This window comes from Streptomyces sp. SID5643 (genome assembly GCF_009872555.1).
Classification (GTDB): Bacteria; Actinomycetota; Actinomycetes; order Streptomycetales; family Streptomycetaceae; genus Streptomyces; species Streptomyces iakyrus.
On sequence record NZ_WWIC01000176.1, the window covers coordinates 1 to 54956 of the forward strand.

55 protein-coding genes and 2 pseudogenes (1 of these 57 running past the window's edge) are annotated in these 54956 nt (G+C 72.5%); 25 read left to right on the forward strand and 32 right to left on the reverse strand.

Annotated features, from left to right (window positions below; all coding sequences use genetic code 11):
• A pseudogene (locus tag GTY56_RS40685) lies at nt 1–424 on the reverse strand (peptidoglycan-binding domain-containing protein); the annotation flags it as partial.
• A gap of 159 nt (nt 425–583) precedes the next feature.
• Between GTY56_RS40685 and GTY56_RS20945 the strand changes: the two are divergent.
• Complete coding sequence (locus GTY56_RS20945; RefSeq protein ID WP_161366892.1) at nt 584–2635, forward strand: MDR family MFS transporter; 2052 nt, start codon at nt 584–586, stop codon at nt 2633–2635.
• A 2-nt stretch (nt 2636–2637) separates the two neighbouring features.
• Here the strand turns inward: GTY56_RS20945 and GTY56_RS20950 are convergent, their stop codons facing one another.
• The gene (locus GTY56_RS20950) at nt 2638–3129 is read right to left on the reverse strand and encodes a GNAT family N-acetyltransferase (RefSeq protein ID WP_161366893.1); all 492 of its coding nucleotides are present in this window, start codon (nt 3127–3129) and stop codon (nt 2638–2640) included.
• Between the two features lie 159 nt (nt 3130–3288).
• On the opposite strand from GTY56_RS20950, the gene GTY56_RS20955 reads away from it, so the two are divergent.
• Nucleotides 3289–3984, forward strand: coding sequence for a hypothetical protein (locus tag GTY56_RS20955; RefSeq protein ID WP_161366894.1), 696 nt, complete (start codon nt 3289–3291; stop codon nt 3982–3984).
• Between the two features lie 4 nt (nt 3985–3988).
• Nucleotides 3989–4636 carry a hypothetical protein gene (locus GTY56_RS20960; RefSeq protein WP_161366895.1) on the forward strand — a complete coding sequence of 216 codons (648 nt, stop codon included), beginning with the start codon at nt 3989–3991 and terminating at the stop codon, nt 4634–4636.
• Between the two features lie 19 nt (nt 4637–4655).
• Here the strand turns inward: GTY56_RS20960 and GTY56_RS20965 are convergent, their stop codons facing one another.
• Nucleotides 4656–5063, reverse strand: coding sequence for a DnaJ family domain-containing protein (locus GTY56_RS20965; protein WP_161366896.1), 408 nt, complete (start codon nt 5061–5063; stop codon nt 4656–4658).
• 96 nt (nt 5064–5159) lie between these two features.
• On the opposite strand from GTY56_RS20965, the gene GTY56_RS20970 reads away from it, so the two are divergent.
• Nucleotides 5160–5552, forward strand: coding sequence for an FHA domain-containing protein (locus GTY56_RS20970; RefSeq protein ID WP_033306085.1), 393 nt, complete (start codon nt 5160–5162; stop codon nt 5550–5552).
• Between the two features lie 10 nt (nt 5553–5562).
• Here the strand turns inward: GTY56_RS20970 and GTY56_RS20975 are convergent, their stop codons facing one another.
• Both GTY56_RS20975 and proP read right to left on the reverse strand, forming a co-directional pair.
• A complete protein-coding gene (locus tag GTY56_RS20975; RefSeq protein ID WP_161366897.1) occupies nt 5563–6234 on the reverse strand; it encodes an O-methyltransferase in 672 nt (223 codons plus the stop codon).
• Nucleotides 6235–6323: 89 nt separating this feature from the next.
• A complete protein-coding gene (proP, locus tag GTY56_RS20980) occupies nt 6324–7709 on the reverse strand; it encodes a glycine betaine/L-proline transporter ProP (protein ID WP_161366898.1) in 1386 nt (461 codons plus the stop codon).
• A gap of 355 nt (nt 7710–8064) precedes the next feature.
• Here proP and GTY56_RS20985 point away from each other — a divergent pair, with 355 nt between their 5' ends.
• Both GTY56_RS20985 and GTY56_RS20990 read left to right on the forward strand, forming a co-directional pair.
• A complete protein-coding gene (locus tag GTY56_RS20985) occupies nt 8065–10104 on the forward strand; it encodes a phosphatase PAP2 family protein (RefSeq protein WP_161366899.1) in 2040 nt (679 codons plus the stop codon).
• A gap of 90 nt (nt 10105–10194) precedes the next feature.
• Complete coding sequence (locus GTY56_RS20990; RefSeq protein ID WP_161366900.1) at nt 10195–10605, forward strand: peptidoglycan-binding domain-containing protein; 411 nt, start codon at nt 10195–10197, stop codon at nt 10603–10605.
• On the opposite strand, the gene GTY56_RS20995 is transcribed toward GTY56_RS20990, so the two are convergent.
• Nucleotides 10602–10997: an ATP-binding protein gene (locus tag GTY56_RS20995; RefSeq protein ID WP_346345530.1), complete on the reverse strand. Its 396-nt coding sequence runs from the start codon at nt 10995–10997 to the stop codon at nt 10602–10604. The two genes, GTY56_RS20990 and GTY56_RS20995, sit on opposite strands and share 4 nt — an antisense overlap.
• Nucleotides 10998–11090: 93 nt before the next feature.
• Here GTY56_RS20995 and GTY56_RS21000 point away from each other — a divergent pair, with 93 nt between their 5' ends.
• Both GTY56_RS21000 and GTY56_RS21005 read left to right on the forward strand, forming a co-directional pair.
• Nucleotides 11091–11939: a Scr1 family TA system antitoxin-like transcriptional regulator gene (locus GTY56_RS21000; RefSeq protein ID WP_161366901.1), complete on the forward strand. Its 849-nt coding sequence runs from the start codon at nt 11091–11093 to the stop codon at nt 11937–11939.
• On the forward strand, nt 11899–12174 hold the full coding sequence (locus GTY56_RS21005) for a DUF397 domain-containing protein (RefSeq protein ID WP_161366902.1): 276 nt from the start codon (nt 11899–11901) through the stop codon (nt 12172–12174). The genes GTY56_RS21000 and GTY56_RS21005 overlap by 41 nt, the downstream gene beginning before the upstream one ends.
• Here GTY56_RS21005 and GTY56_RS21010 read toward each other — a convergent pair.
• A complete protein-coding gene (locus GTY56_RS21010; RefSeq protein WP_161366903.1) occupies nt 12158–13327 on the reverse strand; it encodes a steroid 3-ketoacyl-CoA thiolase in 1170 nt (389 codons plus the stop codon). The genes GTY56_RS21005 and GTY56_RS21010 overlap by 17 nt on opposite strands.
• A 218-nt stretch (nt 13328–13545) precedes the next feature.
• Here GTY56_RS21010 and GTY56_RS21015 point away from each other — a divergent pair, with 218 nt between their 5' ends.
• Nucleotides 13546–14781, forward strand: coding sequence for a cytochrome P450 (locus GTY56_RS21015; protein ID WP_161366904.1), 1236 nt, complete (start codon nt 13546–13548; stop codon nt 14779–14781).
• 27 nt (nt 14782–14808) lie between these two features.
• Here the strand turns inward: GTY56_RS21015 and GTY56_RS21020 are convergent, their stop codons facing one another.
• Complete coding sequence (locus GTY56_RS21020) at nt 14809–15621, reverse strand: hypothetical protein (RefSeq protein WP_161366905.1); 813 nt, start codon at nt 15619–15621, stop codon at nt 14809–14811.
• A 4-nt stretch (nt 15622–15625) separates the two neighbouring features.
• Nucleotides 15626–15766: a hypothetical protein gene (locus tag GTY56_RS21025; protein WP_161366906.1), complete on the reverse strand. Its 141-nt coding sequence runs from the start codon at nt 15764–15766 to the stop codon at nt 15626–15628.
• Nucleotides 15767–16091: 325 nt separating this feature from the next.
• Between GTY56_RS21025 and GTY56_RS41365 the strand changes: the two genes are divergently transcribed.
• Nucleotides 16092–17084 (forward strand): LuxR C-terminal-related transcriptional regulator, encoded by a 993-nt coding sequence (locus GTY56_RS41365; RefSeq protein WP_161366907.1) that lies wholly within the window; start codon nt 16092–16094, stop codon nt 17082–17084.
• Here the strand turns inward: GTY56_RS41365 and GTY56_RS21035 are convergent.
• The 8 genes from GTY56_RS21035 to GTY56_RS21070 form a co-directional block, all read right to left on the reverse strand.
• Nucleotides 17019–17987, reverse strand: a complete 969-nt coding sequence (locus tag GTY56_RS21035) for a DMT family transporter (protein WP_161366908.1) — start codon at nt 17985–17987, stop codon at nt 17019–17021. The two genes, GTY56_RS41365 and GTY56_RS21035, sit on opposite strands and share 66 nt — an antisense overlap.
• A 49-nt stretch (nt 17988–18036) precedes the next feature.
• Nucleotides 18037–18768: a 2OG-Fe dioxygenase family protein gene (locus GTY56_RS21040; protein ID WP_161366909.1), complete on the reverse strand. Its 732-nt coding sequence runs from the start codon at nt 18766–18768 to the stop codon at nt 18037–18039.
• A gap of 106 nt (nt 18769–18874) precedes the next feature.
• A complete protein-coding gene (locus GTY56_RS21045; protein WP_161366910.1) occupies nt 18875–20083 on the reverse strand; it encodes an argininosuccinate synthase-related protein in 1209 nt (402 codons plus the stop codon).
• A gap of 340 nt (nt 20084–20423) precedes the next feature.
• Nucleotides 20424–21272, reverse strand: a complete 849-nt coding sequence (locus tag GTY56_RS21050; protein ID WP_161366911.1) for an ECF transporter S component — start codon at nt 21270–21272, stop codon at nt 20424–20426.
• Nucleotides 21269–22924, reverse strand: a complete 1656-nt coding sequence (locus GTY56_RS21055; RefSeq protein ID WP_161366912.1) for an ATP-binding cassette domain-containing protein — start codon at nt 22922–22924, stop codon at nt 21269–21271. The genes GTY56_RS21050 and GTY56_RS21055 overlap by 4 nt, the downstream gene beginning before the upstream one ends.
• The gene (locus GTY56_RS21060; protein ID WP_161366913.1) at nt 22921–24012 is read right to left on the reverse strand and encodes a CbiQ family ECF transporter T component; all 1092 of its coding nucleotides are present in this window, start codon (nt 24010–24012) and stop codon (nt 22921–22923) included. The genes GTY56_RS21055 and GTY56_RS21060 overlap by 4 nt, the downstream gene beginning before the upstream one ends.
• Complete coding sequence (locus GTY56_RS21065) at nt 24005–24640, reverse strand: SCO2322 family protein (protein ID WP_161366914.1); 636 nt, start codon at nt 24638–24640, stop codon at nt 24005–24007. The genes GTY56_RS21060 and GTY56_RS21065 overlap by 8 nt, the downstream gene beginning before the upstream one ends.
• Nucleotides 24637–25860 (reverse strand): SCO2321 family membrane protein, encoded by a 1224-nt coding sequence (locus tag GTY56_RS21070; protein WP_161366915.1) that lies wholly within the window; start codon nt 25858–25860, stop codon nt 24637–24639. Before GTY56_RS21070 ends, GTY56_RS21065 begins: the two co-directional genes overlap by 4 nt.
• Before the next feature lie 368 nt (nt 25861–26228).
• On the opposite strand from GTY56_RS21070, the gene GTY56_RS21075 reads away from it, so the two are divergent.
• On the forward strand, nt 26229–26903 hold the full coding sequence (locus GTY56_RS21075) for a phosphotransferase (RefSeq protein ID WP_202510517.1): 675 nt from the start codon (nt 26229–26231) through the stop codon (nt 26901–26903).
• A 35-nt stretch (nt 26904–26938) separates the two neighbouring features.
• The gene (locus GTY56_RS21080) at nt 26939–27754 is read left to right on the forward strand and encodes an SAM-dependent methyltransferase (protein ID WP_161366916.1); all 816 of its coding nucleotides are present in this window, start codon (nt 26939–26941) and stop codon (nt 27752–27754) included.
• 4 nt (nt 27755–27758) lie between these two features.
• On the opposite strand, the gene GTY56_RS21085 is transcribed toward GTY56_RS21080, so the two are convergent.
• The 3 genes from GTY56_RS21085 to GTY56_RS21095 all read right to left on the reverse strand — a co-directional run bounded on the left by GTY56_RS21085 (nt 27759) and on the right by GTY56_RS21095 (nt 30279).
• A complete protein-coding gene (locus GTY56_RS21085; RefSeq protein ID WP_161366917.1) occupies nt 27759–28664 on the reverse strand; it encodes a Sco1979 family transcriptional regulator in 906 nt (301 codons plus the stop codon).
• Nucleotides 28665–28722: 58 nt separating this feature from the next.
• A complete protein-coding gene (locus GTY56_RS21090) occupies nt 28723–29190 on the reverse strand; it encodes a nuclear transport factor 2 family protein (RefSeq protein ID WP_161366918.1) in 468 nt (155 codons plus the stop codon).
• A gap of 63 nt (nt 29191–29253) precedes the next feature.
• Complete coding sequence (locus tag GTY56_RS21095) at nt 29254–30279, reverse strand: Strvi_7410 family MBL fold metallo-hydrolase (protein ID WP_161366919.1); 1026 nt, start codon at nt 30277–30279, stop codon at nt 29254–29256.
• 158 nt (nt 30280–30437) lie between these two features.
• Here GTY56_RS21095 and GTY56_RS21100 point away from each other — a divergent pair, with 158 nt between their 5' ends.
• Together GTY56_RS21100 and GTY56_RS21105 are read left to right on the forward strand one after the other, a co-directional pair.
• Complete coding sequence (locus GTY56_RS21100) at nt 30438–31889, forward strand: aldehyde dehydrogenase (RefSeq protein WP_161366920.1); 1452 nt, start codon at nt 30438–30440, stop codon at nt 31887–31889.
• Nucleotides 31890–31891: 2 nt separating this feature from the next.
• Nucleotides 31892–32125: a ferredoxin gene (locus GTY56_RS21105; protein ID WP_161366921.1), complete on the forward strand. Its 234-nt coding sequence runs from the start codon at nt 31892–31894 to the stop codon at nt 32123–32125.
• 299 nt (nt 32126–32424) lie between these two features.
• Here the strand turns inward: GTY56_RS21105 and GTY56_RS21110 are convergent, their stop codons facing one another.
• Entirely contained in the window at nt 32425–33084 is a 660-nt protein-coding gene (locus tag GTY56_RS21110; protein WP_161366922.1) for a TetR family transcriptional regulator, read from the reverse strand.
• A gap of 211 nt (nt 33085–33295) precedes the next feature.
• On the opposite strand from GTY56_RS21110, the gene GTY56_RS21115 reads away from it, so the two are divergent.
• From GTY56_RS21115 to GTY56_RS21125, 3 genes are read left to right on the forward strand one after another with little or no spacing between them, the layout of a single operon-like run.
• The gene (locus GTY56_RS21115; RefSeq protein WP_161366923.1) at nt 33296–34741 is read left to right on the forward strand and encodes a glycosyltransferase; all 1446 of its coding nucleotides are present in this window, start codon (nt 33296–33298) and stop codon (nt 34739–34741) included.
• Nucleotides 34735–35469: a class I SAM-dependent methyltransferase gene (locus GTY56_RS21120; RefSeq protein WP_161366924.1), complete on the forward strand. Its 735-nt coding sequence runs from the start codon at nt 34735–34737 to the stop codon at nt 35467–35469. Before GTY56_RS21115 ends, GTY56_RS21120 begins: the two co-directional genes overlap by 7 nt.
• On the forward strand, nt 35466–36533 hold the full coding sequence (locus GTY56_RS21125) for a prenyltransferase/squalene oxidase repeat-containing protein (RefSeq protein WP_161366925.1): 1068 nt from the start codon (nt 35466–35468) through the stop codon (nt 36531–36533). Before GTY56_RS21120 ends, GTY56_RS21125 begins: the two co-directional genes overlap by 4 nt.
• 95 nt (nt 36534–36628) lie before the next feature.
• Here the strand turns inward: GTY56_RS21125 and GTY56_RS21130 are convergent, their stop codons facing one another.
• The 7 genes from GTY56_RS21130 to GTY56_RS21160 form a co-directional block, all read right to left on the reverse strand.
• Nucleotides 36629–36919 carry a hypothetical protein gene (locus GTY56_RS21130; protein WP_161366926.1) on the reverse strand — a complete coding sequence of 97 codons (291 nt, stop codon included), beginning with the start codon at nt 36917–36919 and terminating at the stop codon, nt 36629–36631.
• Nucleotides 36920–36965: 46 nt separating this feature from the next.
• Nucleotides 36966–37976: an LLM class F420-dependent oxidoreductase gene (locus GTY56_RS21135; protein ID WP_161366927.1), complete on the reverse strand. Its 1011-nt coding sequence runs from the start codon at nt 37974–37976 to the stop codon at nt 36966–36968.
• A gap of 96 nt (nt 37977–38072) precedes the next feature.
• Nucleotides 38073–38909, reverse strand: a complete 837-nt coding sequence (locus tag GTY56_RS21140; RefSeq protein WP_161366928.1) for a hypothetical protein — start codon at nt 38907–38909, stop codon at nt 38073–38075.
• A 158-nt stretch (nt 38910–39067) separates the two neighbouring features.
• On the reverse strand, nt 39068–40018 hold the full coding sequence (locus tag GTY56_RS21145) for an N-acetylmuramoyl-L-alanine amidase (RefSeq protein WP_161366929.1): 951 nt from the start codon (nt 40016–40018) through the stop codon (nt 39068–39070).
• A 63-nt stretch (nt 40019–40081) separates the two neighbouring features.
• Entirely contained in the window at nt 40082–40369 is a 288-nt protein-coding gene (locus GTY56_RS21150; RefSeq protein WP_161366930.1) for a hypothetical protein, read from the reverse strand.
• A gap of 107 nt (nt 40370–40476) precedes the next feature.
• On the reverse strand, nt 40477–41127 hold the full coding sequence (locus GTY56_RS21155) for a class I SAM-dependent methyltransferase (RefSeq protein WP_161366931.1): 651 nt from the start codon (nt 41125–41127) through the stop codon (nt 40477–40479).
• Between the two features lie 102 nt (nt 41128–41229).
• Nucleotides 41230–42969, reverse strand: coding sequence for an MFS transporter (locus GTY56_RS21160; protein ID WP_161366932.1), 1740 nt, complete (start codon nt 42967–42969; stop codon nt 41230–41232).
• A gap of 186 nt (nt 42970–43155) precedes the next feature.
• Here GTY56_RS21160 and GTY56_RS21165 point away from each other — a divergent pair.
• The 5 genes and pseudogenes from GTY56_RS21165 to GTY56_RS21185 all read left to right on the forward strand — a co-directional run bounded on the left by GTY56_RS21165 (nt 43156) and on the right by GTY56_RS21185 (nt 48698).
• Nucleotides 43156–44595, forward strand: a pseudogene (locus GTY56_RS21165) (MFS transporter).
• A gap of 218 nt (nt 44596–44813) precedes the next feature.
• The gene (locus GTY56_RS21170; protein ID WP_161366933.1) at nt 44814–45554 is read left to right on the forward strand and encodes a class I SAM-dependent methyltransferase; all 741 of its coding nucleotides are present in this window, start codon (nt 44814–44816) and stop codon (nt 45552–45554) included.
• A 221-nt stretch (nt 45555–45775) separates the two neighbouring features.
• Entirely contained in the window at nt 45776–46633 is an 858-nt protein-coding gene (gene chsH3, locus GTY56_RS21175) for an enoyl-CoA hydratase ChsH3 (protein WP_161366934.1), read from the forward strand.
• Between the two features lie 32 nt (nt 46634–46665).
• Nucleotides 46666–47742, forward strand: coding sequence for a Zn-dependent alcohol dehydrogenase (locus GTY56_RS21180; RefSeq protein ID WP_161366935.1), 1077 nt, complete (start codon nt 46666–46668; stop codon nt 47740–47742).
• An 11-nt stretch (nt 47743–47753) separates the two neighbouring features.
• Nucleotides 47754–48698 carry a 3-oxoacyl-ACP reductase gene (locus GTY56_RS21185; protein ID WP_161366936.1) on the forward strand — a complete coding sequence of 315 codons (945 nt, stop codon included), beginning with the start codon at nt 47754–47756 and terminating at the stop codon, nt 48696–48698.
• A gap of 77 nt (nt 48699–48775) precedes the next feature.
• On the opposite strand, the gene GTY56_RS40005 is transcribed toward GTY56_RS21185, so the two are convergent.
• Together GTY56_RS40005 and GTY56_RS21190 are read right to left on the reverse strand one after the other, a co-directional pair.
• Nucleotides 48776–48943: a hypothetical protein gene (locus GTY56_RS40005; RefSeq protein WP_202510518.1), complete on the reverse strand. Its 168-nt coding sequence runs from the start codon at nt 48941–48943 to the stop codon at nt 48776–48778.
• A 96-nt stretch (nt 48944–49039) separates the two neighbouring features.
• A complete protein-coding gene (locus GTY56_RS21190; protein WP_161366937.1) occupies nt 49040–50272 on the reverse strand; it encodes a hypothetical protein in 1233 nt (410 codons plus the stop codon).
• 199 nt (nt 50273–50471) lie between these two features.
• On the opposite strand from GTY56_RS21190, the gene GTY56_RS21195 reads away from it, so the two are divergent.
• The 3 genes from GTY56_RS21195 to GTY56_RS21205 are packed head-to-tail and all read left to right on the forward strand — an operon-like array spanning nt 50472 to nt 53722.
• Complete coding sequence (locus tag GTY56_RS21195; RefSeq protein WP_161366938.1) at nt 50472–51326, forward strand: Nif3-like dinuclear metal center hexameric protein; 855 nt, start codon at nt 50472–50474, stop codon at nt 51324–51326.
• A complete protein-coding gene (locus GTY56_RS21200; protein WP_161366952.1) occupies nt 51323–52066 on the forward strand; it encodes a zinc ribbon domain-containing protein in 744 nt (247 codons plus the stop codon). The genes GTY56_RS21195 and GTY56_RS21200 overlap by 4 nt, the downstream gene beginning before the upstream one ends.
• Before the next feature lie 27 nt (nt 52067–52093).
• Nucleotides 52094–53722, forward strand: a complete 1629-nt coding sequence (locus tag GTY56_RS21205) for a bifunctional RNase H/acid phosphatase (protein WP_161366939.1) — start codon at nt 52094–52096, stop codon at nt 53720–53722.
• Here the strand turns inward: GTY56_RS21205 and GTY56_RS21210 are convergent.
• Entirely contained in the window at nt 53697–54347 is a 651-nt protein-coding gene (locus tag GTY56_RS21210) for a bifunctional 4-hydroxy-2-oxoglutarate aldolase/2-dehydro-3-deoxy-phosphogluconate aldolase (RefSeq protein ID WP_161366940.1), read from the reverse strand. The genes GTY56_RS21205 and GTY56_RS21210 overlap by 26 nt on opposite strands.
• Nucleotides 54348–54425: 78 nt before the next feature.
• On the reverse strand, nt 54426–54956 hold the 3' portion of the coding sequence (gene yaaA, locus GTY56_RS21215; protein ID WP_161366941.1) for a peroxide stress protein YaaA. The gene runs 252 nt beyond the window's last position; only the last 531 of its 783 coding nucleotides appear in the window; its start codon lies beyond the right edge, outside the window; its stop codon occupies nt 54426–54428.

The window sequence follows — 54956 nt, forward strand, 5'->3', positions numbered from 1 at the left end:
CGCGCGGTGGCTCCGGGGCGCCGGGCCCGGACCGTCCGGGAGCACCGGAACGTGCCTGCGGGGGCGTGGCCGCGGCGTCCGTCGGGGAGGTGTGCGGGGTGGCTCCGGCCGAGCCGGCCGGAGGTGCGGCGGGGGGCGGGGAGGCCTCGGGTGCCCTGTGCTCCCCCGGGTGCGGGGACGTCGCAGCCCCGGCCGGTGAGGGGGGCCGCCCCTCGTCGGCGCCCGGCTGGGCGGACCCCCCGCCGTCGATCTCCACGTAGGGGCGGATCCGCAGCGGGTCGAAGTCCTCCGCTGCCGCCGCCTGGGTCGTGCGGGCGTCGCGGAGGGCCTCGGCGGCACGGTCGGTGCAGGCGCAGGCGGGCGTGTTGTCCCGCTGTCTGGGCGCGCCGCACTCCGGGCACGGGTGGCCGTTGGGCGGTTCCACGCGTTCCTCCCTCCCCTCGCGAACTCCAGAGATTATCCAGATCTTCTCCACAGTGCGGTCGAGGAGCCCCCGGAAGCGCAGCTTCCAAAAGGGCCCGGCGGGCCATAACGGGTCACAGCGGTCACGATGGAAAACGTCACAGCAGACGCGGGAGGTCGGATGGCCGAGGACGGGAACGCCACCACGCTGAAGCCGCAGGGCGCGGCTCCCCGGGAGCAGGTGTCCGGGAACGTCCTGGTCTCCATCGGAGCCCTGCTCCTCGGCATGCTGCTCGCCGCCCTCGACCAGACCATCGTGTCGACCGCGCTGCCCACGATCGTCAGCGATCTCGGCGGTCTGGATCACCTCTCCTGGGTGGTCACCGCGTATCTGCTGGCCGCGACCGCCGCGACCCCCTTGTGGGGCAAGCTCGGCGACCAGTACGGGCGCAAGCGGCTGTTCCAGACGGCGATCGTGATCTTCCTGGTCGGGTCCGCGCTGTGCGGCGCCGCGCAGGACATGGCCCAGCTGATCGCCTTCCGGGCCGTGCAGGGCCTCGGCGGCGGCGGGCTGATCGTGCTGTCGATGGCGATCGTCGGCGATCTGGTGTCGCCGCGTGAACGGGGCCGCTACCAGGGCCTGTTCGGTGCCGTGTTCGGCGCGACCAGTGTGCTCGGGCCGCTGCTCGGCGGGCTGTTCACCCAGCATCTGAGCTGGCGCTGGGTGTTCTACGTCAACCTGCCCGTCGGCGTCGTCGCGCTCGCCGTGATCGCCGCCGTCCTGCACATCCCGCGCACGGCGCGACGGCACGTCATCGACTACCTCGGCACCTTCCTCATCGCCGCCGTCGCCACCTGTCTGGTCCTGGTCGCCTCGCTCGGCGGGACGACCTGGGCCTGGGGGTCCTGGCAGATCGTCGGCCTGGCGGTCCTGGGCGTCGTCCTCGCCGTCGCCTTCGTGGCCGTCGAGCGGCGGGCCGCCGAACCCGTCCTGCCGCTCAAGCTGTTCCGCGTGCGGACCTTCACGCTCGCCGCCGTGATCAGTTTCGTCGTCGGGTTCGCCATGTTCGGTGCCATGACCTACCTGCCGACCTTCCTCCAGGTCGTGCAGGGCATCAGCCCGACCATGTCCGGTGTGCACATGCTGCCGATGGTGCTGGGCCTGCTGCTGGCCTCGACGGCCTCGGGGCAGATCGTCAGCCGCACCGGCCGCTGGAAGGTGTTCCCGATCGCCGGCACCGGCGTCACCACGCTCGGGCTGCTCCTGCTCCACCAGTTGGACGAGCACAGCTCCACCGCCGAGCTGAGCGGCTTCTTCTTCGTCTTCGGGCTCGGCCTCGGCCTGGTGATGCAGGTCCTCGTGCTCATCGTGCAGAACGCCGTCCCCTACGAGGACCTGGGCGTCGCCACCTCCGGCGCGACCTTCTTCCGCTCCATCGGCGCCTCGTTCGGCGTCGCCGTCTTCGGCACGGTGTTCGCCGGCCGCCTGGGGGAGCAGCTCACCGACGCCTTCCGCGGTGCCACGCTGCCGCCCGGCGTCTCGGTGGACGCACTGGAGGCCGACCCGCGCGGCATCGCCGCCCTGCCGCCCGGCCTGCGCCCGCCGGCCCTGCACGCCTACGCCGTCTCCATCACGGACGTCTTCCTGTACGCCGCCCCCGTCGCGCTCCTCGGTTTCGTGCTGGCCTGGTTCCTGAAGGAGGACCGGCTGCGCGGCTCGGTCACCGCGCCGGACGTCACCGAGACCCTGGCCAGCAACCCCGTCGAGCGGTCCTCGTACGACGAGGTCTGCCGGGCCCTTTCGGTGCTCGGCACCCGCGCGGGGCGGCGGGAGATCTACCGGAAGATCACCGCCCGGGCGGACTACGACCTGCTGCCCGCCACGAGCTGGCTGCTGCTGCGGATGCGGCGCCACGGCTCGGTGGAGCCGGGCGTGCTGGCCGACACCATGCCCGTGCCCCTGACCGTGATCATGGAGGCCGCCCGGCAGGCCGAGGAGCGCAGGCTCGCCGTGCGCCGGGGCGTCGACATGGTCCTGACCGGGCAGGGGCGCGAGGTCGCCGAACGGCTGGCCGAGGCCCGCGAGGAGTCCCTCGCCGAGCTGCTCGGCGACTGGTGGGGGCCGGACCGGCCGACCGACCTGGAGCGGCTCGTGCGCGAGCTGAACGGCGAACTGTGCGGGTCCCGGCGCGAGCGGCCGTACCGCACGCACTCCGCGCAGGAGAGGGTCTGAGGTCAGGCCAGGTCCTTGCTGAACCAGTGCTCCGCGTAGGGGTCGTCGTTGTGGCGTGCGGTCTCCCGGTACCCGAGGCGGGCGTAGAGGCCGCGGGCCTCTACGAGATCACTGCGGGTGTCGAGGATCATCCGGGTGGCACCGAGCGCACGGGCGGCCTCCTCGGCGGCCCCGACCAGGAGCGGGGCGCCGCCCCTGCCGCGCATCGGCTCGCGCAGGAACACCCGCTTGAGCTCGGCGGTCGAGCCGTCCACCAGCCGTACGCCCGCGCTGCCGGCCGGCTCGCCGCCGTACCGGGCGACGAGCAGCCGGCCGTCCGGCGGGGCGAGGTCGGCGCCCGGCTGGGCGGCGATCTCCCGCTCCAGCTCGGCCGGGTCGGTCCGGCGGCCCTCGTGCAGGAGGTACCAGCGGTCGCTGACCTCGGTGTAGTACGCCCGCCACAGAGCGGCGGCGACGGGGGAGTCGTACGGTTCCGGAGTCACGGTCCAGGTCATGAACCGCATTTTCCACAGGCGCCCCATCGGACCCGCAACCGAATAGTCCCGGCCACGCGGTTGCGCCCGGGCGCCGTTTGGACACCGGGTTTGGGGCAACCCGACGGACGAACCGGCTCGCGAGGAGAGCCGGTTGGGCCGAGAACCCGGAAGGCATTCATGTCCACTGGCCTGATCATTGCTCTGATCGTGATCGCGGCGGTCGTCATCATCGCGGCCGTCATGACCCTGCGCGCCCGCGGGCCTCGGCAGGGCCCGAGCCTGAAGCGGCGCTTCGGACCCGAGTACGACCGGGCCGTCGCCCGGCACGACGGTGACGCCAAAGCGGCCGAGCGTGAACTGACCGAGCGCGTACAGCGCCACGGCGAGCTGCGCGAGCGGCCGCTGGAGCCGGCGCAGCGCGAGCAGTACGAGGCGCGCTGGACGGCCGCCCAGGAGCGGTTCGTCGACTCGCCGCGCGATGCCGTCGCCGAGGCGGACCGGCTGCTCGCCGAACTCGCCGGTGCCCGGGGCTTCCCGGACGGCGGGCAGTACGAGGAACAGCTGTCCGCGCTGTCCGTGCACCACGCCCACCACGTGGACGGCTACCGGCGCGTGCACCGCGCCGCGCATCTGCGCGCGGAGGACGCCCGTGACGGCGGCCAGGGTACGGAAGACATGCGTGAGGCCATGGTGGCGGCCCGCGCCCTGTTCGAGGAGCTGGTGAAGCCGGCCCGCCACGACGGCGGCGGCCACACCGGCGGACGGCACGACAACGGCCGCGAGCGCGCCGCCCTGAACGGCGGCCGCAAGGCCCAGTCCCGCGGTGGGCACATGCCGTGGGCGATGAACCGACGTCAGGCGAAGGAGAGTTGAGGCAATGACCGACATGACCCGACCGCCCGGCGACCAGGCGCCGGACGCCCGCGGCGAGAGCGCCCTGGGCACCGGCCACCGCCCGGCCGCACCGGGCACCGACCGCCACGAGACGGCCCGGGGTCCGGAAACGGACCGCGGCACCGAGCGCGGCGTCGCGGCCGACCGCGGAACCCCGCACGGCACCGACGCGGACCGTGCCGTGGCGCACGGCACCGATCTGCCCGGCACGGAGCGGCCCGGCACTGAAGGCGCCGACAGGCTCGGCGCCGACCGGCACGACCCGGACCGGCACGGCACCGGAGCGCCCCGCGGCGACCACGGCACCGGCCCCGACAAGGTCGGCTCCGCCAAGAACCGGGCCCACCTCCTCGCCCACGAGGAGTCCGACAAGCTCGGCTCGCAGTTGCAGCACGCCGTCGCCGGGTTCGTCGACGGGCCCCGGGCCGCCGTCGAGGAGGCGGACCACGTGCTGGAGGAGATCGCGGCCCGCTTCACCGAGGCCGTGACCCAGCGCCGCCGCACCCTGCGCCACTCCTGGCAGTCCGTCGAGGGCGGCGAGGGCAGGTCCGTGTCCTCGGCCGACACCGAGCAGCTCCGGCTGGCCCTGAAGGACTACCGCGAGCTGGCCGAACGGCTGCTGCACGTGTGAGCCGGGGGAGATCCCCCGGTCACCGGTCCGCCCGGCGCTCCCGCCACTGCCGTACGACGTCCTCGACGTCGTACGGCTTCTTTCCCAGCGGGGGGCCGGGCGGCGGTTTGAACATCATGTCGCGGATCTTGGCGTTGACCTCGTCGACGATCTTCCGGGCGATCCGCTCCGAGGGGGCCGCGAGCGCGGCCTCCAGCGCGTCCTCCGCCTCCTTGCGCAGGGCCAGCGCCGGCGGCAGGACGGAGAAGCCCTCGCGGGCCATCTTCCGCTTGACCCACCACAGTTCGTCGTAGGTGCTCTCGATCTCGCGGGGGAGCGGTTCGCCCGCGCCCGGCAGCCGGTCGAACTCCCCGCGCGTCTCCGCGTCACGGATCTGCTTGTCGACCCAGGACTCGAAGTCGACGCCTGGCGGCTTTCGCTCGGTCATGAGGCCATTGTGCCGGACACCGCGTGGCCGGGCGTTTTATCATGCGGCGGGCCAAGAACCTGTCTGGCCCACCGGGACGTCTCAGAAGGAGCGCACGTGCTCGAACTCACCATGGCCACCGTTGCGGAGGCGGAGGCGGGCGCCACGGCCGGCATGCTCATGGCCGATGCGCCGAGCGAGCCGGGCGCGGTGCTGCGGGTGGGCCGCGACAAGTCCGTGTGCCGGCTGAGCACGCCGGACGACTGGCTGTTCGTCTCCCGCGTCCACCTGGAGTTCCTGTGCGGGCCGGAGGGGACCTGGCAGGTCACCTGGCTGCGCGGCTCCCAGCCCGATCCGTCCTCCGAAGTGCGGCTGACGATGGGCGAGTACGTGCAGCCCCTGGCCTACGGCGGCACCGTCCCGCTGCCCAGGGGCGGCAGCGGCGAGATCATCGTCCAGGACCGCACCGCCCCGCGCAGCGTCAACGTGGGCTTCTACCACGAGGTGTGACGGCGGCGCCTCACGCCAGCACGCGGGCCAGCGCGAACCCGTCGTAGCCCTTCATCCCCACCGTCTGGATCGCGGTGCCGCTCAGTCTCGGGTGGGCGGCGATCAGTTCGATCGCGGTGCGCGTGCCCGTCACGTCCGGGGCGGTGCTGTCCGCGTCGATGACCCGGCCGCCCCGTACGACGTTGTCGAGGACGATCAGGCTGCCCGTGCTGGTGAGCCTGATCGCCCACTCCACGTAGTGCGGGTTGTTGGCCTTGTCGGCGTCGATGAAGACCAGGTCGAACGGGGGCGGGTTCTCGTCGGCCAGCTTGGGCAGCGACTCCAGGGCCGGGCCGACCCGCACCTCGACGAGCTTGTCCAGGCCGGCGCGGGCGATGTTGCGGACGGCGACCTCGGCGTGCCGCGGGTCGTGCTCCAGGGAGACCAGGCGCCCGTCGGCGGGCAGGGCGCGGCCCAGCCAGATGGTGCTGTAGCCGCCGAGCGTGCCGATCTCCAGGATGTGGCGGGCGCCCTGGATCTGCGCGAGGAGCTGGAGCAGCTTGCCCTGGTTGCCCGCGACGTTGATGTGCGGAAGCCCGGCGGCGTCGCTGTCGCGCAGGGCGGCCGCCAGGGCTTCGTCGTCCGGGGCGAGGTGGGCGGTGAAGTAGGCGTCGACCTCGTCCCAGACGTGCGACTCGCTCATGCACCTCTACCTTTCGTCGGCATAGTTAGCATCCCTAACTACTGGCGCTGACGAAGATAGTTGGTACGCGGGTCGCTGTCAGCGGGTTATCACTCGGCGTGTCGACCCGCCACCGAGGGCGCCGAGCCGGGCAGCGGGCGTCCCGCCGACTCCGCCATGCGCCACACGGCGAAACCGCCGATCACGGCCGCGGCCATCATGTAGTAAGCGGGCATCATCATGTTCCCGGTGGCGCCGATCAGGGCCGTGACCACCAGCGGGGTCGTGCCGCCGAACAGGGACACCGAGACGTTGAAGCCGATGGACAGCGAGCCGTAGCGGACCTTGGTCGGGAACAGCGCCGGGAGTGCCGAGGGCATCGCCGCCGTGAAGCAGACCAGCAGCAGGCCGAGGGCGCCCATGCCGAGGGCGACGGCGAGCAGGCTGCCCTCGCGGATCAGCAGCAGTGCCGGGACGGACAGCAGCAGGAAGCCCGCGCAGCCGGTGGCGATCACGGGGCGGCGGCCCACGCGGTCGGTCAGGGCGCCGACGAACGGCTGGGCGATCATCATCACGGCCATCACGCCGAGGACGACCAGCAGGCCGTGCGTCTCGTCGTAGTGGAGCTGACCGGTCAGGTAGCTCGGCATGTACGACAGCAGCATGTAGTCGGTGACGTTGAAGACCAGCACCAGGCCGACGCAGAGCAGCAGCGCGCGCCACTGGCCGGCTACCATCTCGCGCAGCGGCGTCTTCGGGCGGTTGTTCTCGGCCTTCTCCGCCTCGGCCGCGAAGGCCGGCGTCTCTTCCAGGCGCAGCCGCAGGTAGAGGCCGATGATGCCCATCGGACCCGCGATCAGGAACGGGATGCGCCAGCCCCAGGAGGTCAGGTCGTCGGCGGAGAGCAGGGCGGTCATGATCGTGACCAAGCCCGCGCCGGCGATGTAGCCGGCGAGCGTGCCGAACTCCAGCCAGCTGCCGAGGAAGCCGCGCCGCTTGTCGGGGGCGTACTCGGCGATGAACGTCGATGCGCCCGCGTACTCACCGCCGGTGGAGAAGCCCTGCACGAGGCGGGCCACCAGCAGCAGGACCGGCGCGCCGACGCCGATCGTCGCGTACGACGGGATCAGGCCGATCGCGAAGGTGCCCGCCGCCATCATGATCATGGTCAGGGCGAGGACCTTCTGGCGGCCGACGCGGTCGCCGAGCGGGCCGAAGACCATGCCGCCGAGCGGGCGGACCAGGAAGGCCGCGGCGAAGGCGCCGAACGTCGACAGCAGCTGGGCGGTGGGGTTGCCCGAGGGGAAGAAGACCTTGCCCAGCGTGACCGCGATGTAGCTGTAGACGCCGAAGTCGAACCACTCCATCGCGTTGCCCAGCGCGGCCGCCTTCACGGCGCGCCTGACGAGCGCGGGGTCGGTGACGGTGGGGTCGGGGGCCTTCGCCCTGCCGGACTTCACGAGGGACGCGGGGGCGACGACTGAGGCAGTCGACAAGACTCGCTCGCCTACCTTTCGACGGGGACAGGGACGCGGTCCCGCGCGGCGGCGCTGTCGTACGGGCCGAAAAAGCGACGATAGGCGAATTTGCTCCGCTTACGGGCGGTACGCCTTTCGTTGCACACTGCACGTAAATCGTGGCTGTGCTGCTGCTTCTGCCCGGCAGAAAGCGGTTCACGGCCGATCTTCATGTGATCCATATCGCGTCCACGGCGGCTGCGCGCGCCACCCGCGCGCGGTCGCGACCGACCGCGTCTTCTTCTCCGGAACCGCTCATTCCCCATAGGGTTCGCAGGAGGAATTCCCATATTCAGGACATGTGGGATGAACTGGCGCGAGAGGCCGACGAGGCGTGGCGAATGCGGATCACGGCGGACGACCGGCGGAAGGCTTCGGAGCGACGGCCACCGGTGGGGCTCACACACGCCTGCGCGCCGCCCGCCTCGGACTGTGGCTGATCGCCGCCGTCCTCGCCGCCCGGCAGCTGGCCGTGGTCCTCGCCACCCCGCGCGGCGAGCGGCTGACCGACCTGGAGACCTGGGTCGGGCCGGGCGGCGTCCTGCACGTGAACGGCTCGCTCTACGCCTCGACCCGCTTCACCGGCACACCCTTCGGCGGACTCGTCCTGAAGCCGCTCACCCGTTCGGCCGAACAGGCCCTCGGCTGGGGCTGGACCTTCGGCACGCTGCTGCTCGTCGTCGCCCTCGGCCTGATCGCCGCCCGCGCCCTGCCCCCGCCGGTCGGCCGCCGCACGGCACTGCTGGCCGCGCCGGTCGCCGTCAGCCTGCTGATGCTGTCCCTGCCCGTCCGCAACACCCTGTGGCTCGGCCAGACCAGCATCATCCCGGTCCTGCTCGTCCTGCTCGGCTGCTTCGCCGCCCGCGGCCAGCGCACCAGCGGCCTGCTCATCGGCGTCGCGGCGGCGCTCCAGCCCACCCTGCTGCTGTTCACGCCCCTGCTGTGGTGCACCGGCCGCCGACGCGCCGCGCTCGCCACCGGCGTCACCTTCGCCGCCTGCACCGGCCTCGCCTGGGCGGCGATGCCGCACGACTCCCACCGCTACTGGGTGCACCACATGGCCGGCGTCGGCCTCGGCGGCCCGGCCGACGGCGTCACCAACCAGTCCCTGCACGGCGCCCTCCTCCGGCTCGGCCTGACCGGCCCCCTGGAGGTCGCGATCCTCCTGACGCTCGGCGCGGCCGTCGCCGTCCTGGCCCTGCGCCGGGCCGTGCGCTGCTTCCGCGACGGTCAGTTGCTGCTCGCCGTCGCCATCACCGGCTGCGCCGCGATCGTCGTCTCGCCGACGGCCTGGCAGCACCAGTTGCTGTGGGTGCTGCTCACGGTCGCCGGCCGGGTCGGCGGACGCGCCTGCGACCGGTACGTGTGGCCGGTCACCGTCGTCGTGGTCATGACCCTGCCGGCCACGATGATCCTGCCGAACATGACGTTCCTGAACCCCGTGCGGGACAACGTCGTCCTGCTGACCGCGCTGGCCGCCGCCACCGCCGTGCCGTTCCTGTCCCGCACCGCGCCGGCCTGGCGGTCGCCGCTGCCGACCGCCCACGCTCCCGCGGTCCCGGGCCGCTTCCGGCACGTGCCGCTGCTGCCGTTTCTGCGCCGCGCCCTCACCCGGCCCCACCTTCTCCTGGAGCTGCTCCTCCTGCGCGTCACCTACGCCGCCTACTCCCAGGTCCGGCTCGCGGCCACCGGCGGCAGCAACGCGGCCGGGCGCGCCGAGGCCGAGGAGCACGGCATGCAGATCCACGACCTGGAGCGCACCCTGCGGCTGGACGTCGAGCACTGGGTCAACCACACCGTCGTCGGGATCGGCTGGCTGCGGGAGTTCCTCGACCAGTACTACACGTCGTTCCACTTCGCCGTCCCGCTGGCCGTCCTCGCGGTCCTCTACTGGCGCCGCCCCGGCGACTACCGCTGGGCCCGCTCCGCACTGGGTTTCGCCACCCTGCTCGCCCTGGTCGGCTTCTGGCTCTACCCGCTGGCCCCACCTCGTCTCATGCCGACGCTCGGGTTCATCGACACCGTGCACGGCGTCCAGGACTTCTCCCGGCCCGACTACGGCACGCTCACCGCCCTCACCAACCAGTACGCGGCCATGCCGTCGCTGCACTTCGGCTGGGCGCTGTGGTGCGGGGTCGTGATCGCCGTCCTGGCGTCACGGTGGTGGATGAAGGCGCTGGGCCTGCTGCATCCGCTGCTCACCGGGGTCTCGATCGTGGCGACCGGCAACCACTGGGTGCTGGACGCGGCGGGGGGAGCGGTGGTGGTGGCGGCGGGGTTCGGACTCACCTGCGCACTGTCCGGCCCCCGGGCCGCCACCGCAGCGGCGGCCGAGGGGGAACCCGTGCCGGACCGAAAGGCCGTACGCGGGTGACTGGTTGACGGCGCAATCGGCCCGAGATGCAGCCCGGGTGAGGGCCGCGCACGATGAGAAGGAAGAGCACCCTCTCTGGAGGTGATCGGGATGCGACGTGTCCTCACCGCCGTAGCAGCGCTGGCACTTCCCCTTTCCCTCGCGGCAGCACCGGCCGCGGCTTCGGCGACCGACACGGTCGAACGGGCCCGGGTCGTGGACCACTTGAATCGTCCAGCAGCCCTCGTGGCCCAGGGGCCGGACGACGTCTGCGACTTCACCATCAACCGACCGAACCTCCGTCTGGGGTCATCCGGAGCGGTGGTCCAGCAGGCCCAGTGCTACCTGAACCAGGCGATCGACGCCGGTCTGGACGTGGACGGGGACTTCGGTCGACTGACGCAGTCCGCGACCAGGGCCTTCCAGCAGTGCGCCGGCATCGTCGTCGACGGTCGCATCGGAGCGCAGACCTGGTCCTTCCTCTCCTTCTGGGCCAACGCGCCGGATGCTCCCTTCTGTTAGCGGGCCGCGCACTCGAACCACACCGTCTTCCCGCCCCCGGACCGCAGCGACACGCCCCACTTGTCGGCCATCGCGTCGAGCAGGAGCAGCCCACGGCCGCCCTCGGCCTCGGCGTCCAGCCCCTCCGGTGTGCACGGCAGTTCATCGCTGCCGTCCGTGACCTCCACCCGTACGCCCGTGCGCTGCCGCAGCAACAGCAGCGCGCAGCGGCGGTCCGGGACGTGCCGTACGACGTTGGCGAGCAGTTCGGTCACGCCCAGCTCCACGGCGTCCGACAGCTCGGGCATGTGCCACTCCTCAAGGAAGGAGTGGACGATACGGCGGATGTGCCGGGGGGCGTGCGAGCCGACGGTGAGGCGCATCGCGTACCGGGCGGGAATGTATTCGTTCACGGGACGAGGCTGACGCGCGATGACTACCCTCGGCTACGGAACGGATACAACCGGTTCCTTTGTGGGCCGCGTTGCGTGAGAGGGGCTTCTGCCGTGACCCACATCAACGCCCTTGACCCGGGTGCGTCGCCGCTCGACTACTACGGCTTCGAGCTGCGGAGGCACAGGGAGGCCGCCGGGCTGACGCAGCGGCAGTTGGGGGACATCCTCAACTACACCGGCTCCCTGGTGGGCCAGATCGAGACGGCCAGGAAGCTTCCGACGCCGGAGTTCAGCGAACGGGCGGATGCGGCGCTGGGGACGGACGGTATGTTCTCCCGCCTCGTCGAGTTGGTGTTGCGGAGCCGGCTCCCGGCGTGGTTCCAGCAGGTGGCGGAGCTGGAGGGGCGGGCTTTGGAAATCTGCACCTTCCAGATGGGCATGCTGCACGGCCTGCTCCAGACCGACGCGTATGTGCGGGCCACTCTCGGTGCGCTGGATCGAACCGACCTCGACGACCGCACCGCCGTTCGCCTCGCCCGGCAGCGCATCTTCGAGAAGAGCGAGCCGCCGGTCTTCTGGATGGTGCTCAGCGAGGCCGCCCTGTACCAGGAGATCGGCGGACCCGCGATCATGCGGGGCCAACTGGAGCGCCTGTTGAGCTTCGACAGCAACCCCCGGATCAACGTCCAGGTGCTGCCGTTTTCGGCCGGAGCGCACGCGGGACTGACCGGCTCGTTCACCCTCTTCCGCTTCCTGAGCGACCCGGCCATCGTCTACACCGAGGGCTATGGCAGCGGGCATCCGACGGCGAACCCGAACACCGTCAGGGATTGCTCGCTCCGTTACGATCATCTACAGGCCGCCGCGCTCTCCCTCAGGGATTCGGCGGGGCTGATCCGGCGAGTGATGGAGGAACGCTATGGCGAGCATCGCGATTCCGGCGGGGACTCAGTGGCGTAAGTCCAGCTACAGCAGCGATCAAGGCGGCGAATGCGTCGAATGCGCGCCGATCGGGGCCCCGGGCTGGCGTAAGTCGACGTACAGCGGTGACCAAGGCGGTGATTGTGTAGAGGTCGCAGAAACCTCCGCCACCATCGCCATACGCGACTCAAAGACCCCGGCGGGACCGGTCCTCACCCTCGATCCCGCCGCGTTCACCACGTTCGTCAACTGGACGTCTACAACCGCTGAATGATCGTGCCGGTGGCCAAGCCGCCGCCCGCGCACATGGTGATCAGCGCGAACTCCTTGTCCGCGCGCTCCAGTTCGTGAAGTGCCGTCGTGATGAGCCGGGCCCCGGTCGCTCCCACCGGGTGCCCGAGCGCGATGGCGCCGCCGTTGACGTTCACCTTCGACAGGTCCTGGTCGAAGACCCGCGCCCAGCTCAGCACCACGGACGCGAACGCCTCGTTGATCTCCACGAGGTCGATGTCCTTCAACGACATCCCGGCCTTGCCCAGTACGGCGTTGGTCGCGTCGATCGGGCCGTCGAGATGGAAGTGGGGGTCGGACCCCACGAGCGCCTGGGCCACGATCCGCGCCCGGGGCCTCAGCTTCAGCGCCCGCGTCATCCGCTTCGACGCCCACATGACCGCCGACGCCCCGTCGGAGATCTGCGAGGAGTTGCCGGCCGTGTGCACCGCCGTCGGCATGATCGGCTTCAGCGAGGCCAGACCCTCCGCTGTCGTGTCGCGCAGGCCCTCGTCCCGGTCGACCAGGCGCCACATGCCCTGCCCGGCGTGCTGCTCCTCCTCGGTCGTGGGGACCTGGACGGCGAAGGTCTCCCGTTTGAACCGCTCCTCCGCCCAGGCGTGGGCGGCCCGTTCCTGCGAGGCGAGACCCAGCGCGTCGACGTCCTCGCGGGTCAGACCCCGGTGCCGGGCGATCCGCTCGGCCGCCTCGAACTGGTTCGGCAGATCCACGTTCCACTCGTCGGGGAACGGCTTGCCCGGCCCGTGCTTCGAGCCCGACCCCAGCGGCACCCGCGACATCGACTCCACCCCGCACGAGATGCCGACGTCGATCACGCCCGCCGCGACCATGTTGGCCACCATGTGCGAGGCCTGCTGGGACGACCCGCACTGCGCGTCGACGGTCGTCGCGGCCGTCTCGTAGGGGAGCCCCATGGTCAGCCAGGCCGTGCGCGCGGGGTTCATGGACTGCTCGCCGGCGTGGGTGACCGTACCGCCGACGATCTGCTCGACGCAGTCGGCGGGGATGCCGGTCCGGCCGAGGAGTTCGCGATAGGTCTCGCCGAGGAGGTAGGCGGGGTGCAGGTTGGCGAGCGCGCCGCCGCGCTTGCCGATGGGGGTGCGTACGGCTTCGACGATCACGGGTTCGGCAGCCATGGGTGCGGGTCCTCTCCGGGAGGCTCAGCGGAACTAGTACGCGTTCTAGTTCTGTGCACAGTGTGCTGAGGGCCGTTCGGTGACCGCAATAGTCGTGCGGGCAATTGGCGGGGCCGTGCCTCTTGCTACTTGTAGAACCCGTTACTACCGTCACCGCAACTCCGCACAGCTGATGGGCCGTCAGACCGATAAGTCGGTACGAGTGGTGGGAGCCGCCCATGCCCTGTCCCGCGCTGCCCGAGGGGTTCGACTTCACCGACCCCGACCTGCTGCACCACCGCGTGCCCCTGCCGGAGTTCGCCGAGCTGCGCCGGGCCGAACCGGTCTGCTGGGTGGCGCAGCGGGCCGGTCTCGCCGGCTTCCAGGACGAGGGCTACTGGGCCGTCACCCGGCACGCCGACGTCAAGTACGTCTCCACCCACCCCGAGTTGTTCTCGTCGTCCCTCAACACGGCGATCATCCGCTTCAACGAGCACATCGAGCGCGACTCCATCGACGCACAGCGGTTGATCCTGCTGAACATGGACCCGCCGGAGCACACCCGGGTCCGGCAGATCGTGCAGCGCGGGTTCACGCCCCGGGCGATCCGGGCGCTGGAGGACCGGCTGCGGGCCCGGGCCCACTCCATCGTCGCCTCCGCCCGCGCGCACACCGGGCCGTTCGACTTCGTCACCCAGGTCGCCTGCGAACTGCCCCTCCAGGCGATCGCCGAGCTGATGGGCGTCCCGCAGGAGGACCGGGACAAGATCTTCGACTGGTCCAACAAGATGATCGCGTACGACGATCCCGAGTACGCCATCACCGAGGAGGTCGGCGCCGAGTCGGCCACGGAGATCATCGCCTACGCGATGAACATGGCCGCCGACCGCAAGCAGTGCCCGGCCCACGACATCGTCACGCAGCTCGTCGCGGCGGAGGACGAGGGCAACCTCAGCTCCGACGAGTTCGGATTCTTCGTGCTGATGCTGGCCGTCGCGGGCAACGAGACCACCCGCAACGCCATCACCCACGGCATGCACGCCTTCCTCACCCACCCGGAACAGTGGGAGCTGTACAAGAGCGACCGCCCTCAGACGGCGGCCGAGGAGATCGTGCGCTGGGCGACCCCGGTCGCCGCCTTCCAGCGCACGGCCACCCAGGACACCGAACTCGGCGGCAAGCGCATCCGCCGGGGCGACCGGCTGGGCCTGTTCTACGCCTCGGCCAACCACGATCCCGAGGTCTTCGACGACCCGGACACCTTCGACGTCACCCGCGACCCCAACCCGCACCTCGGCTTCGGCGGCGGCGGACCGCACTACTGCCTGGGCAAGTCCCTCGCCGTGCTGGAGATCAATCTCATCTTCAACGCGATCGCCGACGCCATGCCCGGGCTGAGGCTCGTCGGGGACCCGCGCCGGCTGCGGTCGGCGTGGATCAACGGTGTGAAGGAACTCCCGGTGAGCACCGGCTGACGGTGAACCCCGCCGGTGGGACGGAGGTCACAGCGGCGTTCTCGCCGCGCACGTCCACGGGAGCCGGGAGATCAGCCAGCCGTCACCCAGGGGGGCTCCGTCGGCAGTGAGCAGGATTCCCGAACGCGCCCGCACGGCGTCCGTCAGCGCCGCGCCGCGCGGTGCGTGATCCTCGGACACGGCCTGCGCGAGTGCCGTGAGAGCGGCTCTGGCGCGGCGTACCGCGCACGTCTGGGGGTGGATGGCCCACACCTCACGGCCCGATGCCGCCTGGCGCAGGTGAGCGAACGAGACCAGCCCGCAGTCCGTCGGCATGAGGACGGGACCCGTGCCCCGCAGGAAACGCGCGAACCGGTCCTGCGGCGCCAGCACCGCCAGCGCGCCGCCGGGGCCCGGCGCGAGCCCCACCCTGTCGGCCTCCTCGACGACCGCGCGCCCGAGCGCGCGCCAGCGGGGTTCCTCGTCCGGGGCGACGGCGAGCGCGCTCACGCCGAGAGCCGTCGCCGCCTCGACGATCCTGCGGGCCAGTGCGTCCCCGTCCGGTGCCCAGCTCAGCGCGGGCGCCCCGGCTCTGACGAAGGGAAGCAGACAGGGGAGCCGGGCGGCTCGGTACACCGGCAGGGCCCTGCGGGCGTCCTCCGTGTCGCTGTGGCCGACGACGGCCGCGTGTCCGGCGCAGGCCACGGTCCGGGCGACCTCCGGCGCCTCGTCGTAGACGTGCCACTCGGCGGCGTCCGGGCGGGCCCTGCGGATCCGTTCCAGCTGGTCGAGGAGAGCCGCTCCCCAGTCCGTGCGCGGCCCGGTCAGCGGCGCGACGACGGCGATGCTCGGTCTGGCCACCCGGTCAGCCCCAGATCAGTGAGTCGCCGCTGGTCACGACGGCCCGGGTCTCGGTGGCGGTCGCCGCGGCGCTCTGCACGCCACCGAGGACGAGGGCGGCGGCGAGAAGCGCGAACAGGCCACGGAGCAGCTGGGAAGCGGACATGAAGGTCCCCCTGGGTGATCGTCGCTCGACGGGCGTCGAGTCGCTGGTCGGTCGCCGCGTGGTCGGCGGCGCCCGCTGGGCGATCATCATGGTCCGGCGGAACCGTCCGCGGCCATCCGGAGGAAGGTCCGGCACCGGCCATGTCCAGGTGCGGACGGCGTGCGGGAGCACGGTGGGCAGCCGACCGTCGCCCGCCCGTTCAGCCAGCCACGGCGGTCCGAATGGCGGACCACCGCTTTCCCGCTGCGGGGGACCCTTCCTAAGATCCCCGAGGGAGCGCTTCACGGGGGACAGCGCTCATCACTCAGTAGGGGGACCCATTCCGGTGGACGTGCGTGCCCGAGCCCAGGAGCTCTACCGCCTCGCTCTCGACAACGCGGAGTGGAACCCGCAGACCCTCACCGAACACCGCGGCTGGAGCGGGAGCGAGCTCGCCGGCGCGCTCCAACTGCTCGGCGAACTCGGCCTGTTGGTGCCGTCGTCGGGTCACCGCAACGGCTGGACGGCGCTCGCCCCGGACACCGCACTGCGCAAGCTGCTTCTCGACGAGGAACAGCACACGGACGCCCTGCTGAGCGCCGTCCGGCAGACCCGCTCCGCGCTCGCCCAGGTGTTGGCGGACTTCCAGCCGGTGCACGCCCGGGAGTTGGCCTCCGTCCAGATGGAGGTGGTCAATGGTATGGCCAATGTCTCCGCGGTTCTGGAGGACGCCTCGCGGCGGGCGGAGGAGGAAGTGCTGTCCCTGCACCCCGGTCGACCGCTGCCCGCGGAGATGGTGGAGGCGGGGCTCGAACGCGACCGGCTCGTGCTGGGCCGCGGCGTGAGGATGCGGACGATCCATCTGCGCTCGGCGGCCTCCGCCCCCCACATGACGGCGTATCTGCGGAGGCTGAACGGCGCGGGCGCCCAGGTCCGCACCGCGCACACCCTGCCCATGCGGCTCATCGTGGTGGACGGCTCGCTGGCGATCGTGCCGGCGTCCCGGACCGCGGACGGGGAGATCGCCGCCATCGTGCTGCGCGGCGAGACGCTGGCCGGGGTGTTCCGGGGAATCTTCCAGCACAGCTGGGAAAGCGCCACTGTGCTGACCGAGTCGGCGACCGACAGCCCCGAGGGCGACTGGCACCCGACCGGCCGCCACCGTGAGCTGGTGCGGATGCTCGGGGGCGGACTCACCGACGAGGCGATGGCCCGCAAGCTCGGGGTCTCCGAGCGCACGGTCCGCCGCCTCGTCTCCGAACTGACCGAACGGCTAGGAACGGCCAGCCGGTTCCAGGCCGGTGTCTGCGCCGTCCGGCTCGGCTGGCTCGACGACTGACGTCTGCCGCGGGGCGGCCGCGCTGCGGCCCCACGCCGTGCCCGCGAGCACGAGGAGCGCGCCCAGCAGCCCCACCCAGCCCGGCCGGTCCCCCGCGAGGGTGACCCCCACGACGGCGGCCCACACCGGCTCGGTACCCAGCAGCAGGCTGACCCGGGAGGGCGAGGTACGGCGTACGGCCCACATCTGCACGAAGAACGCGAACAGGGTGCAGAACACCGACAGATAGAGCAGCCAGAGCCAGTCCCCGGCGTCCAGATCCGCCGCGGCGGCCCACGTGGTGCTGCCGGTGCCGGGCAGCGTGGACAGCACCGCGAACACCGCGACCGCGCTGCCCAGTTGCACCGTGGTCATCGACATCGAGTCCGCGCCCTGCACCGACCGCATGCGTGACATCGCCAGCACGTGCACGGTACGGGCCACGGCCGCGCCCAGCATCAGCAGATCACCGAGGGACGGCGCGGTGAACCCGGCGCCCTGCGTGAGGAGCAGAACACCCAGCACCGAGAGACCCGCCGCCGCCAGGAACGACCCGGAGGGCCGCCTGCCCGTGATCCGGCTCTCCGCGAGCGGCGTGAAGATCATGGTGAGGCTGATGATGAGCCCGGCGTTGGTCGCCGAGGTGTGCACGACGCCGTACGTCTCCAACAGGAAGATCCCGGACAGGATCAGCCCGAGGACCCCGGCCCCGCGCAGCTGCGCCCCGTCCAGCGCCCTGAGCTTGCGCCACCCGGTGCCGACCAGGACCGGCAGCACCACACCGAACCGCAGGACGAGCACGGCCAGCACGGTCTGCGCCGTGGTGACCTCCTTGGCGGCGAGATAACTGGAGCCCCACACCACCGCCACCAGCAGGACGGGAAGATCGGTCAGCCAGGCGCGGCGGGCCGCTTTGACGGTCATGGGGGCTCCTAGGGCAGCGGACGGTGGAGACCGGAGGGGTGGAGGTGGCTCAGCGCGCCGTGTAGGCGATCACCAGCACGTCGCGGTGGGCGGCGCGTTCGGGGTCCACCGGGCGCACCGGGGTCACCGAGTGCAGCGTGCGGCGGTCGTCGCCCAGCAGCAGGTCACCGGGCTCGGACAGGGTAGCTGTGATCAGGTGTTCGCCGGCGTCGGTGTAGACGGCGCTCTCACCGCCGGTGACGTTGTCGCGGCCGATGAGCAGCGAGGTGATGAAGGTGACACCGTCTCGGTGCCGTCCTTCGGGCGCGGGCTGCCCCTGCTGGTCGGCGGAGGCGCTGATGCGGTACGGGTGCAGTTTCACGTTCCATGAGGCCGTGCCGTCGACGTCGGTGAAGATCCGGCCGAGTTCGACGATGACGGACCGCAGGAGCGGGTCACCGGTGAAGGACTCCGTCAGCGGGTCGAAGACGCGCTCGATGCCGCCGTTGAGCGGATTGATGTCCGACTCCTGACGGTACGGCGCGTGCGGCAGCAGGGTGAGGGCGCCCGCGGCCGGGTCGAGCTCGAACTGGCCGTAGCGGCGGTACCGGTACGTGCCCCCGTCGGCCATGTACGTGTCGAGGGTGAGCTCGTCCCAGTGGGCGGCGAATCGCGCCCAGTCGGCGGTGCCGGCACCGGCGAGCGCGGAGAGCTGCGCCGAGGGCATCAGATGACCGCCGTGCCCGGCAAGGGCCTTGACGGCGTCATCGGCGGCGGGGTGGCGGGTTGCGGCAGTGGTCATGGCGTACTCCGTGGGTGAGACCGCGGGTGAGGTCCGCGGGTGGGATCCGCGGGTGGGATCCGCGAATGAAGGAGGAGAGGGCGAGAAGGGGGGCGCGCAGGGTCGGTCAGACGGTGACGAGGGCCGGGGCGGCCGCCGGGGCGAACGGCGCCGACTCCGCGCTGATCGACCGCTCCTCCCACGCCTCCCGGTCGCGCAGATACAGCGGCTCTCCGACGGTGATGGAGCGCGTGTCGGCACCACCGCTGCGCAGCCGCCAGGTCACGGCCCCGGTGGTGCGGGCGGCGCAGGCATCGATGAACACCTGTGCGGCGAGCCGCAGTTCGCCGAACCAGCGGCCTTCGAGGGCCTCGCGTGTCCAGACCTGCTCCAGATGCCGCTTCTCGCGGATGAGTTCGGCGTCCAGGCAGGCGCTCTCGATGTGCCGGTAGCCGCTGAGCAGGAGCCATGCGGCGGGCATCTCCCGGATCTCGAGGACCTTCTCACCGTGGTCGAGGTGCTCCAGGCCGGAGTAACGGCCGAGTCCGTACGCGCCGACCCTCCGGTTGAGGCGCTCGATCAGCCGGGTCAGAGGCAGCGGCTCTCCGTCGAGAGCGACGGGCACTCCCTGCTCGAAGGTGACGGTGAGGGTGTCGGTGTCGCCGGGGAGGGCGGTCGGCCGGCTCCAGGTGTACATCTCCTCGGGGACCTCGTGGAGCTCGGGGTCGTCGAGGATGCCCGACTCGAACTCGCGGCACCACAGGTTGGAATCGCCGCTGACGATCCGCCCGGCGAGCAGATCGATACCGGCGTCGCGCAGCTCGGCCAGCTTGTCGTCGCGCGTGACGGGATCGAGGTCGTAGGGGCTGCCGAACACGCCCTCGTAACCGAGCAGCGTCAGCGCACCGTTGAGGCGGCGCAGGGTGTTCTGGGAGCGGTTGGCGGTGTGCAGCACGGCCTGCGCGCCGAGCGCACGGGCCAATGCGACCGCGCTGTGCGCGATCAGCGGACGGCTCAGCGTGGAGCTGACGGGATGGATCCCGAGGTACACGGCCTGGGCGGCGATCGCGGGAGCGACGTACTGCTCGGCGAACTCGGCCCGGCGGTGGAGGATGTGGATCGTCGCGCCGAGCGCCTCGGCGATCTGGCGTTTGTAGCCGCTCGACTCGTCCTCGCCGATGTCCACGCTCACGGCGTGCACCTCGCGGATGCCCATCCGCCGCAGCCGCAGCAGCAGATACGAACTGTCGAGCCCGCCGCTGAACAGCGTCACGACGGGGAGGTCCGGGTCCAGGGAGTCGAGCTGCGAGAAGGAACGTATGAGCGGGGAACGCATGGCCTCTCCAACCTCTGCACTGGTCACAGGCAAGGAGACTTCCGTGCGGACCCCCGGCCCGACAATGCGTCCCGGCAGTCCGCGCCCGGCCATGACCGGACCCGGACGCGGATCTCGACGCCGGTCACGGGCGAGCCGCCCCTCAAGATCACCCCATGGGAAAGGCGGCGGCCCAGGGGATCAGAGGCCGCCGCCTTCGCTCCACGGGAACAGCTCCTGCGGCGGCCCGCAAAGCTCCCTGTTTCTACGCGTGGCCGTATGCGGGACGAGGGTTCCGGCAGTGACCTGGTGCGGTCTCCACGATCTCGCTTCGTACGTGACCCGGGTCATGTGGGGCGTTTCACTGCCGGGGCGCCTCGAACGTGACCGGCGCCTCGAAGGCCGCCCGTCGCGTGGCCCGGCGCAGCGCCCTGAGGACCGCGGGCCCCACGACGAGGGTCAGCACGACCGTGACGAGGGCACGGCCCAGATCCCAGCCGAGCGACGTGGCGACGCAGTACGCGACGAAACGGGCCAGGTTCTCGGCGACCGGCGCCTGCGGGTCGAAGGCCACGTTCGAGGCGAGAGCGCCCATGAAAGGCCAGCCCGCCATGTTCATCACCGTGCCGTAGGCGAACGCGGCGAGGAAGCCGTAGCCGGCGAGCATCACGAGTTCGGTCCGCCCGCGCAGCCGGTCCGGGCCCGGCAGCAGGCCCGCGCCCATCGCGAACCAGCCCATCGCCAGCATCTGGAACGGCAGCCACGGCCCGACCCCGCCGGTGAGCAGCGCCGACGCGAACATGGTCACCGAGCCGAGGACGAACCCGAAGCCCGGGCCGAGCACCCGGCCGCTCAGCACCATCAGGAAGAACATCGGCTCGATACCGGCGGTGCCGGCCCCGATCGGCCGCAGGGCCGCCCCCGTGGCGGCCAGCACGCCGAGCATCGCGACCGCCTTCGGGCCGAGCCCGGACTCCGAGATCGCCGCGGCCACGACCGCCACCAGCAGCACCAGCAGGCCCGCGAACAGCCAGGGCGCGTCCTGTGCGTGCGCGCTGAGCCGCGACGTGGGCGGGGCGAGGAAGGGCCAGCCGAAGCCGGCGACGCCCACCGCGCTGACCAGGGCCAGGGCGGTGAGGGAGCGAGGGCCGAGGCGGACGGCCCGGGCCTGGCGCTGAGCGGGCCCGCGGGTGGAAGTCCGGAGGCTCATCGGCCGGTCTCCCGGAGGGCCGCGCGGACCTCGGTGACCGTGAGCCAGTGCTGGGGAGCGAGGATCTTGGTGACCTGCGGGGCGAACGACGGCGAGGAGACCACGACATCGGCCGTCGGGCCGTCCGCGATCACCTCGCCCTCGGCCAGCAGCACCACCCGGTGGGCGAGCTCCGCCGCGAGCTCCACGTCGTGCGTGGCCAGGACGATGGCGTGCCCCTCGGCGGCCAGCGCGCGCAGCACCGTGACCAGCCGGGCCTTCGCCGCGTAGTCCAGGCCCCGGGTCGGCTCGTCCAGCAGGAGCAGCGGGGGCCGGGCGGTCAGCACGACGGCCAGGGCGAGCGCGAGCCGCTGCCCTTCGGAGAGGTCACGGGGGTGGGTTTCGTCGGCGACGCCGGGCAGCAGCTCGGTGACCAGGGCCCGGCAGGTGCCCGGGTTCGCGCCGGCGTCCCGGTCGGCCGCCGCGCACTCGGCGGCGACGGTGTCGGCGTAGAGCAGGTCCCGCGGCTCCTGGGGGACCAGGCCGACCTTGCGGACGAGGTCCTTCGGTGCGGTGCGGTGGGGGGTGGCTTCGCCGATGCGGACGGTTCCGGAGCTGGGCTTCACGAGGCCGACCAGGGCGTTGAGGAGGGTCGATTTCCCGGCGCCGTTGCGGCCCATGAGGGCGATGGTCTCGCCGGGGGTGATGGTGAGGTCGATGTGGTGCAGGGCTTGGATGCGGCCGCGGAGTACGGAGAGGGAGCGTACTTCGCCTATGGGGGTGGGAGGTGCGGAGTGTGGGCGGGTGCGGGCCGAATGTGGTTGATCGCGCAGTTCCCCGCGCCCCTGGAGAGGGGCGTTCTCCAGCTGTTGCTTCAGATGTCCCGCCCTGCGCCGGGCGTCGCGGACCGTCAGGGGAAGGGGGGTCCAGCCCGCCAGACGGCCCAGGGCCACCACCGGCGGGTGCACCGGGGACACGGCCATCACCTCGGCCGGATCGCCCAGCACCGGGGAGGCGCCCGGGGCGGGCAGGAGGACGACCTGGTCGGCGTACTGGATGACGCGTTCCAGGCGGTGTTCGGCCAGGAGGACCGTGGTGCCGAGGTCGTGCACGAGCCGCTGGAGCACGGCCAGCACCTCCTCCGCTGCCGCCGGGTCCAGCGCGGAGGTCGGCTCGTCGAGGACGAGGACGCCCGGGTGCGGGGTGAGGACCGAGCCGATCGCGACGCGCTGCTGCTGGCCGCCGGAGAGCGTGGCGATGGGCCGGTCGCGCAGGGTGGCCAGGCCCAGCAGGTCCAGGGTCTCCTCGACGCGGCGGCGCATCACGTCCGGGGCCACGCCCAGCGACTCCATGCCGTAGGCGAGTTCGTCCTCGACGGTGTCCGTGACGAAGTGGGAGAGCGGATCCTGGCCGACCGTCCCCACGACATCGGCCAGTTCGCGCGGTTTGTGGGTGCGGGTGTCGCGGCCGGCGACCGTGACCCGGCCGTGCAGGGTCCCGCCCGTGAAGTGCGGGACGAGTCCGCTCACCGCGCCCAGGACGGTGGACTTGCCGACGCCGGAGGGGCCCGCCAACAGGACGAGTTCGCCTTCCGGAACCTCGAAGTCGATGCCCCTGACGGTGGGTTCGGTGGCCCCGTCGTAGGTCACGGAGACATCCTCGAAGCGGATCACGACAGCTCCTTGGGGTCGGGGGCGGCGAACGCGGGCAGCAGGCCGAGCAGTACGGCCGCGGCCGGCCAGAGGGGGAGGGCGGGAGCGACCAGCGGGACCACGCCGGGGTGGAGGGACGCGGGGTCACGGGCCGCGGCGAGGGCGAGCAGGGCCGCCACCGCGACGCCGGAGGCGACGACCAGCCAGGCGCGCACGTCCCAGCGGTCCGGGCGGTAGCGGGTGCGCAGGGACCGGCGGCCGCCGAGCTTGAGGCCCGCGAGGGCGGCGGCGAGACCCGCGAGGAGGACGGGCAGACCATAAGCGGCGCCTTCGGCCGTGAGGAGGCCGTACGTTCCCGCGCAGACGCCGAGCAGACCGCCGAGGGTGAGGGCGGCGGTGGTACGGCGCACCGCGGGCGGGACCTGTGCGGTACGGCCGTAGCCGCGGGCGTCCATCGCGGCGGCCAGGGCGACGGAACGCTCCAGTGCACCCTCCAGGACCGGGAGCCCCACGTGCAGCAGGCCCCTGATGCCTTGGTCAGGGCGCCCGCGCAGACGGCGTGCGGCGCGCAGCCGCTGGACGTCGGCGATGAGGCTCGGGGCGAAGGTGAGGGCGACGACGACCGAGACGCCCATCTCGTACAGGGCGCCCGGGAGGGACTTGAGGAGACGGGAGGGGTTCGCGAGGGCGTTCGCGGCGCCCACGCAGATGAGGAGCGTGGCCAGCCGCAGACCGTCGTACAGCGCGAAGGTGAGGGCCTCCGCGGTGACCTCGCCGCCGAGGCGGATGCCCTGGGCCCAGGCGGGGAGGGGGAGTTCGGGCAGTGTGAGGAGGGTGTGCGTGCCCGGGACGGGAGAGCCGAGGACGATCGCGAAGACGAGGCGGATCAGGATCACCGCGAGGGCGAGTTTGACGAAGGCGCCGTAGGAGCGGGACCAGGGAGTGTCGGGACGGCGGGTCGCCACGACGTAGGCGGAGACCGAGATGAGGAGCGCGAGGAGCAGGGGGTTGGTGGTGCGGGTGGCGGCGGTGCCGAGCGCCAGTGCCCAGAGCCACCAGGCGCCGGGGTGCAGCTGAGCCCGGCCCCGACGCCGAAGACCGCTATCCACGCCGCCGTACCTGCCAGACCGCCGCGCCGCCCAGGACCACCACCACGGCGATGCCGCCGATCAGGCCCAGGGACGGCCCGTCGTCCGAGGGGGAGTTCCGCTCCGCGGCCGGCTTCTGCTCCCGCTGCTTCTGGGAGACCTGTTCGCCGCAGCCCTTCCGCGGATAGCCCGAGATCGCGCAGAGCAGGGCGTCGGTGTCGTAGCGCAGCGGCTTGGCCACTGCCGCCAGGGCCTCGGCCGTCGTCGCGTCGGGGGAGACGCGGGCGCAGGCCGTGCGGGCGGCGGGCGGGGATTCGCCCCCGGGGGCGTCCGACGGTGTGCCGAAGTCGATGACCAGGGCCACCCGCTTCCTGCCGTCCTGTGCGGGTGTCCTCGCGCAGATCGTCGCGAAGTCGGCCGTGCCGCGCGGCCGGACCGCGCTCGCGGAGTCCTCGCTCACCGCGAAGCGGAAGCCCTGGACGTCGCCGTCCGAGGGGTGGGCCAGGGACGGGCCCCGGGTGGCGTAGACCCAGCGGCCGGCATCGCGCTCCCAGAACGACCAGTACCGGTAACCGGCGGCCTGGGCCTGGCCCGCGCCCGCGCACAGCAGGAGCAGGGTCAGGAGGAGGAGAACGGCCCGGCGGATCACAGCTGCTGCTTCTTGCGGCCGGTGAAGAGGAACCCGATGCCGATGCCGGCGACCAGGCAGACGCCGACGTACCACCAGACCCCGAAGAAGCCCGAGCCGGAGTCCTCCTTCTCGTCCGCGGCCCCGGACGTGGTCTTCCCGGCGGACTGCGGGGCCGGGCCCGTCGCGCCCAGCTGCCTGACGAGGTCCGCGCCGCCGAAGTCACGCGGGTTCGTGCCCGTCGCGTGGGCGGCGAAGATCAGCTGCGCGTAGGCGGCCGGACCGCTCTGGGCGGCCCAGGACGCGGAGTTCTTCTCCAGCCACCGCACGGACTTCTCCGCCTGCGCGGTGTTCCCCTGCGCGGCGAGCGCGACGACCGCGTCGGCGGTGTTGCCGAAGTCGGGCTGGGGCTCGGCACCGGCCAGGGCCGACATGAGGTGGTTGCCGTCCTTGGCGAGGGCGGCGGTGAGGTAGCCCGCGCCGTTCGCCGCCGCCTGCCGCGGCGTCGCGGCCTTCTCGCAGGTCGCGTCGGACTTCTTGCCGGCCTTCTTGCCGGGCTCGACGACCATGCCCTTGCCCATCGCCCCGAGCACGCCGGCGGCCGTGGCGTCCGCGTTGGCGGCGAGCTCGCCCTTCTTGTCCGGCTGGAACGCGAAGGCGCCGTCGCCGTCCCCGCCGCAGGGCAGGGCGAGCTTCAGCAGCGCGTCGTAGGGGGACTTGCCGTCCTTGACGACCTGGTCCGGCTTCTCGCCCGCGGCGGCGAGCGCGCCCACGACGACCGACGTCGAGTTGGTGTCGCTGGCCCCGCCGGGCGCGTAACCCCAGCCGCCGTCCTCGTTCTGCACGGCCTTCAGCCAGCCGACGGCCTTGCGGGCGGTGTCGTCGTGCCCGCCGAGCGCGGTGAGGGCCTGCACGGCGGCGGACGTGGCGTTGGTGTCGAGCAGGGTCCTGGCGTCGCACGCGGTGGTGGGGTCGGGGCGGTAGGCGGCGAAGGAGCCGTCCGCGCACTGCTGGCGGACCAGCCACTGCACGGACTTCGCCGCCGGCTTCACCCCCGCGGTGTCCTGCGCGAGCAGCGCGAGCGACTGGCGCCAGACTCCGTCGTACGTCGGGTCCTTGTCGCCGTAGAGGGCGGACGGGAGCGCCTGGGAGGGCGACGGGGACGGAGCGGCGGCGGCCGGGGTTGCGGCGCCGATCACGGCGACGGCGGCCAGGACCGCGGCGCTGCGGCGGACGTTCATGATCGGCGGGTGCCTCTCCCTGTGGGGGAGCCGGGCAGCACGGGACACCCCGGCGGCTCGGCTCCGCATACCTCGACGGTGCCGTGCACCGGCGGTCTGCCGGACACGTGAGCCGGTCACGAACCGTATGGGGCGATCCGGCTCACCGCCTCGGCGGCGGTTCACGACAGGGGCCTCCCCTGCTCGAGCGAAGTCGAGAACTTGGGGAAGGGTCAGCGCCGGAATTGCACCGGCTTCCCCCCGTACGGTGTGATGACGACCCGCTTACTGTACCCGCACGTAGGAAACCGGCCGAAGGGGCCGGGTGGGGGCTCGGTCACGTGCGGGCGGAGCGGTGAGGGCGCCGCGATGCGGGGTAGCTTCGCTTCATGCCGATCACGCCGGGACAGCTGCTCGGAGCCGGGCGCCGGGCCGACGTGTTCGAGATCGACGCGGCGTGGGTGCTGCGCCGGGAGCGGGGTGGTGGGGGCGACGCGGTGGCCGAGGGCGCCGTGATGGAGCACCTGCGCGCCCACGGTTATCCCGTTCCCCGGGTCCGGCCCTCCGGTTCGCGCACCGACCTCGTGATGGAGCGGCTCTCCGGCCCGACCATGCTCCAGGCCTGCCTGGCGGGCACCCTCAACCCGGCCGAGGCGGGTTCGATCCTGGCCCGGCTGCTGCGCGACCTGCACGCCGTCCCCGCCCTGCGTGCCACCGACCCGGCCGTCCGTGTCCTGCACCTGGACCTGCACCCCGAGAACGTGATCATCACGCCCGACGGCCCCCGCGTCATCGACTGGTCGGACGCGGAGGAGGGCGACCCGGGCCTGGACTGGGCGGCGACCGCGGTGGTCCTCGCGCAGGCCGCCGTCGCCGGTGACGCCCTCTCCGCACCCGCGGACACCATGCTGACCGCCCTCCTCGCCGGCCCGTCCCCGCTCACCCGCACGGCCCTGACCGAGGCCCTGCGCCGCCGGGGAGCCAACCCGACGATGGGCCGGGCGGAAGTCGAACTCCTCGACGCCGCAGCCGAGTTGATCCTCTCCAGGGCGCAGACCGGCTAACGTGGGGCTCCCCGACCACTCACGCAGGAGCGTCCATGACCGACCAGGCCGAGACCCCCGAGCAGGAGCCGTTCCCCAAGATCGACACCTCGGTGCCGCACTCGGCCCGGATCTGGAACTACTGGCTGGGCGGGAAGGACAACTACGAGGTCGACCGGGTGGCCGGTGACGCGTTCCGCGAGGTCTTCCCCGGCATCGAGACGGGCGCCCGCGCCGCCCGCTACTTCCTCGCCCGGGCCGTCCGCCACCTGGCCGCCGAGGAGGGCATCCGCCAGTTCCTGGACATCGGCACCGGCCTGCCCAACGTCGACAACACCCACCAGATCGCCCAGCGCGTGGCCCCGGAGAGCCGGATCGTCTACGTCGACAACGACCCCCTGGTGCTGGCCCACGCCCGCGCGCTGCTCACCAGCACGGCGGAAGGCGTCACCAACTACGTCGACGCCGACCTGCGCGAGCCGGGCACGATCGTCCGGGAGGCCGGGAAGACCCTGGACTTCGACCGGCCCGTCGCCCTCATGCTGATGGGCATCCTGGGCCACATCGAGGACCACGACGAAGCCCGCTCGATCGTCCGGCAGCTGGTGGACGCCCTGCCGCCCGGCAGCTACCTCGTGCAGTACGACTCGACCGACACGGACGAGGACTACGTCCGCGCCATCCAGCAGTACAACGACGGCGGTTCGATCCCGTACATCCTGCGCAGCCCCGAGCAGATCGCGCGCTACTTCGACGGTCTGGAGCTGCTCGAACCGGGCGTGGCCTCCTGCTCGCGCTGGCGCCCCGACGCGGCGGCCCTGGGCCTCCCCGCCGAGGTCCACCAGTACGGCGGCGTCGCCCGCAAGAACTGAGCGCTCAGGTCTCCTGAAGGATGCGGTGCAGGATGGTCGGGGTCTCGTCCGGCGACTCGGCTTCGACCACCAGCCGGTTCATGGCGTCCCAGTAGCACTCGATGTCGGCCGGCCGGTCGGGGTAGAGCGCGCCGGTGAGCTGCTCCAGGTAGACCACGTCGGGCAACTGCCCGCCGGGCAGCCGCAGAATGGTGACCGGCCCGCCCTCCGCGGCGTGCGCGCCGGCCGCGAACGGCAGGATCTGCACCGTGACATGCGGCAGCCGGCACATCTCGATGAGATGCCTGAGCTGCTCCCGCATCACACGCATACCGCCCACCGGGCGGCGCAGCGCCGCCTCGTCGATCACGGCCCACAGCCGGGTCGCCGGCTGCCGGTGCAGGATCCGCTGGCGGGCCATCCGCAGCGCGACCCGGCGATCGGTCTCCGCCGCCCCCGCGTCCGGGTGGGCGAGCCGGGCGTCGGCCCGGGCGTAGCCGGGGGTCTGCAGCAGGCCGGGGACGCGCTGGACCCGGAAGCAGCGGATGAGGCTCGCCGCCTGCTCGGCACCGAGGTAGGTCTGCGTCCAGGTGGGCACGACATCGCTGTAGTACCGCCACCAGGCAGGGGTGTTGGCCTGCTCGGCCAGCGCCAGCAAGGTGGCCCGCTCGGCCTCGTCGGTGACGCCGTAGAGGGTGAGCAGATCGGCGACGTCACGCAGTTTGAAACCGTGGCGGCCGGCCTCCATCCGGCTGATCTTGGAGGAGGAGGCACGGATGACGTGCCCGGCGTCCGCCCGGCCGATGCCCCGCTCCTCCCGCAGTCCGCGCAGCCGGGCGCCGAGGGCGAGCCGCGGCACCATGGGCCCGGTGCACCCGCCGTCCAGGGCCCCGCTACCGGTCGTCGTGCGTGCGGCCTCTTCGGTGCCCATGGGCGTCTCTCCCGGTGCGAGCGTTGCGTCCGACCATCCTAGGGGGCGCCCGGCAACGTCAAGAGCCCTGTGACGCGGGCATGTCCGGACGCGGAGTGGGTCCGCCGAAGGGAAGGTGGAGGGTGCGTGAGGCGAGCAGCCAGGTCCCGTCGCCGGCCCGGCGGAAGGCGTCCTCGTAGTGCCCGATCTGGACCGGCGGCCCGGCCGGGACGACACCGCCCTCGTAGCCGTCGACGCGGTACGTCGTGAAGTAGGAGACCGCCCGCGCCGTGTCCGGCGTTGTCACCGTGACCAGGACATTGGACATCATGCGGCGGGACAGCCGGTCGGCCGGACGGGATCCGAAGTACGCACGAAGAGCGTCGCGTCCCTCGACCCGCCGCCCGTCGTGCGGCCACTGCCAGACGCCGTCCTCCGTGAACAGCTCGGCGACGGAGGAGGGTTCGCCCAGGTCGAGCCGGTGGACGAAGTCCAGGATCAGGCGCTCGCAGGCGCGTTCGGCGAGGAGGTGCTCCATGGGGTCCATGGGGGTTCTTAGCATTCCTCCGGGCCATCCGGCGACACGGTTGCACCTGGCCTTGCCCGTTGCCTACACCGCCGCGTACCTCACCGGCTCGCTCCCCGGCACCGCCTCCGCCCGGCCCAGCTTCACCAGCCGCCGCAGATGCGCCTCGGCCTCCGAGACGGCGATGGTGCGGGAGCCGTACGGGATCTCGGCCCAGGGGCGGTTCCACTCCATGCGCTCGGCGAGCTGCCAGGGGGTGAGGGGCTCGGCGAGCAGCGCCAGCAGGTCCGTCAGGCGGGACTCGTGGTGGGTGAGCAACTCCCGTACGCGACCGGCGGCGTCGGAGAACGGGTGCTGGTGGGCCGGGAGGACCTCGGCGGGGGCCAGCCGGCCGACGCGCTCCAGGGAGTCGAGGTAGTCGCCCAGGGGGTCGGTGACGGTGGTGTCGTCCGGATCCTCGTAGAGGCCGATGTGCGGGGTGATGCCGGGCAGCAGGTGATCACCGGAGAACAGGCGGCCCCGGCCCGGGAGGTGTGCCGGGTGGGTCTCCTCCAAATGGAGGCAGACGTGGCCCGGTGTGTGCCCCGGGGTCCAGATCGCGCGCAGGCGGCGGCCGGGCAGCGCCAGGAGTTCGCCGGGGACGATGTCGCGGTCGGGCAGCGCGGGGGAGAGGCCGGGCAGGGCGCGGGGCCGGGGTGCCCGCAGCGGGGCGACGTGCTCCTCGGGCGCGCCGGCCGCGGCGAGCTTGGCCGCCATGTAGGTGAACCAGCGCTCGGGGCGGGCCTCCCGGGTCCGCCGCACGACCGCGGTGTCCGCCGCGTGCATCGCGATCCACGCGCCCGACACCTCCCGGACCCGGCCGGACAGGCCGTGGTGGTCCGGGTGATGGTGGGTGATGACCACGCCGTGGATCTCGGCGGCCGAGGTGCCGCAGGCCGTGAGGCCCTCCGCGAGGGTGTCCCAGGACTCCGGGTCGTCCCAGCCGGTGTCGATCAGCACCGGGCCGCGGTCGGTGTCGACGACGTACACCAGCGTGTGGCCGAGCGGGTTGTCCGGGATCGGGACCCGGAGGGACCGGACGCCTCCGCCGTGATCGGTCACCTGTGTCATGGGCTCCCCTGTCGCCGGCTCCTCGTCACTATAACTAGAACGGGTTCCAATAGGGGTCCCCCTGTGGTGCGCGGTCCGTGGACTCCTGCGGGCCGGGCTGGTATCAGTGGGCATATCTGATGAACCGTCAGAGAACGCTCCCGGGGAGGCAGTCGGCCATGACCGAGCTCGTGGAACACGGACAGCTGTTCATCGGCGGGGAGTTGACCGACCCCCTGGGCCAGGACGTCATCGAGGTGATCTCGCCGCACACCGAGGAGGTCATCGGGCGCGTCCCGCACGCCTCGACGGCGGATGTGGACCGGGCCGTGGCGGCGGCCCGGCGGGCGTTCGACGAGGGGCCCTGGCCGCGCATGAGCCTCGGCGAGCGGATCGAGGTCGTGGGCCGGATCAAGGACGCCATCGCTCTCCGGCACGACGAGATCGCCCGCGTGATCTCCGCCCAGAACGGCTCGCCGTACTCCTGGAGCGTCCTCGCCCAGGCCCTCGGCGCGGTGATGGTCTGGGACTCGGCGATCACCGTCGCCCGGAACTTCACCCACGAGGAGCGGCGCGACGGCGTGCTCGGCAAGATCCTCGTCCGGCGCGAGCCCGTCGGGGTCGTGGCCGCGGTGGTCCCCTGGAACGTCCCGCAGTTCGTCGCAGCCGCCAAGCTCGCCCCGGCCCTGCTCACCGGCTGCACGGTCGTCCTCAAGCCCTCGCCCGAATCGCCGCTCGACGCCTATCTGCTCGGCGAGATCGCCCGCGAGGCCGGGCTGCCGGAGGGCGTGCTGTCGATCCTGCCCGCCGACCGGGACGTCAGCGAGTACCTGGTCGGGCACCCCGGCGTCGACAAGGTCTCCTTCACCGGGTCGGTCGCGGCCGGCAAGCGCGTGATGGAGGTCGCCGCCCGCAATCTCACCCGCGTCACGCTCGAACTCGGCGGCAAGTCCGCGGCCGTCGTCCTGCCGGACGCGGACCTCGGGACGGCCGTCGCGGGCATCGCCCCCGCGGCCTGGATGAACAACGGACAGGCCTGTGTCGCCCAGACCCGCATCCTCCTGCCGCGCTCCCGCTACGACGAGTTCGCCGACGCCCTCGCCGCCGCTGCGGGCGCCCTGACGGTCGGCGACCCGCTGGACCCGGCGACCCAGGTGGGCCCCCTGGTGGCCCGGCGGCAGCAGCAGCGCAACCTCGACTACATCCGCATCGGCCAGGAGGAGGGCGCCAAGATCCTGACCGGCGGCGGACGCCCGGCCGGCCTGGACCGCGGCTGGTACGTCGAACCGACCCTCTTCGGCGACGTCGACAACTCCATGCGCATCGCCCGCGAGGAGATCTTCGGCCCGGTGATCTGCCTGCTGCCCTACGACGACGAGTCCGACGCCGTGAAGATCGCCAACGACTCCGACTACGGTCTGAGCGGCAGCGTGTGGACGGCTGACGTGGAGCACGGCATCGACATCGCCCGGCAGGTCCGTACGGGCACGTACTCCGTCAACACCTTCAGCCTGGACATGCTCGGCCCCTTCGGCGGCTACAAGAACTCGGGCCTCGGGCGGGAGTTCGGGCCCGAGGGGTACGGCGAGTACCTGGAGCACAAGATGATCCACCTCCCGGCGCAGGCCTAGCGATGGGCGACCGCTGGCACATCGAGGTCGACCGCTCCCTGTGCATCGGCTCGGCGCAGTGCCTCCATCACGCGCCCGACGGCTTCCGCCTGGACACCGCCCGCCAGTCCCGCCCCACGGCCCCCGACGTGGACGCGAACGAGCGGGTGCTGGAGGCGGCCGAATGCTGCCCGGCGGAGGCGATCACGATCACGCTGGGGGACAGCGGGGAGGCGGTGTTCCCGCCGGACGAGTAGCGCTCGTAGCGCCGTAGTGGCGCCCGAAAAATCATGAATCGAGGGGTTTCATTCCCTTGCCGGCGTTCTATCCTGGAAATCGGCCTACGAGGCGAGTGAGGGAGTCCGACCGGAGTAGCCGACATGGGCGGGAAGCTTCAGTTCCGGCTTCCGCTGGTGCCGACTGCGACGGTAGGGCTGAGAGGCCGGAAGGACGCAGGGCCGCGAGGCCGGGCGCCCGGAAGGCGACCCCCATCACCTGATCCGGACCATGCCGGCGAAGGGAACCCGTCTCGTAGGTCCTCGGTGTGTCCGGAGGGCTACGGAGCGGTCGGTGCCGTCAGGTCGATCAGACGGCACACCGTCTCGATGTCGATCTTCACCTGGGCGATCGAGGCCCGGCCCGACAGCCACGTGATCAGCGCCGAGTGCCAGGTGTGCTCGATGACCCGGACCGCCGAGAGCTGCTCGGGTGTCGGGTTCTCCTGACCCATCGCGTCCAGGATGATCGCCGTCGTCTGGCGGGAGACCTGGTCGACCTCGGGGCTCACGCTGCGGTCGGCGAAGGTGAGGGCCCGGACCATCGCGTCGGCCAGGTGCGGCTCGCGCTGGAGGGCGCGGAAGGCCCGCATCAGCGTCTCCGCGACCCGCTCGGCGGCCGTCTCGCCCTGCGGGGGCTTCTTCCGCAGGGTGCCGTGCATGTGCTCCAGCTGGTCCTGCATGGTGGCGACCAGCAGGTGGACCTTGGAAGGGAAGTACCGGTACAGCGTGCCGAGCGCCACCTGGGAGGACTCCGCGACCTCCCGCATCTGCACGGCGTCGAAGCCGCCCCGGCTGGCCAGCTGCGCACTCGCGTGCAGGATGCGGCGGCGGCGGGCCTCCTGCCGCTCCGTGAGGGGCGGGGAGGCGGGGGCTGCCGCTCTGGCTTCCACCTTGGCCGGCTTGTTCACCTTGGCGCTCACCTTGGCTTCCGCGGGCATGTGTCGGTCCCGTTCCGTGACCGTCCGTGAGGACGAGTGATCACACAGCATGGCACGGCGCCGGCCGTGGCGTGAATCACCTGATCCACTGCTCACAGCACCCCTACCTGCCGGTAGATTCAGAGCCTCCGAACGATCAAGTCTGAAACTTGTTCTAGATTAGCGTCCCGGCGTAATCTCGCGGGACAGTGCAGGGAGAAGGGGGCCCAGAGTGACCGCTGAGGCCAGTCAGGCCGGGGCTACGGAGGGCCCCGCCGCCGACGGCTTGCGACCGCTCCACATCGCGCTCCTCACCTACAAAGGAAACCCGTTCTGCGGCGGACAGGGCGTCTATGTCCGGCATCTCTCCCGCGAACTGGCCCGCCTCGGCCACCGGGTCGAGGTCATCGGCGCCCAGCCCTACCCCGTCCTCGACGAGGGCTATGACGGGCTGCGTCTCACCGAGCTGCCCAGCCTCGACCTGTACCGCCAGCCGGATCCCTTCCGCACACCGGGACGCGGCGAGTACCGCGACTGGATCGACGCGCTGGAAGTCGCGACGATGTGGACGGGCGGCTTCCCCGAACCGCTGACCTTCTCGCTGCGTGCCCGCCGCCATCTGCGCGCCCGCCGCGGCGAGTTCGACGTCGTGCACGACAACCAGACCCTCGGCTACGGCCTGCTGGGCGATGTCGGCGCACCCCTGGTGACGACCGTCCACCACCCCATCACCGTCGACCGGCAGCTGGAGCTGGACGCTGCGGACGGCTGGAAGCGGCGCGCCTCGGTACGGCGGTGGTACGGCTTCACGCGCATGCAGAAGCGCGTCGCGCGTCGGCTGCCGTCCGTGCTCACCGTGTCCGGCACCTCGCAGCAGGAGATCATCGACCACCTCGGCGTCCGGCCGGACCGCATCCACGTCGTCCACATCGGCGCCGACACCGACCTGTTCTCGCCCGACCCCTCGGTGCCGGTCGTGCCGGGGCGGATCGTGACGACCTCCAGCGCGGACGTGCCGCTGAAGGGCCTGGTGCACCTCGTCGAGGCACTGGCCAAGGTGCGGACCGAGCACCCCGGCGCCCATCTCGTCGTCGTCGGCAAGCGTCCCACCGAAGGGCCGGTCGCCCAGGCGATGGAGCGCTACGGCCTCGCCGGGGCCGTCGAGTTCGTCAAGGGCATCTCCGACGCGGAACTCGTCGACCTCGTGCGCTCGGCGCAGGTCGCCTGCGTGCCGTCGCTCTACGAGGGCTTCTCGCTCCCGGCCGCCGAGGCCATGGCGACGGGCACGCCCCTGCTCGCCACGACCGGCGGCGCCATTCCGGAGGTCGCCGGCCGTGACGGCGAGACCTGCCTCGCGGTACCGCCCGGCGACGCGGGCGCGCTCGCCGCGGGCCTGGGCCGGCTGCTGGGCGACGCGGAGCTGCGCGCCCGCCTCGGCGCGGCCGGGCGCGAACGGGTCCTGCGGCACTTCACCTGGGCCAGGGCCGCGGAGGGCACGGTGGCCCGCTACCGCGAGGCGATCGACCGGGCCGGGGTGCGCACCGTCCCGCACACTTCCGGCCTTTCGGCCCCCTCGGCCGGTGCCGCAGCCGTAGCCCCGGCAGGCACAGCCGGTGCTGTCCCCGCAGCCCCGGCAGATGTAGAAGGCGTCAACTCCGAAAGCAGGGCCACGTGCTGACCGTCGACTTCTCCCGGTTCCCGCTCGCCCCGGGCGACCGCGTCCTGGACCTCGGCTGCGGTGCCGGCCGGCACGCCTTCGAGTGCTACCGGCGGGGCGCGCAGGTCGTGGCCCTGGACCAGAACGCCGACGAGATCCGCGAGGTCGCCAAGTGGTTCGCGGCGATGAAGGAGGCCGGCGAGGCCCCCGAGGGCGCCACCGCCACGGCCATGGAGGGCGACGCCCTCGCGCTGCCCTTCCCCGACGAGTCCTTCGACGTCGTGATCATCTCCGAGGTGATGGAGCACATCCCGGACGACAAGGGCGTCCTCGCGGAGATGGTGCGGGTGCTGAAGCCCGGCGGGCGCATCGCCGTCACCGTCCCGCGCTACGGGCCCGAGAAGGTCTGCTGGGCCCTCTCCGACGCCTACCACGAGGTCGAGGGCGGCCACATCCGCATCTACAAGGCCGACGAGCTGGTGGAGAAGATCCGCGAGGCCGGCCTGGAGCCCTACGGCACGCACCACGCCCACGCCCTGCACTCGCCCTACTGGTGGCTCAAGTGCGCCTTCGGCGTCGACAACGACAAGGCGCTGCCGGTGCGGGCGTACCACAAGCTGCTCGTCTGGGACATCATGAAGAAGCCGCTGGCCACCCGGGTCGCCGAGCAGGCGCTGAACCCGCTGATCGGCAAGAGCTTCGTGGCGTACGCGACCAAGCCGCACCTGCCCCGGGTGGACGCCAAGTGACGACCCCCCGGACAGAACACCTCGTCCTGCCCGGGGTCCTCACCGCCGGGCAGGCCGCCGCGACCGTCGCCGGCATCCTCGCCGTGCAGCGCGAGGACGGCGCGATCCCCTGGTTCCGGGGGCACCACCTCGACCCGTGGGACCACGTCGAAGCGGCCATGGCACTCGACACGGCCGGTGAGCACGAGGCCGCCGAACGCGCCTACCTGTGGCTGGCCCGGCACCAGAACGAGGACGGCTCCTGGTATGCCGCCTACACCGACGGCGACCCCGACGCGGTCACCGACCGGGGCCGGGAAACCAACTTCGTCGCCTACATAGCCGTCGGCGTCTGGCACCACTACCTCTCCACCGGCGACGACGCGTTCCTGGACCGGATGTGGCCGGCGGTGTACGCGGCCGTGGAGTTCGTGCTGCGCCTCCAGCAGCCCGGCGGGCAGATCGGCTGGCGGCGCGACGACGACGGTACGCAGACGACGGACGCCCTGCTGACGGGCAGCTCCTCCATCCACCACGCGCTGCGCTGCGCCCTGGCCATCGCCGAGCAGCGTGAAGAGGCCCAACCCGACTGGGAGCTGGCGGCGGGTGCGCTGCGGCACGCCATACGCCACCACCCCGAGCGGTTCCTCGACAAGAACCGGTACTCGATGGACTGGTACTACCCGGTGCTCGGCGGTGCGCTGACCGGCGCGGAGGCCAAGGCCAGGATCGAGGGAGACTGGGACCGGTTCGTCGTCCCCGGGCTGGGCGTGCGGTGCGTGGTGCCGAATCCGTGGGTGACGGGGGGTGAGTCGGCCGAACTCGCGCTGGCGCTCTGGGCGATGGGGGAGTCCGACCGGGCGTTGGAGATCCTTCAGTCGATCCGGCATCTGCGGGACGAGGACAGCGGGCTGTACTGGACCGGGTACGTGTTCGACGACGACGCGATCTGGCCGCGGGAGTTGACGACGTGGACGGCGGGGTCGTTGTTGCTGGCCGTGGCCGCGTTGGGGGGTCACGAGGCCACGTGCCAGGTGTTCGGTGGGGACTTGCCTGTGGGGCTTGAGTCGGACTGCTGCGCCTAGGAGCTCGGAGGGCTCGCCAGTTGTGCGGGCGCGGGTTGTGTGGGTTTGCTCGCGCAGTTCCCCGCGCCCCTTCGGGCGAGCCCCTCTGGGCGTTGTCAGTGGCGGACCCTGTTGGCGATCGCGTGGCCCACGAACAGGTAGACCACCGCCGCCAGGCCGTAACCGCAGACCACTCGGGCCCACGCCTCGTCGAAGGTGAACAGGTCGTGCGACCAGCCGGCGAGCCAGCGGGCCGCGTCGTGGATGAACTGGACGAACGAGTTGCCGGGGTTCGCGTCCAGCAGGTACATCAGGATCCAGAGACCCAGGATCAGGGCCATGATGTCGGCCACGACCGCCACGATCGTGCCGGCTTGCGTCGCACCGTTGCGATATCGAGGGGACATACCTTCCGGATTGCCCTTGAACTCTGGATGAAACCAGGGGATTCGCTCAGGCGTTCAACTCGGCGAGCACCCGCAGGGTGTGCGGATCGGGGCTGAGCACGAGGAGGTCCGTCACCGGGCCCTGGCGCCACGACTCCAGCCGCTCGGCGATGCGTTCACGCGGGCCGACCAGGGAGATCTCGTCGGCGAAGGCGTCGGGGACCGCCAGCACGGCCTCCTGTCTGCGGCCGGAGAGGAACAGCTCCTGGATGCGGCGGGCCTCGGCCTCGTAGCCCATGCGGGCCATCAGGTCGGCGTGGAAGTTGCGGGCCGCGTGGCCCATGCCGCCGATGTAGAAGCCGAGCATCGCCTTGACGGGCAGCAGGCCCTCGGCGACGTCGTCGCAGACCCGGACCTGGGCCATGGGGGCGACCAGGAACCCCTCGGGCAGGTCGCCCAGGGCCGGACCGTAGACCTCCGGCCGGGTCGGCGACCAGTACAGCGGCAGCCAGCCGTCGGCGATCCGGGTCGTCTGGGCGACGTTCTTCGGGCCCTCGGCGCCCAGCAGGACGGGCAGATCGGCGCGGAGCGGGTGCGTGATCGGCTTGAGGGGTTTGCCGAGGCCTGTCGCGTCGGGGCCCCGGTAGGGGTGGGAGTGGAAGCGGCCCGCCAGTTCGACGGGGGCCTCGCGGCGCAGCACCTGCCGCAGGACGTCGACGTACTCGCGGGTGGCGGTGAGCGGCGAGGCGGGAAACGGGCGGCCGTACCAGCCCTCGACGACCTGCGGGCCGGAGAGGCCGAGGCCCAGCATCATGCGGCCGCCGGACAGGTGGTCCAGGGTGAGGGCGTGCATCGCGGTCGTCACCGGTGACCGGGCCGCCATCTGCGCGACCGCCGTGCCGAGCCGGATCCGTGAGGTGTGGGCCGCGATCCAGGTGAGCGGGGTGAACGCGTCCGAGCCCCAGGACTCCGCCGTCCAGACCGAGTCGTAGCCGAGCCGTTCGGCTTCCTGTGCGAGGCGCACGTGGTCGGGGGAGGGGCCGCGGCCCCAGTAGCCGAGCGCGAGACCGAGCCGCATGCCTGCCTCCTGACGGTGTGTCAGCTGACGGGTCGCCGACTGTACGACAACGGCCCCCCGCCCGGAAGGGCGAGGGGCCGAGAGGCGCTGAAGGGCTCAGCCGCGCTGGATGCCCGACGTGTCCTGAAGGACGCCGCGGCGGCCGTCCTGCGTCTGGGCGACCAGGGCCGCACCGCGCTGCTCGACGGCCAGGTACCAGGTCCCGGGGGCGAGTTCGGCGATCGGCGTGGGCGAGCCGTCCTCCGCGAACAGCGGCCGCGGCACCGGCACCGCGAACCAGAACGGGGAGAAGTCCCCGGCCGGCTGCTGCGGCTGCGGCTGGGCCTGCGCCTGCTGGGGCTGGCCGCCGAACGGCTGCCCGGGCTGCCCCGGCTGCGGCTGGCCGTAACCGCCGGGCTGCTGCGCGCCCGGGTAGCCGTAACCACCGGGAGGCTGCGCGCCGTAGGGCTGCGGGGAGGCCGGACGGGGGGCCGGGAGCAGGGCGCCCTTGAGGGCCGGGACGAGGGGGGTGGCGAGGGCGGCGGCGGCCATCAGCAGCGTGGCGACGAGGGCGAGGAACATGCCGATGCCGGGGCTCGGGGCGCCGGAGCTGCCGTTCTCGCCGATGTTGTCGAAGCCGCCCGGCACGTCGAAGATGTTGCCGAGCGCGCTCCACGCGGCGAACACCGTGAAGGCGATGCCGAACGGGACGAGTTCCAGCCCCGCGACCTTCGGGGCCTGCGGAAGGCCCCGGCCGACGACGACGAGCGCGGCGCCGATGATCCCGGCCAGCACGACGCTGAACACGACCGGGCCGCTGCCCCACAGGCTGGGGAGGTCGACGCTGTCGGGGACATTGTCGAACGAGTAGAGGTCGAGGAACGACGCGATCAACAGCAATACCGCTGCTCCGATCACCACGCCGTCGCCCCGAGTGAGGGAGCGGATATTCACTTCAGGTCCTTCGTAGGTCGTCTCATCGTCGGTAGAGGCGTCGCTGTCACCATGCCGCCGTCCGGACTCGGTGTGAAGCGCGGGGGTGGCCCCTCATCGTAAGGAGGACCCTATCGTCCGCCCCATCAGGGTGTCCGCCGGGATCTGCCGGCCTCGGACTACCCGCGCAGAAAACTCACGATTCCCTCGGAGATCCCTTGCGCCGCCTTCTGTCGCCACGCGCCGCTGGTGAGCAACGCAGCGTCCTTGCTATCGCGCATGTTGCCGCACTCGATGAACACCTTCGGAACCGTTGACAGATTGAGACCGCCCAGGTCCTTACGCGTGACGAGACCGCCGCCGTCGCCGACGTAGTTGGAGGGCGCGCTGCCGGTGACCGCGACGAAACGGCCCGCGACGCGCTCGCCGAGGTCGCGGGAGGGGCCGACGATCGCCCGGGTGTCCGCGGCACCCGCGTCGACCGAACCGGGCAGGATCACGTGGAAGCCGCGGTTGCCGGCCCCCGAGCCGTCCGCGTGGATCGAGACGACCGCATCGGCCTTCGCCTGGTTCCCGATCCGGGCCCGCTCGTCCACGCACGGCCCGTACGGCCGGTCGTCGTCCTGGGTCAGCTTCACCGTGGCGCCCTGCTTCTCCAGCAGCGTGCGCATCCGGTGCGCCACGTCCAGCGTGAACGTCGCCTCGGTGTAACCGTCGTTGGTGGACGTGCCCGTGGTGTCGCACTCCTTCGAGTTCGTCCCGATGTCCACCTTGCGGTTGATCTCGGCGGCGTGCCGGAAGTTGCCCGGGTTGTGCCCCGGGTCGATGACGACGACCTTGCCCTTGAGCGGGCCGGTGGCGGCGGGCGCGGAGGCCGAGGGCGTGGCGGTGGGCTCCGGTGAGGCACCCGGCTCCTTGGCGTCGTCGGAGGGCGCGCTCGACGCGACGGGAGGGGAGGACCGTACGGTCGCCCGGTCCGAACCCCCGTCGTCCCCCGGGCCGCCCACCGTCTCGTACACCAGCCAGCCGAGCAGCGCCCCCGGCACCAGCGCGGCGAGCGCGACGGTCAGGGGGCCCCGGCGGGGGCGGCGGTTCTGGGGAGGTTCGAAGTCCGGGCCTGCGTACGACACGCCTGCCACCCTAGCGGCCACGCGCGGGGGCAGCGGGCCGAGGACGGCCCGACGGTGTGGCGGCTACGCCCCGTTCCCGTCGGCGTCCCCGTGCCGTACCGCCTCCTTCACCCGCGCCTCCACCTCCTGGCGCGGTGTGCCCTCCTGCTTCGCGTACCCGGTCACCGCCGCCTGGACGTCCCGGGCGAGATCGCGCCAGGCGCGCCAGGCCGTCTCCCAGGTGGTGGTCTGCTGGTCGCTCCACTTGGTCTGGGTGGGCGGCCCGTAGGCGTCCTGGAGGTGACGCACGCGGGCGTACGCCTCGTCCGCCGCGCGCTGCTTCTCCACGAGCTCTGCGAAGGTGTGTGCCACGCGCCCGGATCCTTGGGCAGTGGCGGTCGTCCGCCGACGCGCCACGCCGCCCGTGGGCCGACCGGGCAGGGGTGCGGAGGGCGCAGTTCACCCGCCCAGCCGGTCTCTCAGATGCCCGGGCCGGTGCGGCGCAGCACCCGCAGCGAGTCCGTCGCCGAGACCTCGGTGAACGCGCCGGAGGCCAGGGCCCGGAGGTAGATCCGGTAGGGGGCCTGGCCGGTGAACTCGTCCTGCGGGTCGGGGAAGACGTCGTGGATGAGCAGCAGGCCGCCCTCGGCGACGTGCGGGGCCCAGCCCTCGTAGTCGGCGCCTGCGTGCTCGTCGGTGTGGCCGCCGTCGATGAAGACGAACCCCAGCGGCGTCCGCCAGAACGCGGCGATCCGCGGGGAACGCCCGACCAGCGCGACCACGTGCTCCTCCAGGCCCGCCCGGTGGAGCGTGCGCCGGAACGTGGGCAGTGTGTCCATCAGCCCGACCTCCGGGTCGACGGTCTCCGGGTCGTGGTACTCCCAGCCCGGCTGCTGCTCCTCGCTGCCGCGGTGATGGTCCACGGTGAGCGCGCTGACCCCGGCCTCGCGGGCCGCGTCGGCGAGCAGGATCGTGGACCGGCCGCAGTAGGTGCCGACCTCCAGCAGCGGCAGCCCGAGCCGCCCGGCCTCCACCGCCGCCGCGTACAGGGCCAGGCCCTCGCCGGCGGGCATGAACCCCTTCGCCGCCTCGAACGCGGCCAGGATCTCGGGCTTCGGCGCCGCGGGCATGGGGTTCCTCTCGGTCGTACGACGGTCAGGGCGCCATCGTGCCGTACCCCCTGCCGGGAGGACGACAGGGGGTACCGGTGAGTAACGGAGTGGGACGGCGGGTCAGGCGGACACCGTCTCGCCCGGCAGCGACAGGTCCAGGTCGACCGGGCGTTCGTCGCCCGCGTGGGTCGCGGACGAGGCGAGCGGACCGTGCCCCGCGGCGCGTGCGGCCACGACGTAGGAGCCCTGCGCGGGGACGGCGAGCGCGTAGCTGCCGTCCTCGGCGGAGAGCGTCGCCCCGGCCTGGCGGCCGCGGCGGTCGATCAGCGTGACCTTGGCGCGGGCGACGGGAGCACCGTCCGCGGTCAGCACCCGGCCACGGAAACCGCGCAGGACCCGCTCGGCGCGCTCCAGCGCCGCGTCCTCCTCGCTGCTCGCGCGCAACTGCGGCTTGTCCGAAGGCCGTCGGCCCGGCAGGAACAGTGCCAGGAGCAGGCCCACGGCCACCGCGCCCGTCGCGATCAGGAAGGAGACCCGGAAGCCGTGCATGGTCGGGATCTCGACGCCGCCGACGTTGTTCGCGGTGTCCGCCAGCACCATGCCGATCACGGCGCTCGACACCGAGGTACCGATGGAGCGCATCAGGGTGTTGAGGCCGTTGGCCGCACCCGTCTCCGACGCCGGGACCGCGCCGACGATCAGCGCGGGCAGCGAGGAGTAGGCGAGACCGATGCCCGCGCCCAGCAGGACCGAGATGACCAGGCTCTGCCAGGCGGCGCTCATCAGGCCGAGACCGGCGCCGTAGCCGATCGCGATGATCAGCAGGCCGAGGACCAGGGTGACCTTGGGGCCGTACTTCGCGGACAGCCGGGCGTAGACGGGCGCCGTGACCATCATCGTCAGGCCGAGCGGCGCCACGAGCAGACCCGCGACGACCATCGACTGGCCGAGACCGTAGCCGGTGGACGCCGGCAGCTGGAGCAACTGGGGCAGGACCAGGGAGACGACGTAGAAGGAGACGCCGACCATGATCGAGGCGAGGTTGGTGAAGAGGACGGCCGGGCGGGCCGTGGTGCGCAGGTCGACCAGCGGGGCCTTCAGGCGCAGCTCCATCACGCCCCACAGCACGAGCACCACCGCCGAGGCGGCGAACAGGCCGAGCGTGGTGCCGGAGGTCCAGCCCCAGTCGCTGCCCTTGGTGATCGGCAGCAGGAACAGCACGAGCCCGGCGGACAGGCCGAGCGCGCCCGGGAGGTCGAAGGAGCCCTCGGCGCGCACCGGGGACTCCGGGACGACGAGCAGGGTCAGGGCGATGGCCAGCGCACCGAGGCCGGCTGCGCCGTGGAACAGGGCGTGCCAGTCGCTGTGCTGGGCGATGAGGGCGGCGGCGGGCAGGGCGAGGCCGCCGCCGACGCCTATGGAGGAGCTCATCAGCGCCATCGCCGAGCCGAGCTTCTCGCGGGGCAGCATGTCGCGCATCAGGCCGATGCCGAGCGGGATCGTGCCCATCGCGAAGCCCTGGAGCGTACGGCCGGTGATCATGAGCAGCAGATCGCTGGTGAGCGCGCTGACCAGGGCGCCGACGACCATCACGGCCAGGCTCAGGATCAGCATGCGGCGCTTGCCGTAGAGGTCGCCGAGGCGGCCCATGATGGGGGTGGCCACCGCTCCCGACAGGAGGGTCGAGGTGAGGACCCAGGTGGCGTTGCTGGGGGCGGTGTCCAGCAGCTGCGGCAGATCCTTGATCACCGGAACGAGCAGGGTCTGCATCACCGCGACAACGATGCCCGCGAAGGCGAGCACCGGGACCACGGCCCCGCTCGCTCTGCCGGCGGGGCGGTCTGTCGTCGTCTGCGTCATTGAGGAGGGCCTCCAGGCCGGGAGCGTCGGGTTACGTGAAGTGGGAACCTTGTATGTCGAGGCAACTATTCCGTTGCTTCGGCACCCTAACGAAAACTTGACCTTTCCTTGGGAAGGGGCCGGGTGCCTGCCGGCGCGAGGCCTACGCCGAATTCCCGATGCAGGGGGCTCGGAGCGGTTGAGAGCATGACCCTCATGCTCGAAGCCGCCGAAGTGACCCGCACACCTCGCCGCACCGCGCCTCCCACCTGGTTGGTGGTGGCGCTCACCTGAGCCGGGCAGTTCCTCGTCGTGCTGGACGTGTCCGTCGTCAACGTGGCCCTGCCGTCCATGCGGACCGGGCTCGGGCTCGGCGAGCAGGGCCTTCAGTGGGTCGTGAACGCCTACGCCATCGCCTTCGCCGGGTTCATGCTGCTCGGCGGCCGGGCCGGGGACCTCTACGGCCGCAAGCGGATGTTCCTCGTCGGGCTCGGCCTGTTCACCCTGGCCTCGGCGGCCGGCGGACTGGCCCAGGACGACTGGCAGCTGCTGGTGGCGCGGGCCGTGCAGGGGCTGGGCGCGGCGGTGCTGGCGCCCTCGACGCTGACGATCCTCACCGCTTCCGTGCCCGAGGGGGCGGCCCGGGCCCGGGCCATCGGGACGTGGACCGCGGTCGGGGCCGGCGGTGGCGCGGCCGGCGGCCTGGTCGGCGGGCTGCTCGTGGAGACGCTCTCCTGGCGCTGGGTGCTGCTGATCAACGTGCCCGTCGGGGCCGTGGTGCTGTGCGCCGCCGCCTGGTTCCTCACCGAGGGCCGGGCCGGGGACGGCCGGCGCCTCGACCTGCCGGGCGCGCTGCTCGTCACGGCCGGCCTGGCCACGCTGGCCTACGGCATCTCCCAGACGGAGGCGGCCGGCTGGACGGCACGGGCCACCCTGGTGCCGCTGCTCGCCGGACTGGTCCTCCTCGGGGCGTTCCTCGCGGTCGAGGCCCGTACGACGAGCCCGCTGATGCCGCTCGGCCTGCTGCGCATCCGCTCGGTCTCCTCCGCCAACGTCTCGATGTTCCTGTGCGGTTCGGCGATGTTCTGCATGTGGTTCTTCATGACCCTCTACGCGCAGAACGTTCTCGGCTACACCCCGCTGGAGGCCGGCCTCGCCCTGGTCCCGAGCTCCCTCGCCGTCATCCTCGGCTCCAAGCTCGCGCCCCGCCTGATGCGGCCGATCGGCCCGCGCAACGTCGCAGCGCTCGGAACCCTGGTCGCCGTGGCCGGGTTCGCCTGGCAGTCCACGATGACGCCCGACGGCTCCTACGCCACGGCGATCCTCGTCCCCGGCGTCCTCATGATGCTCGGCGCGGGCCTCGCCGCGACCCCGCTCGCCTCGCTGGCCACGTCCGGTGCCGCGCCCGGGGAGGCCGGCTTGGTCTCCGGCCTCGTCAACACGTCCCGCACGATGGGCGGTTCCCTGGGCCTGGCGGTCCTGTCCACCCTGGCGGCGGCCGAGTCGGCGGGCAGCGCGACTCCGCGGGCCCTGACGGAGGGCTACGCGCTGGCGTTCCGGGTCGGGGCCGTGGTGCTGACGGCCGGCGTCGCGCTCATGTGGGCGTGGCTGCCGCGGACCGCGGGGGAGCGGGAGGCCGCCTCCTGAAAACAGTGCGGCCGGTGTGGCCCGGAACAGGGGCGTGACGACCCGCCACGGGTGCGCCGCCGCTCTTTCGGCCCGGGGCCGGACGGACCCCTTTCCAGGGGGCGTGCGCGCCCCGCGGCGGCCCGCACACGGCCTCCCGCTGCTGCCGGGAAACCAGGCCTGACCTGGTCTTTCAGCGCGTCTGGCCGTACCGTCGACGGAAGCGGAAGGGGGGCCGGATGGACCGGAACATACGCACCGTCGACGACGTACTCGCCCTGCTCGACGGCTTGTTCGCACCCGAGGCCGATCGGTGGACCGGGCGCGGCGCCGACTGGTGGGACGACTTCTACGCCGACCGCTCCCGGCCGGTGCCGTTCTTCGCCGCGCGACCGGACGAAAGCCTGGTGGCCGCCGTGGAGCGAGGGGTGCTCGGCGGGGGCCGGGCGCTGGATCTGGGATGCGGGCCGGGGCGCAACGCGCTGTACCTGGCGGCGCGGGGCTTCGACGTCGACGCGGTCGACCTCTCCTCGACGGCCCTCGACTGGGCCGGGGAGCGGGCCCGCGAAACGGGGGCGGACAACGTGCGGTTCCACCACGGGGACGCGTTCGCGCTCGCCGGCGAGGACCTCACCGGCCCGTACGACCTCGTCTACGACTCCGGCTGCTTCCACCATCTGCCGCCGCACCGCCGGGTCAGCTACCTCGCTCTCCTGGAGCAACTCCTGGCGCCCGGAGGCCTTTTCGGCCTCACCTGCTTCGCCGCGGGGGCCGGCGGGATGGGGTCGGAGCTGTCCGACACCGACTTCTACCGCGAGGGGGCCGGGCTGCGGGGCGGCCTCGCGTACACGCCCGAGGCGCTGCGGGGAATCTTCTCCGGCCTGACCGAGCTCGAACTGCGGCGGATGCGCGACGAGCCGGAGGAGTCCGAGTACTTCGGGAGGTCCTTCCTGTGGACAGGGCTGTTCCAGCGGGCGTAGGCCTCGCTCCCCTCCACGGGCCCCGGCAGGCAGAAGTCCCCGCGACACCGATCTGACGCGGTGTCAGGAGCCTTCACAACTGCCGGGGCCTCGGCTATACAGAGGGCGCGGGACTGGAACGCGTTTCAGTTGGCGGCCCGGTCCGGCCCCAGACGGCCTCGGTGCGGCCGACGGTGCGGACGGCCGTACCGAGGTCCTTCCTCACGGCGATCAGGAGCCCCATGCCCATCGACGCAGCCAAGGCGCTCGCCGCCGGACCACGGACCGGCGAGATCTCCTGGGACCACAAGGACGTGCAGCTCTACCACCTCGGCATCGGCGCGGGGAGCCCCGCCACCGACCCCGACGAGCTGCGCTACACCCTGGAGTCCCGGCTGCACGTCCTGCCGAGCTTCGCCACCGTCGCGGGCGCCGGCAAACCCGGCGTCACCGGCGGCCTCTCCATGCCCGGCGTCGACGTCGACCTCGCCCGTGTCCTGCACGGCGGCCAGAGCCTGCTCGTCCACCGGCCCATCCCGGCGACGGGCACCGCCACCGCCACCCACCGGATCGCCGCCGTGTACGACAAGGGCACGGCGGCCGTCCTCGTGCTGCGCACCGAAGTCGCCGACAGCCAGGGCCCGCTGTGGACCAACGACGCCCAGATCTTCATCCGCGGCGAGGGCGGCTGGGGAGGTGACCGCGGCCCCTCCGTCCGCCTCGATCCCCCCACCGGCGAACCCGACCGGACCGTGGAGCGGCCGGTCCGCGAGGACCAGGCCCTGCTCTACCGCCTCTCCGGCGACTGGAACCCCCTGCACGCCGACCCGGAGTTCGCCAAGGTCGCCGGATTCGAACGGCCCATCCTGCACGGCCTGTGCACCTACGGCATCACGCTCAAGGCCGTCGTCGACACGCTGCTCGGCGGGGACGTGACCCGGGTGCGGTCCTACGCCACCCGCTTCGCCGGGGTCGTGTACCCAGGGGAGACCCTGCGGATCCGCATGTGGCACGCACCCGACTCCACCCGGGTCGCCGTCAGCGCCGTGGAGAGGGCCGACGCGCCCGTCCTCGCCGACACCGTCGTCGAACACACCTGACTCCAGCACGCCGTACGAGGGGAGCCCGCACCATGCGCGCAGCCGTACTGCACGAGATCGGCCAGGACAAACTGGAGGTCCTCGACGACGTCGAGGCGGTGGGGTTCGGGCCCGGCAGGGTGAGGATCCGGGTGCGCGCCACGGGGCTGTGTCACTCGGACCTGTCCGCGATGAGCGGAGTGCTCCCGCAGCCCGCGCCGTTCGTCCCCGGGCACGAGGGGGCGGGGGAGATCCTCGAAGTCGGCGAGGGCGTGCGTCATCTGAAGGCCGGTGACCGGGTCGTCGTGTGCTGGCTGCCCGCCTGCGGCTCCTGCCCCGCCTGCAAACGCGGCCAGACCGAGCTGTGCCTGGCCGGGTTCATGAACGCGGGCACCCCCAACTTCAAGCGCCCCGGCGGGGACGTCTTCGGCTTCGCCGGCACCGGCACCTTCACCGAGGAGGTCGTCGTCGACGCCGGCTGTGCGGTGCCGATACCCGACGACGTGCCCTTCGACATCGCCGCCCTCATCGGCTGCGGGGTGACCACCGGCCTCGGCGCCGCGCTCAACACGGCGTACCTGGAGGCCGGTTCGTCGGTGGCGGTCATCGGCTGCGGCGGCGTCGGCATCTCCGTGATCCAGGGTGCGCGGCTCCGGGGCGCCGCGGAGATCGTCGCCGTGGACCCCGTGCCCTCGCGCCGGGAGGCGGCCCTCCGCTTCGGCGCCACCCGGGCCGTCTCCCCCGACGAACTGCCCGACGCCAAGCAGCAGATCACCGCCGGCGAGGGCTTCGACCACGTCTTCGAGGTCGTCGGCAAGTCCGCCACGGCACGCACCGCCTACGACCACACCCGGCGCGGCGGCACCCTCGTGGTGGTCGGCGCCGGAGCCATGGACGACTTCCTCCAGCTCAACATGTTCGAGCTGTTCTTCGACGAGAAGCGGATCCTGCCCTCCCTGTACGGCGGCGGTGACGTGCTGCGCTCCTACGAACGCACCATCGCCCTGTGGCGGGCGGGCCGCATCGACCTGTCCGGCCTGATCACCCACCGGGTCCCCTTCGCCGACGTCAACGAGGCAATCGACCAGATGCGGACCGGGACCGCCCTGCGTACCTGCATCGAGATGTGAGGACCCACCCCATGCCGCTGCTGCCGCTCCAGGGACTGTCCGCCGTCGTCACGGGCGCGGGCCGCGGGCTCGGCCGGGCCGAGGCGCTCGAACTCGCCCGGCTCGGCGCCGCCGTGGTCGTCAACGACTACGGCAAGCCCGGCCGCGACGGCACGGGTGAGGCCTCCGCGGGACCCGCCGAGGAGGTCGCCGCCGAGATCCGCGCGGCGGGCGGCACCGCCCTCGCCCACACCGGTGACGTCTCCGACTTCGAACAGGCGCGCACGCTCGTCGAGTCGGCCGTCGCCGCGTTCGGCCGGCTCGACATCCTCGTCAACAACGCGGGCATCCTGCGCGACCGCATGGTCTTCTCGATGGCCGAGGAGGAGTGGGACTCCGTCCTCCGCGTGCACCTCAAGGGTCACTTCAACACCACCCGGTTCGCCGCCGCCCACTGGCGGGAGCGTTCCAAGCGGGCCGGGGAGCCGGTGTTCGGACGAATTGTCAACACCTCCTCGGAGGCGTTCCTCGCCGGTTCCGCCGGGCAGCCCAACTACGCGGCGGCCAAGGGCGGCATCGTCGGCCTCACCACCTCCACCGCCCTCGCCCTCAACAAGTACGGCGTCACCGCCAACGCCATCTGCCCGCGTGCCCGCACCCGCATGACCGAGGACGTCTTCGCGGGCATCGAGCAGCCCTCCGGCACCGGCCTCGACCCGCTCGCCCCCGAGCACGTCGCCCCGCTGGTCGGCTATCTGGCCTCGCCCGCCGCCGCCCATGTCAACGGGCAGCTCCTCGTGGTGCACGGCGGGATGGTCGCCGTAGTCGAACGGCCGCGCCTCGCCGTGAAGTTCGACAGCAAGCAGGACACCTTCACGTACGACGAGCTGGAGGCCGTCCTCGGGCCGTACTACGCGGACCGGCCGGCGGGGGAGACGTTCGCGGCGGCGGAGGTGCTGGGCCTGAAACGAGGGTGAGAGATACCGGGAGCGCGGAACGGCCCTCCCCGCTTGTGGCGGGAAGGGCCGTTCGCCGTCCGGTGACCGGCGTGCCGTCAGGCCGCGGTCACGGCCTGTTCGGTCTCCGCCACCGGCTTGCGGTGGCGTCCGCGCGGAGCCGCCTCACTGTCCTGCGTGGAGACCTCACCACGGTGCCGGCCGGGGCCGGAGGAGGTCTGCTGGACGTCGGCATCACGCGACTGGTTCGTGCTGGCGTCACTCATCGGTGGAATTCACCCCGTCAACATGATCTTTTTTACAGCCGGGTGAGTCTAACCGGCACCCCTGACCTCGGATCCAGGCGGCCACGCCAACCGGCACTAGTTCGTTACAAGGCGTCCCAACGGCGCTTCCCGAAGGGGCACCGGGCGGGGAGCCGAGGGCGTCGCGGGCTCGGCGGGCCGGGGCGGCGGGGCAGGCGCTCCCGTCTCCGCGGGCTGCCCGGAGGGCTCCGGAACCGGGGCCGGTGACTCCGCCTGAGGATGCGGCGCCGAAACGCTACCGGGCTCCTGCTCGACGGCCGGCGGCGGACACACCCGCGCCACACCGCACGGCACGGTCTCCGTCGCGTACGGCAGCCGTAGCACCCCCTCCGGCGTCCACAGGCCCGTGCCCGCCAACCACCCCTCGGGCGCCGGGAGATGGTGCACCCGTCGCTCGGCGGGCCGCCAGACGCCGACCCAGCTGCCCCGCGGTCCGTCCACCCGCAGCGCCACCGCGCAGCTCTCCGGCGTCAGCACCTGCCCCGGCTGGATCGCGAACGGCGTGACCGAGCAGTCCCGCACCCTCAGGCACTCCGGGAAGCGCACCGGCAGTGTGCTGCCGAGGACGCCCCAGCCCAGCCGGCCCTGCCCCGGCGAGGGGGCGTCCGAGCGGACGATCAGCAGCCCGCTGTCGTGGTCGGCGAGCAGCAACCGGTCGTCGCTCTCGGCGGCGATCTGGAGCAGCGGCGACACCTCGCCGCACTCCAGGTCCACCACGACGGTCTTGACGCGGCCGCCGGTCTCCCGGTCCAGCGCCAGCAGCCGTGCCGTCCGGTCCAGCCAGACCCCGCCCGAGCAGCGGCCCGGCAGCTCGGCGAGCCGCTCGGGCCCGAAGGCGCCGCCCGCCACCAGCCACACCGACGTCGTGCGCGGCCCGACGGCGAGGGCGTAGGCCCGCTCGCCGCCCGGGGCGGGCGGCAGCAGCCGCAGCCGGGCGGTCTCGTCCCGGCACTCGACCGCGCCCAGGGGCAGCTCACCGGTGCCGGGCCCGGTCGGGTACAACAGCGCGAAGGCGTGCCGCCCGGCCACCACCCGGTGGATCAGGACCCGGCCGTCGCCCATCGGCTGCACCTCCGTCCCGGGCTCCTCCGGCTGGTTGCGCGGCAGGGGCACCGCGTACGGCTCATGGCCGTCCAGGGTCCAGCGCTCCGGGAACCAGGAGTCGCCGGCCGACGCCAGACGCGCGCCGTAGGCACCGTCCGCGGTGAGGGCGCAGCCGGCCGGCCGGGACCCCTCCTCGTCCTCGTCGTCCTCGTGTCCCGCCGAAGGCTCGATCGCACAGGCCGTCATCGTTCGGTCACCTCCAGTGACGAACGTAGGTATCGCACGCGCGGGCGGGGAATTCCCCGGCAGCAGACTTCACACATACGGGTGTTCCAGGAACGATTCGCCTGAGGAGGAGGGGGCGATTGTGCTGAGCGGGGCGACGGGTGCCGGGAGCGGGCGGTGGCGGTACAACGCCACAGATCAGGCGGGTAGCCTTGCTCCCGTGCCCCGTCTGTCTGAAGTCATCGCCGCGCTGGAGACCCTGTGGCCCGCCGAGCGGGCCGAGTCCTGGGACGCGGTCGGCACCGTCGCGGGCGACCCGGACCAGGAGGTCACCCGGGTCCTGTTCGCCGTCGACCCGGTCCAGGAGATCGTCGACGAGGCGGTGAAGCTGGGCGCCGACCTGCTCGTCACCCACCACCCGCTCTACCTGCGCGGCACGACGACCGTCGCGGCGACGCACTTCAAGGGCCGTGTCGTCCACACCCTCATCAAGAACGACATCGCGCTGCACGTCGCCCACACCAACGCCGACACCGCCGACCCGGGTGTCTCCGACGCCCTCGCCGGCGCGCTGGACCTGCGCGTCACCGGGCCGCTGGTGCCCGACCCCACCGACCCGGAGGGCCGCCGCGGCCTCGGCCGGCTCTGCGCGCTGGACCACCCGCTGACCGTGCGCGAGTTCGCCGCCCGCGCCGCCGAACGGCTGCCCGCCACCGCGCAGGGCATCCGCGTCGCCGGCGACCCCGAGGCGCCCGTGCGCACGGTCGCCGTCAGCGGCGGCTCCGGCGACAGCCTCTTCGACCACGTACGCGCGGCAGGCGTCGACGCCTTCCTCACCGCGGACCTGCGTCACCACCCGGTGTCGGAGGCCCGCGCCCACAGCCCCCTCGCGCTGCTCGACGCGGCGCACTGGGCCACCGAGTGGCCCTGGTGCGAGCTGGCCGCGAGCCAGCTCGACGAGATCTCCGACCGGCACGGATGGGACCTGCGCGTCCACGTCTCGAAGACGGTCACCGACCCCTGGACCGCGCACGCGGCCTCCGCCCCTTCCGATCCCCTTGGAGCCCCGAACTGAACGCCGCGCCCGCCGACCAGATCCGACTCCTCGACGTCCAGGACCTCGACGTCCGCCTCCAGCAGCTCGCGCACAAGCGCAAGTCGCTGCCCGAGCACGCCGAGATCGAGTCGCTGACCAAGGACCACACCCAGCTGCGCGACCTGCTCGTGGCCGCGCAGACCGAGGAGAGCGACACCGCCCGCGAGCAGACCAAGGCCGAGCAGGACGTGGACCAGGTGCGCCAGCGCGCCGCCCGCGACCAGCAGCGCCTCGACTCGGGTGCCGTCACCTCCCCCAAGGACCTGGAGAACCTCCAGCGCGAGATCACCTCCCTCGCCAAGCGGCAGGGCGACCTGGAGGACGTGGTGCTGGAGGTCATGGAGCGCCGCGAGTCCGCCCAGGAGCGGGTCGCCGAGCTGACCGAGCGCGTCACCTCCGTCCAGTCGAAGATCGACGACGCGACCGCGCGCCGCGACGCCGCCTTCGAGCAGATCGACGGCGAGGTCGCCACGGTCACCAAGGAGCGCGAGGTCGTGGCCGGCTCGATTCCCGCCGATCTCCTCAAGCTCTACGACAAGCTGCGCGGCCAGCAGGGCGGCGTCGGCGCGGCGAAGCTGTACGCGCGCAGCTGCCAGGGCTGCCGGCAGGAACTCGCCATCACCGAGCTGGCCGAGATCCGCAAGGCGGCGCCCGACACGGTCGTCCGCTGCGAGAACTGCCGCCGCATCCTGGTGCGCACGTCCGAGTCCGGTCTCTAGGGCACTCAGGCCTTCAAGGAGTCCGTGGTGCGGGAGTTCATCGTCGAGGCCGACGGCGGCTCACGGGGCAACCCGGGGCCCGCCGGCTACGGGGCCGTGGTCAGCGACGCGGCGACGGGGGAGACCCTGCGGGAGACCGCCGAGTACATCGGCGTCGCCACGAACAACGTCGCCGAGTACCGCGGCCTCCTCGCCGGCCTGCGGGCCGCCCATGCCCTGGACCCCGAGGCGACGGTCCACGTCCGCATGGACTCCAAGCTCGTCATCGAGCAGATGTCGGGCCGCTGGAAGATCAAGCACCCCGACATGAAGCCCCTGGCGACGCAGGCGTCCCGGGTCTTCCCGCCCGGGCAGGTCACGTACGAGTGGATGCCGAGGGCACAGAACAAGCACGCGGACCGGCTGGCCAACGAGGCGATGGACGCGGGGGCCCGGGGAGAGCGCTGGTCGGAGCCGGCGTCGACGGCCGGACTCCACGCGGCACCCCGGACGGCGGCGACGCCGGAGCCGCCCGGTGACGCGGCGGCGGGGGCGGCGCGGGTGCGCGACGCTCTGGCCGGAGTCCGCACGTCGGCAACGGCGTCCGGCGCGGGCCCGGATGCCGCGCGGGCTGCGGCGCAACCGGATACCTCGGGTACGACGGCCGGGGCCGGGGCCGGTGTACGGGCCGTCGACGGCGGGGCCGGTGTGCGGACCGTCGACGGCGGGGCCGCTTCCGGCTCGGCGACGGATGACGCCGATGTGCGTGCCGCGAAGGCCGTCGGGGGCGTCGAGGCCGTCCGGGCCGAGTCCGAGTCCGAGTCCGAGGCCGACGGCCGTGCTGCTGCGGTCGAAGCCGGTGCCGACGGCGGTGCTGCTGCGGTCGAAGCCGGCGCCGACGGCGGTGCTGTTTCGGCCGAAGCCGGTGCCGGTGACCCTGCGGCCGAAGCCGAAGCCGAAGCCGAAGCCGAAGCCGAAGCCGAAGCCGAAGCCGGTGCCGGTGCGCCTGCGGTCAAGACCGTCGCCGCGCCCGGCTGGGCTCCCGCCGACATGGGTACACCCGCCACCTTCGTCCTGCTCCGGCACGGCGAGACGCCGCTGACGCCCCAGAAGCGGTTCTCCGGCAGTGGGGGAACCGACCCCTCCCTCTCCGACGCCGGCCGGGAGCAGGCCGAGCGGGCCGCAGCGATGCTGGCCCGGCGGGGCACCATCCAGGCCGTCGTGTCGTCGCCGCTCGCCCGGACGCGGGAGACCGCCGGGATCGTCGCCGCCCGGCTCGGGCTCGACGTCGGCATCGACGACGGGCTGCGCGAGACCGACTTCGGCGCCTGGGAGGGACTCACCTTCGCCGAGGTGCGCGAGCGCCACCCCGACGACCTGAACGCCTGGCTGGCCTCCCCGGACGCCGAGCCCACCGGCGGCGGCGAGAGCTTCGCTGCGACGGCCACCCGCCTCGCGGCCACCCGCGACAAGCTGGTCGCGGCCCACGCCGGCCGAACGGTCCTGCTCGTCACGCACGTGACCCCGATCAAGACGCTCGTCCGGCTCGCCCTGGGCGCCCCGCCGGAGTCCCTGTTCCGCATGGAACTGTCGGCCGCGTCCCTCTCGGTCGTCGCGTACTACGCGGACGGCAACGCCAGCGTCCGCCTCCTCAACGACACGTCCCACCTGCGCTGAGCGCCGCCGCCTCCCGGGCCAGCGCCTCGACGCGCCCCCAGTCGCGGGCGGCGACCGCGTCCGGCGGCAGCATCCAGCTGCCGCCGACACAGCCGACGTTGGGCAGGGCCAGATAGTCCGGCGCGGAGTCCGGGCCGATCCCGCCCGTCGGGCAGAAACGCGCCTGCGGCAACGGCCCCGACAGCGACTTCAGGTACGCCGGGCCGCCCGCGGCCCGCGCCGGGAAGAACTTCATCTCCCGCACCCCGCGGCCCAGCAGCGCCACGACCTCGGACGCGGTGGACACCCCCGGCAGGAACGGCACCCCGGAGGCCCGCATCGCCTCCAGCAGGACGTCCGTCCAGCCGGGACTGACCAGGAAGCGGGAGCCCGCGGCCACCGCCTCCGTCACCTGCTCGGGACGGATCACCGTCCCGGCCCCGACCACGGCCTCGGGCACCTCGCGCACCATCTCGCGGATCGCGTCCAGAGCCGCAGGCGTCCGCAACGTCACCTCGATCGCGGGCAGCCCGCCCGCGACCAGAGCCCGCGCCAGCGGTACGGCGTCGGCGGCGTCCTCGACGACGACGACGGGGACGACGGGCGCGAGGTCCAGCACGGAACCGGGCAGGGGAGGGGAGGCCATGGCGTCATCCTGCCGTCGGCATGCAGCACGCGCAAAGACTGTTGCGTTCTCTGCAATGTGTGCCCGCTCGGGACCTCGCTAGTGGACCTGGTCCACCAGCACGTCCAGCGCCCACGCCTGCCCCGCCTTCGCGGGCGCCTGCGCCTCCACGACGTACCCGAGATCCCTGAGCGCCTCCACCAGCTCGGCCGGGCCCTTCGGATCGGCCCCGGCGGTCAGCAGGCTGCGCACGATCCGCCCCTTCGTCGCCTTGTTGAAGTGGCTGACCACCTTCCGCGTGGGCGCGTGCAGCACCCGCACCGACGCCGTACGCCCGGCGACCTCGCCCTTCGGCTTCCAGGCGGCGGCGTACGCGGCGGACCGCAGATCCAGCACCAGCCCGCCCCCGGCCACCTCCGGCAGCACCGACGCCATCGGCGTACGCCAGTGCGCGCCCAGCGCCCCGAGCCCCGGCAGCTTCACGCCCATCGAGCACCGGTAGGACGGAATCCGGTCCGTCACCCGCACGGCACCCCACAGCCCGGAGAACACGAGCAGTGAGCGCGCGGCCCGCCGCTTGGCGGCGGTGTCCAGGCTCGCCAGGTCCAGGGCGTCGTAGAGCACGCCGGT

What these genes read in the sequence shown, in the direction of transcription:
- GTY56_RS21050 (WP_161366911.1), bottom strand. Translation starts at nt 21,272, where the DNA reads ATGAGCCTCCGGACTTCCACCCGCGGGCCCGCTCAGCGCCAGGCCCGG.
- GTY56_RS21075 (WP_202510517.1), top strand. Translation starts at nt 26,229, where the DNA reads ATGCCGATCACGCCGGGACAGCTGCTCGGAGCCGGGCGCCGGGCCGAC.
- GTY56_RS21130 (WP_161366926.1), bottom strand. Translation starts at nt 36,919, where the DNA reads ATGTCCCCTCGATATCGCAACGGTGCGACGCAAGCCGGCACGATCGTG.
- GTY56_RS21095 (WP_161366919.1), bottom strand. Translation starts at nt 30,279, where the DNA reads ATGACACAGGTGACCGATCACGGCGGAGGCGTCCGGTCCCTCCGGGTC.
- GTY56_RS20950 (WP_161366893.1), bottom strand. Translation starts at nt 3,129, where the DNA reads ATGACCTGGACCGTGACTCCGGAACCGTACGACTCCCCCGTCGCCGCC.
- GTY56_RS40005 (WP_202510518.1), bottom strand. Translation starts at nt 48,943, where the DNA reads ATGAGTGACGCCAGCACGAACCAGTCGCGTGATGCCGACGTCCAGCAG.
- GTY56_RS21035 (WP_161366908.1), bottom strand. Translation starts at nt 17,987, where the DNA reads ATGACCGTCAAAGCGGCCCGCCGCGCCTGGCTGACCGATCTTCCCGTC.
- chsH3 (WP_161366934.1), top strand. Translation starts at nt 45,776, where the DNA reads ATGCCCATCGACGCAGCCAAGGCGCTCGCCGCCGGACCACGGACCGGC.
- GTY56_RS21025 (WP_161366906.1), bottom strand. Translation starts at nt 15,766, where the DNA reads ATGTCCGCTTCCCAGCTGCTCCGTGGCCTGTTCGCGCTTCTCGCCGCC.
- GTY56_RS21135 (WP_161366927.1), bottom strand. Translation starts at nt 37,976, where the DNA reads ATGCGGCTCGGTCTCGCGCTCGGCTACTGGGGCCGCGGCCCCTCCCCC.
- GTY56_RS21040 (WP_161366909.1), bottom strand. Translation starts at nt 18,768, where the DNA reads ATGACCACTGCCGCAACCCGCCACCCCGCCGCCGATGACGCCGTCAAG.
- GTY56_RS21160 (WP_161366932.1), bottom strand. Translation starts at nt 42,969, where the DNA reads ATGACGCAGACGACGACAGACCGCCCCGCCGGCAGAGCGAGCGGGGCC.
- GTY56_RS21100 (WP_161366920.1), top strand. Translation starts at nt 30,438, where the DNA reads ATGACCGAGCTCGTGGAACACGGACAGCTGTTCATCGGCGGGGAGTTG.
- GTY56_RS21085 (WP_161366917.1), bottom strand. Translation starts at nt 28,664, where the DNA reads ATGGGCACCGAAGAGGCCGCACGCACGACGACCGGTAGCGGGGCCCTG.
- GTY56_RS21045 (WP_161366910.1), bottom strand. Translation starts at nt 20,083, where the DNA reads ATGCGTTCCCCGCTCATACGTTCCTTCTCGCAGCTCGACTCCCTGGAC.
- GTY56_RS21105 (WP_161366921.1), top strand. Translation starts at nt 31,892, where the DNA reads ATGGGCGACCGCTGGCACATCGAGGTCGACCGCTCCCTGTGCATCGGC.
- GTY56_RS21090 (WP_161366918.1), bottom strand. Translation starts at nt 29,190, where the DNA reads ATGGACCCCATGGAGCACCTCCTCGCCGAACGCGCCTGCGAGCGCCTG.
- GTY56_RS20960 (WP_161366895.1), top strand. Translation starts at nt 3,989, where the DNA reads ATGACCGACATGACCCGACCGCCCGGCGACCAGGCGCCGGACGCCCGC.
- GTY56_RS21210 (WP_161366940.1), bottom strand. Translation starts at nt 54,347, where the DNA reads ATGGCCTCCCCTCCCCTGCCCGGTTCCGTGCTGGACCTCGCGCCCGTC.
- GTY56_RS20990 (WP_161366900.1), top strand. Translation starts at nt 10,195, where the DNA reads ATGCGACGTGTCCTCACCGCCGTAGCAGCGCTGGCACTTCCCCTTTCC.
- GTY56_RS21170 (WP_161366933.1), top strand. Translation starts at nt 44,814, where the DNA reads ATGGACCGGAACATACGCACCGTCGACGACGTACTCGCCCTGCTCGAC.
- GTY56_RS20975 (WP_161366897.1), bottom strand. Translation starts at nt 6,234, where the DNA reads ATGAGCGAGTCGCACGTCTGGGACGAGGTCGACGCCTACTTCACCGCC.
- GTY56_RS21185 (WP_161366936.1), top strand. Translation starts at nt 47,754, where the DNA reads ATGCCGCTGCTGCCGCTCCAGGGACTGTCCGCCGTCGTCACGGGCGCG.
- GTY56_RS21070 (WP_161366915.1), bottom strand. Translation starts at nt 25,860, where the DNA reads ATGAACGTCCGCCGCAGCGCCGCGGTCCTGGCCGCCGTCGCCGTGATC.
- GTY56_RS21005 (WP_161366902.1), top strand. Translation starts at nt 11,899, where the DNA reads ATGGCGAGCATCGCGATTCCGGCGGGGACTCAGTGGCGTAAGTCCAGC.
- GTY56_RS21015 (WP_161366904.1), top strand. Translation starts at nt 13,546, where the DNA reads ATGCCCTGTCCCGCGCTGCCCGAGGGGTTCGACTTCACCGACCCCGAC.
- GTY56_RS21010 (WP_161366903.1), bottom strand. Translation starts at nt 13,327, where the DNA reads ATGGCTGCCGAACCCGTGATCGTCGAAGCCGTACGCACCCCCATCGGC.
- GTY56_RS21190 (WP_161366937.1), bottom strand. Translation starts at nt 50,272, where the DNA reads ATGACGGCCTGTGCGATCGAGCCTTCGGCGGGACACGAGGACGACGAG.
- GTY56_RS20955 (WP_161366894.1), top strand. Translation starts at nt 3,289, where the DNA reads ATGTCCACTGGCCTGATCATTGCTCTGATCGTGATCGCGGCGGTCGTC.
- GTY56_RS20965 (WP_161366896.1), bottom strand. Translation starts at nt 5,063, where the DNA reads ATGACCGAGCGAAAGCCGCCAGGCGTCGACTTCGAGTCCTGGGTCGAC.
- GTY56_RS20945 (WP_161366892.1), top strand. Translation starts at nt 584, where the DNA reads ATGGCCGAGGACGGGAACGCCACCACGCTGAAGCCGCAGGGCGCGGCT.
- GTY56_RS21080 (WP_161366916.1), top strand. Translation starts at nt 26,939, where the DNA reads ATGACCGACCAGGCCGAGACCCCCGAGCAGGAGCCGTTCCCCAAGATC.
- GTY56_RS21155 (WP_161366931.1), bottom strand. Translation starts at nt 41,127, where the DNA reads ATGCCCGCGGCGCCGAAGCCCGAGATCCTGGCCGCGTTCGAGGCGGCG.
- GTY56_RS21110 (WP_161366922.1), bottom strand. Translation starts at nt 33,084, where the DNA reads ATGCCCGCGGAAGCCAAGGTGAGCGCCAAGGTGAACAAGCCGGCCAAG.
- GTY56_RS21180 (WP_161366935.1), top strand. Translation starts at nt 46,666, where the DNA reads ATGCGCGCAGCCGTACTGCACGAGATCGGCCAGGACAAACTGGAGGTC.